The organism is Citrobacter sp. Igbk 16, assembly GCF_028069755.1.
Lineage (GTDB): Bacteria > Pseudomonadota > Gammaproteobacteria > Enterobacterales > Enterobacteriaceae > Citrobacter.
Window position 1 is genome coordinate 1 of record NZ_JANEWJ010000024.1, and the last position, 57,671, is coordinate 57,671.

A 57,671-nucleotide genomic window follows, 5' to 3' on the forward strand; every position below is an offset into this window, starting at 1 on the left:
CATGCACTAAGTGAATGTATATTTAAGATTTAATTAAATTTTTATATCATTAACACCGTGATGCTTAACATTTATTTATCAATCATTTTTCCCACGGCACCTCAAACCTATTCAAAGTTAGTATAAAAAACCGATAAATCATAAAGATAAAAAATCCATACACACGTTATCTCTTCAATATGCCGTTACAATAGCTGAAAACAAATATGCTCAAATATGTCAAATCGTGAAAAGTATGTAATCCACACGCTGATTTATTTTATACAACCATAAAAATTCAGCACAATTCGCTCAAAGTTCAGGAGATTTTTTCCGCCGACTGGGGGCATTTGTGGGGGATGGGGTTGACATCAATCTTCATATCCAGTACCACTAAAAGCATATCGCATTCGCCTGGAGCTTAATTGATGACTTACATTGCTCGTTTTAACGGTCTACTACTACTAAACGCATTCTCATTGCGCGGTAGACTGGTGGACGACATTCAGCATTAAGTCAGCTCCAGTTAAGACAAAAACCCGCGCCATTGCGCGGGTTTTTTTATGCTCGAAGCAAGGCGCCCTAAACACCAAGGACCTAAACCATGAGCCAGCAAGTCATTATTTTCGATACCACCTTACGCGATGGTGAACAGGCGTTACAGGCAAGCCTGAGTGTGAAAGAAAAACTGCAGATAGCTCTGGCCCTCGAGCGTATGGGCGTTGACGTGATGGAAGTGGGTTTTCCTGTTTCTTCACCGGGTGACTTTGAATCAGTACAGACCATTGCCCGTCAGGTCAAAAACAGCCGTGTTTGTGCGTTAGCTCGCTGTGTGGAAAAAGATATCGATGTGGCTGCTGAATCTCTGAAAGTGGCTGAAGCTTTCCGCATTCACACATTCATTGCCACGTCACCGATGCACATCGCGACAAAATTGCGCAGTACGTTGGATGAGGTGATTGAACGTGCGGTCTACATGGTTAAGCGAGCGCGTAATTATACCGATGACGTGGAGTTCTCATGCGAAGACGCAGGTCGTACCCCAATCGCCGATCTGGCTCGTGTGGTAGAAGCGGCCATTAATGCCGGTGCCAGAACCATCAACATTCCCGATACCGTCGGTTACACCATGCCTTTCGAATTTGGCGCAATCATTTCTGGTCTGTATGAACGCGTACCGAATATCGATAAAGCCATCATCTCCGTACACACCCATGATGACTTAGGCCTGGGCGTCGGTAACGCACTGGCGGCTGTTCATGCGGGCGCCCGTCAGGTGGAAGGCGCGATGAACGGTATCGGCGAACGTGCAGGCAACTGTTCACTGGAAGAAGTGATCATGGCGATCAAAGTGCGCAAAGATATCCTGAACGTGCAAACCCGTATTAATCACCAGGAAATCTGGCGTACCAGCCAGTTAGTCAGCCAAATCTGCAACATGCCGATTCCGGCCAACAAAGCGATTGTGGGTAGTGGTGCGTTTGCTCACTCCTCCGGTATCCATCAGGACGGCGTGCTGAAAAACCGTGAAAACTACGAAATCATGACGCCTGAATCCATCGGCCTGAACCAGGTACAGTTGAACCTGACCTCCCGTTCAGGACGCGCTGCGGTGAAACATCGTATGGACGAGATGGGCTATAAAGAAAGCGAATACAGCCTGGACAATCTGTATGACGCGTTCCTGAAGCTGGCAGATAAAAAAGGTCAAGTGTTCGACTACGACCTGGAAGCGCTGGCCTTTATTAACAAACAGCAGGAAGAACCAGAACACTTCCGTATGGACTATTTCAGTGTGCAGTCTGGTTCTAATGACATTGCTACCGCCTCCGTCAAGTTGGCCTGTGGCGAAGAAGTCAAAGCCGAAGCGGCTAACGGTAACGGCCCGGTCGATGCTATTTATCAGGCCATTAACCGCGTGACGGAATACAACGTCGAACTGGTCAAATATAGCCTGACCGCTAAAGGCCACGGTAAAGATGCGCTGGGTCAAGTGGATATCGTCGCCAACTATAATGGTCGCCGCTTCCACGGCGTTGGTCTGGCAACAGATATCGTCGAGTCTTCCGCCAAAGCGATGGTACATGTGCTGAACAACATCTGGCGTGCTGAAGAAGTCGAAAAAGAATTGCAACGCAAAGCTCAGAACAACGAGAACAACAAGGAAACCGTGTGATGTCGAAGAATTATCATATTGCTGTTTTGCCGGGTGACGGTATTGGCCCGGAAGTGATGGCGCAAGCATTGAAAGTATTGGACGCAATTCGCAACCGTTTTGGCATGCGCATTACCACCAGCCACTATGACGTGGGCGGTGCCGCTATCGATAACCACGGTCAGCCGCTGCCGCCAGCGACGATTGAAGGCTGTGAGCAAGCCGACGCCATTCTGTTTGGCTCCGTTGGCGGCCCGAAATGGGAACATCTGCCGCCTAACCAGCAACCCGAGCGTGGTGCGCTGCTGCCGTTGCGTAAGCACTTCAAATTATTCAGTAACCTGCGTCCGGCGAAGTTGTACCAGGGGCTGGAAGCCTTTTGCCCGCTGCGCGCCGACATTGCAGCTAACGGTTTCGACATCCTGTGCGTACGTGAACTGACGGGTGGGATCTATTTCGGTCAACCCAAAGGCCGCGAAGGCAGCGGGCAACATGAAAAAGCCTTTGATACTGAGGTTTATCACCGTTTCGAGATCGAGCGTATTGCCCGCATCGCGTTTGAGTCAGCGCGCCAGCGTCGTCGTAAAGTCACGTCGATTGATAAAGCTAACGTGCTGCAAACATCCATCTTGTGGCGTGAAATCGTCAATGAAATCGCCAACGAATATCCGGATGTTGAACTGGCGCATATGTATATCGACAACGCGACAATGCAATTAATCAAAGACCCGTCCCAGTTCGACGTACTGCTGTGTTCAAACTTGTTTGGTGACATTCTGTCTGATGAGTGCGCCATGATCACGGGCTCAATGGGCATGTTACCGTCTGCCAGCCTGAATGAGCAGGGCTTTGGCCTGTACGAGCCGGCTGGCGGTTCTGCACCCGATATCGCAGGGAAGAATATTGCAAACCCGATCGCCCAAATTCTGTCACTGGCCCTGCTGTTGCGTTACAGCCTGGATGCCAATGATGCGGCAACCGCAATTGAGAGCGCCATCAACCGCGCATTAGAAGAAGGTATTCGCACCGGTGACTTAGCCCGTGGCGCTGCCGCAGTCAGTACCGATGAGATGGGCGATATCATCGCTCGCTACGTCGCTGAAGGGGTGTAATCATGGCTAAGACGTTATACGAAAAATTGTTTAATGCGCACGTTGTCTTTGAGGCGCAAAACGAAACCCCACTGTTATATATCGACAGACATCTGGTGCATGAGGTGACCTCTCCGCAGGCATTTGATGGTTTGCGTGCGCATGGCCGCCAGGTTCGCCAGCCGGGTAAAACCTTTGCCACTATGGACCACAACGTTTCGACGCAAACGAAAGACATTAACGCCTCGGGCGAAATGGCGCGTATTCAGATGCAGGAGCTGATCAAAAACTGCAATGAATTTGGCGTGGAACTGTACGATCTGAACCACCCATATCAAGGCATCGTCCACGTGATGGGGCCAGAACAAGGCGTAACCTTACCGGGCATGACCATCGTCTGCGGTGACTCGCATACCGCCACCCACGGTGCGTTCGGCGCGCTGGCGTTTGGAATCGGGACCTCCGAGGTTGAGCACGTCCTGGCCACTCAGACCCTGAAACAGGGTCGCGCGAAAACCATGAAGATCGAAGTTAATGGTAAAGCCGCTCCCGGCATCACAGCCAAAGATATCGTACTGGCCATTATCGGTAAAACCGGTAGCTCAGGCGGCACCGGACATGTCGTTGAGTTTTGCGGCGAAGCCATTCGTGCACTGAGCATGGAAGGCCGTATGACGCTGTGCAACATGGCCATTGAAATGGGTGCCAAAGCGGGCCTGGTCGCACCGGATGAAACCACGTTCAACTATGTGCAGGGCCGTTTGCACGCCCCGAAAGGTGACGACTTTGCCAATGCGGTTGAGTACTGGAAAACGCTGAAAACCGACGATGGCGCAACGTTTGATACCGTCGTCACCTTGCAGGCAGAAGAGATCGCGCCGCAGGTGACATGGGGAACGAACCCGGGTCAGGTCATCTCAGTGAACGATAATATCCCCGACCCGGCATCATTTACCGATCCCGTGGAACGCGCTTCGGCAGAAAAAGCACTGGCTTATATGGGGCTGAAGCCAGGCATTCCGTTAACCGAAGTCGCTATCGATAAAGTGTTCATCGGCTCCTGCACCAACTCACGTATTGAAGATTTACGCGCCGCAGCAGAAATTGCCAAAGGCCGTAAAGTCGCCCCGGGCGTTCAGGCGCTGGTTGTTCCAGGTTCAGGTCCGGTAAAAGCGCAAGCGGAAGCAGAAGGTCTGGATAAGATTTTCATTGAAGCCGGTTTTGAATGGCGTTTACCCGGTTGTTCCATGTGTCTGGCCATGAACAACGATCGTCTGAATCCGGGCGAGCGCTGTGCTTCTACCAGCAACCGTAATTTTGAGGGCCGTCAGGGCCGCGGTGGACGCACACACTTAGTCAGCCCGGCAATGGCCGCCGCTGCCGCCGTCACCGGTCATTTTGCCGACATTCGCAGCATCAAATAAGGAAACTACCATGGCAGAGAAATTTACCCAGCATACCGGCCTGGTTGTCCCATTGGATGCCGCCAACGTCGATACCGATGCCATTATTCCCAAACAGTTTTTGCAGAAAGTAACACGCACCGGGTTTGGCGCTCATCTGTTTAACGACTGGCGTTTCCTGGACGAAAAGGGGCAACAGCCTAATCCGGAGTTCGTGTTGAACCTCCCGGAATATAAAGGTGCGTCAATTCTGCTGGCGCGGGAAAACTTTGGCTGCGGCTCTTCACGTGAGCATGCGCCCTGGGCGTTGACCGATTATGGTTTCAAAGTGGTCATTGCGCCGAGCTTCGCCGACATCTTCTACGGCAACAGCTTCAACAACCAGCTGCTGCCGGTGAAATTAAGCGATGAAGAAGTCGATGAGCTGTTCAAACTGGTACAGGCAAATCCGGGCATCCGTTTTGAGGTTGATCTGGAAGCGCAGGAGGTGAAAGCCGGAGACAAAGCGTATCCATTTGACATTGACGCTTTCCGTCGCCACTGCATGCTGAACGGTCTCGACAGCATCGGACTGACGCTGCAACATGAAGCGGCGATTACCGAGTACGAACACAAGCAACCAGCGTTTATGCGCTAGTCATTGTGACGCCGGATGCGCTGCGCTTATCCGGCCTACAAACGCATTCTAACTGTAGGCCGGATAAGCGCAGCGCATCCGGCAACATCATTAAACGTCTTTCACCCGCCCGGTCATCACCAGCGTAACCACAGAAATCGCCGCGATTACCCAGTAAACGGCAAAATGTCCGTAGCTTTGCGCGACAGCCCCCTGAATCACCCCTGCCAAAATGACACTCGTGGAAATGCTGTTGGTGAATAATGTGGTTGCAGAACCCGCGCGTCCCGGCATCAGATCCTGAAACCACAGCATCCCTATCCCAGCGACAATACCGATGAATACGGCGTTAAACAGCTGCAAAATAAGCAGCGCCGTATGGCTGTGAAAGAAAATAAGACCAAGGTAAAACAGCACGCCGGCCGCCACGGCAGTAATCATCATTCGTCGTTTACCAAAGCGCTTCACATAATAGCCCGCCAGAATCATCGCCGGAATTTCCAGCCCGGCAGCCGTCCCCATCAGAATCCCGGCAAGCTTGTCGGGTAAGCCCAGTTCAAGGCTTATCCACAGCGGCATATCGATGATGTACATCGTGTTGCAGGTCCACATTAACGTGGAGGCAATAAACAGCATGCGCACATTTTTATCCTGCCAGCCCCCCGTTTGTTCAAGCGGTAGATCAACAGGTTGTTCCACCCGGGCGACAGAGGGCAGGATCAGCGCAATCAGCACCAGGCTTATCGCAAAAATGCCAGCCGCAATAGAGAACATCACCGTGAAACCGTAATTCAGTGCCAGCATGAAGGCCAGCGGTGGCCCAATCACCCACGCCAGCGAAAGCTGTGCGCGCATCACTGAGCTAAACATCACCACTTCACGCGCTGAGTTATCCGCATACTCCCGCGCCAGCGCAAACAACTGCGGCATTGCAGTATTGGCCAGCGAGGCCAGCAACACACCGCAGGTGATCAACGTGAGATAGTGACGATTAAAGGCAAACAGCAGCGCATTGCCAATTGCCATCAAGCAGCAAAACATGATCAGTTTGCGCCGATCGCCCTGGCTGTCGGAACGTTTTGCAAGCCCGAGGCTAACCACGATCCCGGCAATCGCATTGACGGTATAAAACAACCCGACCCAGAATGGCTGCGCCCCGACTTCGCGGCTCAGGAACAGACTCAGCGTGGGTGCCTGCAATGCCCCCGCCACGCCCATCATAAAAGCGACCAGCATAAATGCCGCGTAAACGCCGTTGAGGCGCCGTCCCATGGTCATAATCCAGAGCATATCTTTCCTTTTAAGCGCAGCTGAAACGAAAAAAGCCAGCAGAAAAAATCTGCTGGCGGGTGAACGAGGCTGTATCTTGCCATTATATCTGGCACCGACGCTCAGAGATAATGGCAGGATACAGCCTGCACCAATACTCAGTCACACATGATGTCTGCAATTCCCAATTCAGGAGTCAGGCTGTCACCTCCCACTGCATCAGATCTTCGAGCATCTTTAAGCGCTGCGGTGCGCTCAGGCAAGCCAACCAGGACGATTTCTCTGTCGCGGTAAAGTACTTCATATAGAACTGACGCATAGATGACCCCTTCGTTGTCTCATCGCTTCATCGAAATCTATTATTGGCCTAATATAGGGATAATAAAATTGCTGAGTTTTTTGCAGGAGTTCCCCTTTTATGTCTTCAGGTCGTTTGCAACAACAGTTCATCCGTCTGTGGCAATGCTGTGATGGCAAAACGCAAGACACGACACTGAACGAACTGGCGGAGCTGCTTAGCTGCTCGCGCCGCCATATGCGAACCCTGCTTAATACCATGCAGGAACGTGGCTGGTTAACCTGGGAAGCGGAGGTCGGTCGGGGTAAACGCTCTCGCCTGACATTTCTCTATACCGGGCTGGCACTCCAGCAGCAGCGGGCAGAAGACCTGCTGGAACAGGATCGCATCGATCAGTTGGTACAGCTGGTCGGTGACAAAACCGCCGTACGACAGATGCTGGTTTCCCACCTCGGTCGTAGCTTTCGCCAGGGGCGGCACATCATGCGTGTCCTGTATTATCGACCGATGCGCAACCTGCTGCCCGGTACGGCATTACGCCGTTCCGAAACCCATATCGCCCGGCAAATCTTCAGCGCCTTAATTCGGGTAAATGAGGAAAATGGGGAACTGGAAGCCGATATTGCGCATCACTGGCAGCAGATTTCACCTTTGCACTGGCGTTTCTTTCTACGCCCGGGGATCCATTTTCACCACGGCCGTGAACTGGAAATGGACGATGTGATCGCCTCACTGACCCGCATTAATACGTTGCCGCTGTACTCGCATATTTCGCATATCGTCTCCCCCACGGCCTGGACGCTGGATATCCATCTGTCCCAGCCCGACCGCTGGCTTCCCTGGTTACTGGGACAAGTCCCCGCCATGATCCTGCCGCGAGAATGGGAAACGTTGAATAACTTCTCCAGCCACCCGATTGGGACTGGCCCGTATGCGGTGATACGTAATACCAATAACCAACTGAAGATTCACGCATTTGATGACTATTTTGGCTACCGGGCGCTGATCGACGAAGTGAATGTTTGGGTGTTACCTGACATCGGTGAAGAACCTGGCGGCGGGTTGACGCTAAAAGGTCCCACGGAGGATGAAAAGGCGATCGAGAGCCGCCTCGAAGAAGGCTGCTACTACCTGCTGTTTGATACGCGTACCCGCCGCGGCGCTAATCAGGAGGTCCGCGAGTGGGCTAGCCGCGTACTCTCGCCAACCCATTTAATCTGTCACGCCGACGAACAGTATCAGCGACTGTGGTTCCCCGCCTATGGTTTACTCCCCCGCTGGCACCACGCCAAACCCGGCCATGGTGAAAAGCCAGCCGGGCTGGAAACCCTGACGCTCACTTACTATCGCGATCATATCGAACACCGGATTATCGCGCAGATCATGAAAACGTTGCTGGCGCAGCATCAGGTGCAACTGAATATTCAGGAGATCGACTACGATCAATGGCATGCAGGTGAAATAGTCAGCGATATATGGCTAAACAGCGCCAACTTTACCCTACCGCTGGACTTCTCGCTGTTCGCCCATTTGTGCGAAGTCCCGTTGCTGCAAAACTGTATCTCGCGGGACTGGGAAAACGATGCCGCCCGCTGGCGAACCGGTGAAATGAGCCTGGCTGCGTGGTGCCAACAGTTGCTCGCCACAAAGGCCATTGTGCCATTGATCCACCACTGGTTGATCATTCAGGGACAGCGCAGTATGCGCGGGTTACGCATGAACACCCTCGGCTGGTTTGATTTTAAATCAGCGTGGTTTGCACCACCGGATCCTTAGATCCGGCTCTTGATTGCTGCCCGGCAACAAAATCACTACACTAACGCCGTTCTCAACGGGGTGCTAAATAAAAACATACACAAAATCATTCGTTCTGTGTATGGGCTGAGAGATACCCGTCGAACCTGATCCGGATAATGCCGGCGAAGGGATTTGAGGCTGTAGCTCAAGTCCTTTGCCACCTAACTCGTCATACTTCAAGTTGCAGATGCGTTGGCTTTATTACTCGGCCCATCCATGGGCCTCGCCCTTTCAGGGCCGCTGCAAGCAGCGTTCAAATCGGCTCCCGGCAGGTTTGTCGCTCACCCCAGTCACGTACTACCTGTACGCTCCTGGGGATGTGCTGCGTCGCCGCCTTCCTGCAACTCGAATTATTTAGAGTTTTACTTTATGAGGTGCAAAGTGTTTAAAAAATGTCTTCCGCTTTTACTGCTGTGCGCAGCGCCTGCCTTCGCTAAACCTGTACTGACCATCTACACCTACGACTCGTTCGCGGCTGACTGGGGCCCCGGCCCGACAATCAAAAAAGCCTTTGAAGCTGACTGCAACTGCGAGCTGAAACTGGTCGCGTTAGAGGATGGCGTATCGCTGCTGAACCGCCTGCGTATGGAAGGAAAAAACAGCAAAGCTGACGTCGTACTGGGACTGGACAACAACCTTCTGGCAGCCGCGACGCAAACCGGGCTGTTCGCTAAAAGCAACGTGCCGGAGAATGCAGTCAGTGTGCCAGGCGGCTGGAAAAACGACACCTTTGTCCCGTTTGATTACGGTTATTTCGCCTTTGTTTATGATAAAAAAAAGCTGAAAAACCCGCCGAAGAGCCTGAAGGAACTGGTGGAGAGCGACCAGAAATGGCGCGTAATCTACCAGGATCCGCGTACCAGCACGCCGGGGCTGGGGCTGCTGCTGTGGATGCAAAAAGTCTATGGTGATAAAGCGCCGGAGGCATGGCAGAAACTGGCAGCCAAAACCGTCACCGTCACCAAAGGCTGGAGTGAAGCCTACGGCCTGTTCCTGAAGGGTGAAAGCGACCTGGTGTTGAGTTACACCACCTCTCCGGCCTATCACATCATCGAAGAAAAAAAGGGTAACTACGCCGCCGCTAACTTTAGCGAAGGTCACTATCTGCAGGTGGAAGTTGCCGCACGTACCGCAGCCAGCAAGCAACCGGAGTTGGCGGAAAAATTCCTGAAATTTATGGTATCTCCGGCATTCCAGAATGCGATCCCAACGGGCAACTGGATGTATCCGGTGACGCAGGTCAACCTGCCGCCAGGATTTGAGCAACTGGAAAAACCGGTCAACGCACTGGAATTTACCCCGCAGCAAGTTGCTGCCCAGCGTCAGACATGGATTAGCGAATGGCAACGCGCCGTCAGCCGTTAATTCCCGGCTGGCTGATCCCAGGGCTTTCAGCAGCCACATTGATGGTGGCTGTCGCGCTGGCCGCATTTCTGGCACTGTGGTTTAACGCACCGCAGGGAGAATGGGTATCGCTCTGGCAGGACAGCTACCTGTGGCATGTGGTGCGCTTTTCTTTCTGGCAGGCATTTTTGTCCGCAGCGTTGTCCGTTATCCCGGCGATTTTTCTCGCCAGAGCGCTCTATCGCCGGCGTTTTCCCGGACGTCTGGCCCTGTTGCGCCTGTGCGCGATGACGCTGATCTTGCCGGTGCTGGTCGCCGTATTCGGCATCCTTAGCGTATATGGTCGTCAGGGCTGGCTGGCCTCGCTCTGGCACACATTCGGGCTGGAGTGGACGTTTTCGCCATACGGCTTACAGGGTATTCTGCTGGCGCATGTCTTTTTCAACCTGCCGATGGCGAGTCGTTTGCTGCTGCAATCGCTGGAGAACATCCCCGGCGAGCAACGCCAGCTCGCGGCGCAGTTAGGGATGCGCGGCTGGCATTTCTTCCGTTTTGTTGAATGGCCGTGGCTGCGTCGTCAGATCCTCCCCGTAGCAGCACTTATCTTTATGCTGTGTTTCGCCAGCTTCGCCACCGTGCTGTCGCTCGGCGGCGGACCGCAGGCAACCACTATTGAGCTGGCTATCTATCAGGCACTGAGCTTTGATTACGATCCCGCGCGGGCGGCTATGCTGGCCCTGATCCAGATGGTTTGCTGTTTAGCGCTGGTACTGCTCAGCCAACGGCTGAGTCGCGCCATCGCACCCGGTAATACGCTGGTACAAGGCTGGCGCGATCCCGACGATCGTCTACACAGCCGACTGGCTGACATAATTCTGATTGCTCTCGCGCTGTTGCTGTTGCTTCCACCGTTGCTGGCGGTGATTGTCGATGGCTTAAACCGCAATGTACTGGATGTGCTTACGCAACCAGTGCTGTGGCAAGCACTGGAGACGTCACTGCGTATCGCGCTGGCGGCAGGCATATTGTGCGTCATTCTGACGATGATGCTGCTGTGGAGTAGCCGCGAACTGCGCGCCCGGCAGCAGGTATTGGCAGGTCAGGCGCTGGAACTGAGCGGCATGATGATACTCGCCATGCCGGGTATCGTACTGGCTACCGGGTTCTTTTTGTTGCTCAATAACAGCATTGGGTTACCGGAATCGGCTGACGCCATCGTGATTTTCACCAATGCACTAATGGCGATCCCTTACGCACTGAAGGTGCTGGAAAACCCGATGCGCGATGTAACCGCACGCTACAGTATGTTGTGTCAGTCTTTGGGTATTGAAGGATGGTCACGGCTGAAAGTGGTTGAACTACGCGCCCTGAAGCGCCCGCTGGCGCAGGCGATGGCCTTTGCTTGTGTCCTGTCGATTGGTGATTTTGGCGTCGTCGCCCTGTTCGGCAATGAAGATTTCCGCACCCTGCCGTTTTATTTGTATCAACAGATTGGATCTTACCGCAGTCAGGATGGCGCGGTTACGGCGTTATTGCTGCTGATCCTGTGTTTTACGCTGTTTACCGTTATTGAGAAATTGCCGGGACGAAATGTTAAAACTGATTGATATTACATGGCTTTATCACCACTTACCCATGCGTTTCACATTATCGGTAGCACGCGGTGAGCAAGTCGCGGTGCTCGGGCCAAGCGGCGCCGGGAAAAGCACGCTATTGAATCTGATTGCCGGATTTCTGACGCCTGCCAGCGGCATAATGATGATTGAAGGCGAAGATCACACCGCCACACCGCCCTCTCGTCGTCCTGTTTCCATGCTGTTTCAGGAAAACAACCTGTTCAGCCATCTGAACGTACAGCAAAACATCGGCCTGGGTCTGAATCCGGGATTAAAACTGAACGCGTCTCAGCGTGAGAAACTACAGCACATCGCCCAACAAATGGGTCTTGATAACCTGCTGGACAGGCTCCCCGGCGAGCTTTCCGGCGGACAAAGGCAACGTGTAGCACTGGCACGTTGTCTGGTTCGCGAACAACCCGTTTTACTGCTTGATGAGCCGTTTTCTGCACTCGATCCGGCATTGCGCCAGGAGATGTTATCGCTGGTTGCCGAGGTCTGTCGTGACAAACAACTGACGATGCTGATGGTCTCCCATAGCGTTGAAGATGCGGCACGCATTGCGCCACGTTCAATTGTGGTCGCTGATGGGCGCATTGCATGGCAAGGCAAAACGGACGATCTGTTAAGCGGCAACGCCAGCGCCTCGGCCCTATTGGGCATTAAAGCATAATGCGTTGCCGGATGACGGCGTGAACGCCTTATCCGGCCTACAGGTCGCACATTATGTAGGCCGGATAAGGCGAAGCCGCCATCCGGCAAAGGAATCGTCAGTAACCCACCACTTTGCGCAAAATATCGAGATACACCGGCATCAGTGGATGACGCAATAACGCCACCAGCGCGACGACGCCAATCCCAAGCGTCAGCGGCGCCAGATACAGCAGGCGGCCACGCGGCAAATATGCGGTTAAACGATCGACAGCGGCTTTGCCACTGCGCCACAGTCGCCAGCACAGCCAGCCACCCACCCACAGCAGCAATGCAGTCGCCAGCAACAGCCATTTGAAATCTCCGCTCTGCATATCGGAAGGAATATCGATTGCCGCGCCCGCCAGAATACCCGGCAGGAAATAGAACGGTGGCCACAGCACACAGCCGATGATATTGGGAACGATGAATTTGGCGACGGGCAGATCCAGCATTCCCGCCACCATCGGTACCAGTGGACGTGTCGGGCCAACAAAACGCCCTACCAAAATAGTAAACATGCTGTGCTGATGTAGCGCGTGTTCGGTCTTGTCCAGCAACGCTTTATTCTTTTTCATGAAGGACCAACGGTGCAACGGTTTTTTAAAGCGCCAGCCCAGCCAGAAAGAGATCCAGTCCCCCAACAAGCAACCGACGATGCCCGCAAGCCAGGCATGCCAGAAATTCAGTTCACCACTGCCAATTAAGGCGCCCAACCCCGCCATCATCACGGTGCCAGGTAGAATCAGGCCAACCAGCGCCAGAGACTCTAAAAAAGCCACCAGAAGCACAGCTATCAAAGAGTACATGGCGGACTGGAGAATAAAGTGTTCCAGCAATGCTTGCATAATGTGTCCGTCAGATTTACGAAGCAGGGATTCTGCAAACCCTTCTCAACTTCGTCAAGCCATCAATTGTCTGAATAGATTGCGAGTTATGACAACTTTCAGGACACATCATTCACTTTTTATTCACATCCAGCGCGAAACTCGCTCGGACTGGCACCGGTGCATTTTTTGAAAACGCGGGAGAAATAAAGTTGGTCGTCAAAGCCAACATTGCGACCCACCGTGGCAATAGGCATACGTGTGGTACTCAACAGTAGCTTGGCCTGGCTGATACGCTGATCCTCGCGCCAGCTTAATACGCTGATGCCCAATTGCTGACGGAACAGATGTGACAGCCGGGACGGTGACAGGCAGACATGCTGCGCAACGCTGGCAATGTCAAAATTACTGTCCGCCAGATGATCGCTGATGTACTGGCAGGCATCGCGCACACGGTTATCCATCGGCGGATGCAGCGATTCGTTAATCGCTTCCATACGCCTGAGCAATAATTGCTCCAGCAGGTTAATCGCCAGCAGTTCGGAATAGCGTCCTTCCCCCTGTCCGGCATGAATGATCTGTCCAAACAGTTCGTTAAAATGCGGCTGGTGCGCCTCGTCCGGGCGGAAAAAACCGGTCTGGGCAAAGATTGCCGGCCAGGCCAGCCACTCCTGCCAATAGGCACGCGGTCGGAAGTAGACCCACTGGTGATACCACTCGCTGGCATCAGGATGGCGTCCGTAATGGTGAATTTCGCCGGGTGGGAACAGCAAAATATCACCAGGTCGACAGACAAACTGCTTACCCTGATTATTGATGACCCCTTCACCTCGGATGGTGAGGTTCAGGATATAACCTTTCATACCCAACGGCCTGTCGATAAAAAAATCCAGATATCCGTTCGCCTCAATGGGGGTTAAACCCGCCACCAAATGCGCATTAAACGAATACCCAGGCAGCAGGGGATCGTTTTGCGGTTCAGCCATAATTTCAATACTCCCTCTGTTCTGATAAGAAACAATTTGTCCATATTGTGTAAGACTTCATCACCGCCGTCCCTGCAAGTCGCTATGACGTCAGCAATGCACCATCAACCCCGCTTGTGAAAAGCACTTTGTTAAAAACCTGTACGATGCCAACGACAAAAACGGCTAACAAAAGTGTCTATAAGTACGGCAGAAATGTCCACATTGAATATTTGCACGGCGTCACACTTTCTGATGCCACAGCATTTTAGTCCATAAGATTAGCGGATCCTGCCTGACGGTTTTTATCCCCACTATCTACTGTTTATCCATACCCGTATTTTTGGATGGAGTAAGACGATGGCGATTGCAATTGGCCTCGATTTTGGTAGTGATTCGGTACGTGCTTTAGCGGTGGAATGTGCCACCGGCGCAGAAATCGCCACCAGCGTAGAGTGGTACCCGCGTTGGCAGGAAGGGCAATATTGCGACGGCCCAAACAATCAGTTTCGCCATCACCCGCGCGACTACATCGAATCCATGGAAGCGGCACTGAAAACCGTGCTGGCCGAACTGAGCGCTGAGCAACGTGCGGAAGTGGTCGGGATTGGCGTTGACAGCACTGGTTCGACTCCGGCACCTATTGATGCCGACGGCAACGTGCTGGCGCTGCGTCCTGAATTCGCTGACAACCCGAACGCCATGTTTGTGCTGTGGAAAGATCACACCGCAGTCGAAGAAGCTGAAGAAATTACCCGCCTGTGCCACACACCGGGCAAAGTCGATTACTCCCGTTATATCGGTGGCATTTATTCCAGCGAATGGTTTTGGGCAAAAATCCTGCACGTTACCCGTCAGGACAGCGCTGTCGCACAGGAAGCGGTCTCGTGGATTGAGCTGTGCGACTGGGTTCCAGCCCTGCTCTCGAATACCGTACGCCCGCAGGATATTCGCCGCGGACGCTGCAGCGCCGGACACAAATCACTGTGGCATGAAAGCTGGGGTGGACTGCCACCAGCCAGTTTCTTTGATGAACTCGATCCCGTCATCAACCGCCATTTGCAATACCCAATGTTTACCGACACCGTCACCGCCGACCTACCGGTTGGCACGTTATGCGCTGAGTGGGCACAGCGTCTGGGTCTGCCAGAAAGCGTCGTCATTTCAGGCGGTGCATTTGACTGCCATATGGGTGCCGTAGGCGCTGGTGCGCAACCCAATACGCTGGTAAAAGTCATCGGCACCTCGACCTGCGACATTCTGATTGCCGACAAGCAAAGCGTGGGCGAACGCGCAGTGAAGGGGATTTGCGGCCAGGTTGATGGCAGCGTCGTCCCACACTTTATCGGTCTGGAAGCGGGTCAGTCTGCTTTCGGCGATATCTATGCCTGGTTTAGCCGCGTCTTGAGCTGGCCGCTGGATCAGCTTGCGGCACAACATCCTGAACTGAAAACCCAGATTAAAGCCAGCCAAAAACAACTGCTGCCTGCGCTGACTGAAGCGTGGGCAAAAAACCCATCGCTGGATCATTTGCCGGTGGTACTCGACTGGTTCAACGGCCGCCGTACGCCAAACGCGAACCAGCGTCTGAAAGGGGTTATCACCGACCTGAACCTTGCGACCGATGCTCCGGCCCTGTTTGGTGGTCTGATTGCCGCCACGGCGTTTGGCGCACGCGCCATCATGGAATGCTTTACCGAACAAGGCATAGCGGTCAACAACGTCATGGCATTGGGCGGTATCGCGCGTAAAAACCCGGTCATCATGCAGACCTGCTGTGACGTGCTGAACCGTCCGCTACAAATCGTTGCTTCAGACCAGTGCTGCGCACTCGGTGCCGCAATCTTCGCCGCTGTTGCCGCTAAGGTCCACGCAGACATTCCAGCCGCCCAACAAAAAATGGCGAGCGCCGTAGAAAAGACGATGCAACCTCGCCCAGAACAGGCTCAACGTTTTGAACAGCTTTACCGCCGCTACCAGCAGTGGGCAGTAAGCGCTGAACAACAATACCTTCCGACTGCCATGCCGGCGCAAAAAACACCGGTAAACCAGGCAACCCTGACACATTAAGGACACGACAATGACGATTTTTGATAACTATGAAGTGTGGTTTGTGATTGGTAGCCAGCATCTGTATGGCCCTGAAACACTGCGTCAGGTAACCCAACATGCCGAGCACGTCGTTAACGCACTGAATACTGAAGCTAAACTGCCCTGCAAACTGGTCTTAAAACCGCTGGGTACCTCGCCTGACGAAATCACCGCTATTTGTCGTGACGCCAACTATGACGATCGCTGCGCAGGGATGGTCGTCTGGCTGCATACCTTCTCCCCGGCAAAAATGTGGATCAACGGCCTGGCGATCCTCAATAAACCGCTGATGCAGTTCCACACCCAGTTTAACGCTGCTCTGCCATGGGACAGCATTGATATGGACTTTATGAACCTGAACCAGACCGCGCACGGCGGCCGCGAGTTCGGTTTCATCGGCGCGCGTATGCGTCAACAGCATGCCGTGGTCACCGGTCACTGGCAGGATAAACAGGCACACGAACGTATCGGTTCCTGGATGCGCCAGGCCGTCTCCAAACAGGATACCCGTCACCTGAAAGTGTGCCGTTTTGGCGACAACATGCGTGAGGTTGCGGTCACTGACGGCGATAAAGTGGCGGCACAAATCAAATTCGGCTTTTCAGTAAATACCTGGGCCGTGGGCGATCTGGTACAGGTGGTGAACGCAATCAGCGACGGCGAAATCAACGCGCTGATCGACGAGTACGAAAGCACCTACACTATGACAGCGGCCACTCAGATCCACGGTGACAAACGTCAAAACGTGCGGGAAGCTGCCCGTATTGAACTCGGCATGAAGCGTTTCCTGGAACAGGGTGGATTCCACGCCTTTACGACAACATTCGAAGATTTGCACGGCCTGAAACAACTTCCGGGTCTGGCCGTACAGCGTCTGATGCAGCAGGGCTACGGCTTTGCGGGCGAGGGCGACTGGAAAACTGCCGCTCTGCTTCGCATCATGAAGGTGATGTCAACCGGTCTGCAGGGCGGCACCTCATTTATGGAGGATTACACCTACCACTTCGAGAAGGGCAACGATCTGGTACTCGGCTCGCACATGCTGGAAGTGTGCCCGTCTATCGCGGTGGAAGAGAAACCGATCCTCGACGTACAACATCTCGGCATTGGTGGTAAAGACGATCCGGCCCGCCTGATCTTCAATACCAAAACAGGCCCTGCTGTTGTTGCCAGCCTGATCGATCTCGGCGATCGCTATCGTCTGCTGGTTAACTGCATCGACACCGTACCCACCCCACATGATCTGCCGAAACTGCCGGTGGCAAACGCACTGTGGAAAGCCCAACCGGATCTGCCAACTGCATCTGAAGCCTGGATCCTCGCCGGCGGCGCACATCACACCGTCTTTAGCCACGCGCTGGATCTGAACGATATGCGTCAGTTTGCTGAAATGCACGATATCGAGATCGCAGTGATCGATAACGACACCCGCCTACCGGCCTTTAAGGACGCGCTGCGCTGGAACGAAGTGTATTACGGGTTCAAACGTTAATCGTCGAAACGGATTGCCCGGTGGCATTTCATTTACCGGGCCTGCAAACCACTGTAGGCCGGATAAGCGAAGCGCCATCCGGCATTCAGGAGTTAACATGTTAGAAGATCTTAAACGTCAGGTACTGGAAGCCAATCTGGCGTTGCCTAAGCACAATCTGGTCACCCTGACCTGGGGCAACGTTAGCGCCGTCGATCGTGAGCGTGGCGTATTTGTGATTAAACCATCCGGTGTCGATTACAGCGTCATGACTGCCGACGATATGGTGGTAGTCAGTATCGCCACGGGCGAAGTGGTGGAAGGCCAGAAGAAACCCTCTTCTGATACACCAACGCACCGTCTGCTGTACCAGGCATTCCCGACGATTGGCGGCATTGTTCATACCCATTCTCGTCACGCAACCATCTGGGCGCAGGCAGGCCAGTCAATCCCGGCCACGGGCACAACGCATGCGGACTATTTCTATGGCGCCATCCCCTGCACGCGTAAAATGACCGATGTCGAGATTAACGGCGAATATGAATGGGAAACCGGGAATGTGATCGTCGAAACCTTTGAGAAGCAAGGGATTGATGCCGCACAGATGCCTGGCGTATTGGTGCATTCTCACGGCCCGTTTGCGTGGGGAAAAAATGCCGAGGATGCAGTACATAACGCGATTGTGCTGGAAGAAGTCGCCTATATGGGCATCTTCTGTCGCCAACTCGCACCGCAGTTACCGGATATGCAGCAAACATTGCTGGATAAACATTACCTGCGCAAACATGGTGCTAAAGCGTATTACGGACAGTAGGCTAAAAAAGCGCGTAGATAATCTACGCGCTCCTTTATAGTTATTCGCTGTAATATTCAGCAAATGAGCCCTGGTATACGCGATTATCCACGCTGATATAATCAATTACACAGTCATGATGCCCCAGATTTTTCTCTCCATCCAGACAGTGGAAAAACTCATAGTTTGTAATGGTAGCCTGCCACTTTTGACCGTTCAGCAGATAATTAATAACCGTATCGTGGTGACCATTTTTCCTGTCCCCCGCTTTGTAATGGAAAAAAGCATTCCCATCCTCAGTAACATCAGCACACCAAAACTGACCATCCCACGTTTTATACGCGATATATTTGCTAACAGTCTTCACATTATTATCAGCAAGCAACGTGTTAACAAACATATAATTTTTGTATTTTGCTGCATTCTTTTCTTTTGTGCGAAATTCCATAAAAACTCCATTTTTGCATTAGATATATAAAATGAAACATCCGAACCATAACCAAAAGCAAATTCATACATTGGCATAAAAATCGAATAACACAGAGAGATAACCCGACGAGATCGAACTGACATCCGTTTTTATTCAATAATAGAATTCCAGTTAAATATATTATATTTAACCAACAAGCCCGAACACTTCAGATAAGATCTTTACACCAACCAGTAATAAACACAAATAAAAAAATCGTAATTTTCCAATTCCGAGAAATAAGTTACACAATTAAACAAGCACAATTCCTAAAAAGTAACGAAAATAGACTTGAATTCAACTCGTATTATATAAATAAGGTGGGTAATAAAAAAATAAAAAAGTAAGCCTACGAATAAAATAATTCATCCCCTAAAATCTCAATCCTCGTATTCATGACTCAAATCCGTTATGGACTGTATAAAAAAACAGTACAACCAGATAAACCAGGCTATAATAATGTCTGGTTTTTTGACGGATACGCAGCGTGGCGCAGGCTGGTTTTATTTTAACCCGACACTGGCGGGATACCCCGCAGGGGACAGAGGTTTCATTCTGGCTGGCAACGGACAATGGGCCACTGCTGGTTACGCTCGCGCCACAGGAATCCGTCGCGTTTATCCCCACACACCAGACGCCTCGTGTAACGTCATTATTACGCACAGAAAACGGCTATCGGCTGACACCGCTCACACTCCAGGATTTCCACCGTCAGCCAGTTTCGGGCCTGTATTGCCGTTCGCACCGCCAGCTTATGCGGCTGGAAAAACTGCTGCGTGAAAATGGTGTGACGGTTTACGAGGCCGATGTCCGCCCACCAGAACGTTATCTGATGGAACGCTTTATTACCTCCCCGGTTTGGGTCGAAGGTACTCCTCAAAACAACACACTCATTAATGCCCGACTGAAGCCGAACCCGGACTACCGACCACCGTTGAAATGGGTATCGCTGGATATCGAAACAACGCGTCACGGTGAGCTGTACTGCATCGGCCTTGAAGGTTGCGGGCAGCGTATTGTCTATATGCTCGGCCCGCCGAATGGCGATGCCTCCCGGCTGGATTTTGAACTTGAGTACGTCGCCAGTCGCCCGCTGTTGCTGGAAAAACTTAACGACTGGATTGCCCGTCACGATCCTGATGTGATCATCGGTTGGAACGTGGTGCAGTTCGATTTACGCGTCCTGCAAAATCATGCTGAACGTTATCGTATCCCACTGCGTTTTGGTCGCGACAACAGCGAACTGGAGTGGCGTGAACACGGTTTTAAAAACGGTGTTTTTTTCGCGCAGGCCAGAGGGCGTCTGATTATTGACGGCATTGAGGCGCTGAAATCCGCATTCTGGAATTTTTCGTCATTCTCGCTGGAAACGGTATCGCAGGAACTCCTTGGCGAAGGGAAGTCGATTGATAATCCCTGGGACAGAATGGACGAAATTGACCGTCGTTTTGCCCAGGATAAGCCCGCTCTTGCTACTTACAACCTCAAAGACTGTGAGCTGGTCACGCGTATTTTTCATAAAACCGAGATCATGCCGTTTCTGCTGGAACGTTCGACGGTAAACGGTCTGCCTGTCGACCGGCACGGCGGTTCGGTTGCCGCTTTCGGGCATCTTTACTTACCGCGGATGCACCGCGCCGGTTACGTCGCGCCCAATCTGGGAGAAGTTCCCCCTCATGCCAGCCCCGGCGGCTACGTGATGGACTCGCGCCCGGGTTTGTACGACTCTGTATTAGTGCTGGATTACAAAAGCCTGTATCCCTCAATTATCCGTACTTTCTTGATCGACCCCGTGGGACTTATCGAAGGGATGGCACATCCGGAACCGTTGCACAGCACCGAAGGGTTCCTCGACGCGTGGTTCTCCCGCGAAAAGCACTGCCTGCCGGAGATTGTTACCCAAATCTGGCACGGGCGCGACGAAGCGAAACGCCACGGCAATAAACCGCTCTCTCAGGCGCTAAAAATCATCATGAATGCGTTTTATGGCGTACTTGGCACCACCGCTTGTCGCTTCTTTGATCCGCGGCTGGCCTCGTCGATCACCATGCGCGGCCATGCGATCATGCGCCAGACCAAAGCGCTGATAGAAGCACAGGGCTACGATGTCATCTATGGTGATACCGACTCGACCTTTGTCTGGCTTAAAAAGGCGCACTCAGAAGACGATGCCGCCAAGATTGGCCGGGAATTGGTGAGCTATGTCAATAACTGGTGGGCGCAATCACTACAACAGCAAAACCTGACCAGCGCGCTGGAGCTGGAGTTTGAAACCCATTTCTGTCGCTTTCTTATGCCCACCATCCGCGGTGCCGATACCGGCAGCAAAAAGCGTTATGCCGGGATGATCCAGGAAGGTAATGCACAACGCATGGTGTTTAAAGGCCTGGAAACGGTGCGTACAGACTGGACACCGCTGGCACAGCAGTTTCAGCAGGCGCTGTACCTGCGAATTTTTCGCAACGAGCCTTACCAGGAGTTTGTCCGCGAGACCATCGACAAATTGATGGCGGGTGAACTCGATGAACAACTGATTTATCGCAAACGCCTGCGCCGCCCGCTAAGCGAATACCAGCGTAATGTCCCACCGCACGTTCGCGCGGCGCGACTCGCCGATGAACAGAATGCAAAACTCGGTCGCCCACCGCAGTATCAAAATCGCGGGACGATCAAATATGTCTGGACGGTAAATGGCCCAGAACCCGTGGATTATCAACAATCCCCCCTGGATTACGAGCACTATCTGACCCGGCAGATACAGCCCGTAGCCGAGGGAATTCTTCCCTTTATTGATGATAACTTTGCTACACTACTCACAGGACAACTGGGGTTATTTTGACGCGTGACGAAACCGCCGCCATCCAGTACCATAGCGCCCTTTCCATTCCTGGACCCATTTAACACCACTACCACTGATTTATTAGCCTGGTAGCGGGGTCGTATGCTCTCAAAACCTCGGGCTAGCCCGAAAAATGACGAGTATTACCTGCAATTAAAGATATAGAGCCGAACACATATGCCTTTTACACTTGGTCAACGCTGGATCAGCGATACAGAAAGCGAATTGGGACTTGGTACCGTTGTCGCCATGGATGCGCGAACCGTCACTTTACTTTTCTCATCGACGGGCGAAAACCGTCTGTATGCGCGCAGTGATTCCCCCGTGACCCGCGTGATGTTCAATCCTGGCGATACGATAACAAGCCACGAAGGCTGGCAACTGCATGTCGATGAAGTAAAAGAAGAAAACGGCCTGCTTGCTTATATCGGAACCCGCCTCGATACCGAAGAAACGGGCGTCATGTTGCGTGAAGTGCTGCTCGACAGCAAGCTGGTGTTCAGTAAACCCCAGGATCGCCTGTTTGCTGGCCAGATTGACCGAATGGACCGCTTCGCACTGCGCTATCGTGCGCGGAAATTTCAAAGCGAGCAGTACCGCATGCCGTGGAGTGGTCTGCGCGGTCAGCGCACCAGCCTGATCCCACACCAGCTTAACATCGCCCACGATGTCGGCCGCCGCCATGCGCCTCGCGTTCTGCTGGCTGATGAAGTTGGTTTAGGTAAAACCATTGAAGCCGGGATGATCCTGCATCAGCAACTGCTGTCTGGTGCTGCCGAGCGTGTACTGATCATCGTCCCTGAAACTTTACAGCACCAGTGGCTGGTCGAAATGCTGCGCCGTTTCAACCTGCGTTTCGCGCTGTTCGATGACGAACGCTATGCAGAAGCGCAGCACGATGCCTACAACCCGTTTGAAACTGAGCAACTGGTTATCTGCTCGCTGGACTTTGCCCGTCGCAGTAAACAACGTCTGGAGCATCTGTGTGATGCCGAATGGGACCTGCTGATTGTCGATGAAGCCCATCACCTGGTATGGAGCGAAGATGCGCCCAGCCGCGAGTATATGGCCATTGAACAGCTGGCAGAGCGCGTGCCGGGTATCCTGCTGCTGACCGCAACGCCGGAACAACTCGGCATGGAAAGTCACTTTGCGCGTTTGCGCCTGCTGGACCCAAGCCGCTTCCACGATTTTGCCCAGTTCGTTGAAGAACAAAAAAATTATCGCCCGGTTGCCGATGCGGTTGCCATGCTGCTGGCAGGTAACAAGCTGAGTAACGATGAGCTAAACATGCTCGGCGACATGATTGGCGAACAGGATATTGAGCCGCTGTTGCAGGCTGCGAACAGCGACAGTGATGACGCCCAAAGCGCGCGTCAGGAGCTGGTTTCGATGCTGATGGACAGACACGGCACCAGCCGCGTGCTGTTCCGTAACACCCGTAACGGTGTGAAAGGCTTCCCGAAACGCGAACTGCATACCATCAAGCTGCCGCTGCCAACCCAATACCAGACAGCAATCAAAGTCTCGGGCATTATGGGCGCACGTAAGAGTGCGGAAGATCGCGCACGCGACATGCTCTACCCCGAACAGATTTATCAGGAATTTGAAGGCGATACCGGAACCTGGTGGAACTTTGACCCGCGCGTTGAATGGCTGATGGGTTACCTGACCAGCCACCGCTCACAGAAAGTGCTGGTGATCTGCGCGAAAGCAACCACCGCGTTGCAACTTGAGCAAGTGCTGCGCGAGCGCGAAGGTATCCGCGCCGCCGTATTCCATGAAGGGATGTCGATCATTGAACGTGACCGCGCCGCAGCCTGGTTTAGCGAAGAAGATAGCGGCGCCCAGGTAATGCTGTGTTCTGAAATCGGCTCCGAAGGGCGTAACTTCCAGTTCGCCAGCAATCTGGTGATGTTTGACCTACCGTTTAACCCGGACCTGCTGGAACAGCGTATTGGCCGTCTGGACCGTATTGGCCAGGCGCATGATATTCAGATCCACGTTCCGTACCTGGAAAAAACCGCGCAGTCCGTGCTGGTACGCTGGTACCACGAAGGTCTGGATGCGTTCGAACACACCTGTCCGACCGGACGCACCATTTATGATACGGTTTATAACAATCTAATCGGCTTCCTGGCTGAGCCAGAAAACACCGATGGCTTTGACGACCTGATCAAGACCTGCCGCGAACAGCATGACGCGCTGAAAGCACAGCTGGAGCAAGGTCGCGATCGCCTGCTGGAGATCCACTCTAACGGCGGCGAAAAAGCACTGGCGTTGGCTGAAAGTATTGAAGAACAAGACGACGATACTAGCCTGATCGCCTTCGCGATGAACCTGTTTGATATCGTTGGTATTAATCAGGATGACCGTGGCGACAATTTGATCGTGCTGACACCTTCCGATCACATGCTGGTGCCTGATTTCCCAGGACTGCCGGAAGATGGCTGCACCATTACGTTTGAGCGTGATGTCGCTCTGTCGCGTGAAGACGCGCAGTTTATTACCTGGGAGCACCCGCTAATCCGTAATGGTCTGGATCTGATCCTCTCCGGCGATACCGGTAGCAGCACCATTTCGTTGCTGAAAAACAAAGCATTACCGGTCGGTACTCTGTTGGTTGAACTGGTCTATGTGGTGGAAGCGCAGGCACCGAAGCAACTGCAGTTGAACCGTTTTCTGCCCCCTACGCCGGTGCGCATGCTGCTGGATAAAAACGGCAATAACCTCGCCGCCCAGGTTGAATTCGAAACCTTCAACCGCCAGCTCAGCGCGGTTAACCGCCACACCGGCAGCAAACTGGTCAATGCCGTGCAGCAGGATGTTCATGCCATTCTGCAACTCGGTGAAGCGCAGGTAGAAAAATCGGCCCGTGCGCTGATCGATGCAGCACGTAAAGAAGCAGATGAGAAACTGACCGCGGAACTGTCGCGTCTCGAAGCGCTACGAGCCGTGAACCCGAACATCCGTGATGACGAGCTTGCAGCCATAGAAAGCAACCGTCAGCAGGTGATGGAAAGCCTCGATCAGGCTGGCTGGCGACTGGATGCGCTACGCCTGATCGTCGTGACACATCAGTAACGGAGCTGAAAATGGGGATGGAAAACTACAATCCGCCGCAGGAGCCCTGGTTGGTTATCCTGTACCAGGATGAGCACATTATGGTGGTCAACAAGCCGAGCGGCTTGTTGTCCGTGCCGGGTCGTCTGGATGAGCACAAAGACAGCGTGATGACGCGTATTCAGCGCGACTATCCACACGCCGAATCCGTACATCGTCTGGATATGGCCACCAGCGGCGTGATTGTAGTCGCGCTAACCAAAGCGGCAGAACGTGAACTCAAACGCCAGTTTCGCGAGCGTGAGCCGAAGAAGCAGTACGTGGCGCGGGTGTGGGGACATCCCGCACCTGCCGAGGGGCTGGTTGATTTACCACTGATTTGTGACTGGCCCAACCGGCCAAAGCAAAAGGTGTGTTATGAGACCGGAAAATCCGCGCAAACAGAATACGAAGTTGTGGAGTTTGCCGCGGATAATACCGCCCGGGTGGTGCTCAAACCCATTACTGGACGTTCCCATCAGTTACGCGTGCATATGCTGGCGTTAGGACATCCGATTCTGGGTGACCGCTTCTATGCGCCACCGGAGGCGCTGGCAATGGCACCGAGACTGCTGCTGCATGCAGAGATGTTAACCATCACCCATCCCGAATACGGCAACAGTATGACGTTTAAAGTCCCGGCGGATTTTTAAATTCAGTTCCCATTTATGCCGGGGGCGCTTCGCTTGCCCGGTCTACAGTTATCAACGTAGGCCGGATAAGGCGCTAGCCGTCATCCGGCATAATTATTATTTAAAGCCTTTCTGTTCTTTAATTAGCTCATACGCTTTTTGAATTTCTTGTGCTTTTTGCTTCGCCATTTCCATCATTTCTGGTGGCAGGCCTTTCGCAACCAGTTTGTCCGGATGGTGCTCGCTCATCAGCTTACGATAGGCGCGCTTAATGGTGGTTGCATCATCTGTTGCTTTTACCCCCAACACGTTACAGGCATCTTCCAGCGTGGGTCCGCGTTGCGCCTGCTGCCAGCCGCCGCCCGCAGATTGCTGTTGATATCCGCCGCCAAACTGCGCTCCACCCTGCATCATGCGGAGGAACTGATCAAACTGGGTACGCGAAATCCCCAGTTCTTCAGCGATGACGTACAGCACTTCACGCTCGTTAGGATGAAGAGAACCATCGGCAAATGCGGCCTGAATTTGAATTTCCAGAAACATGCGGATCAGATCGAATCGACCAAAGCAGACGCTACGAAACTGACGCATCTTTTCACGTAATGGGTAATTGTCTGATTTTCCCACGCGGAAAGCATGCTGCGCCGCAGTACGCGAATCACCGTGCAAATTCATGCGATCCATCAACTGGCTGGCGATATGAATATCCGCCTCAGTAACACGTCCCTTGGATTTAGTCAGATGCCCCATCACCTCAAAAGTGGTGGCAAAAAACAGCGCCTGACGCTCTCGTTGGTTGGCGAACCATGCCATTTTGCGCATGCGGGCTTTGTCGAACATATGGCCAACTAACAGGCCTAACACCACACCCCAGAAGCCGCCGCCCATCATTAAGGCCACGGCCACACCAATAATCTTTCCCCAATACTGCATACATTCCCCAAATCTTTATGCTCTTGGCCAGGCTATGTCCCACAATATAAGGTGCTTTTACCGTTTTACGGCTGCGGTCAATTGTGGGACATAGCCTATAATTTGCATTATCATACCTGTCATTCAATGCCGTGCCTAACACCACAAACGCTATACCCGTTGGATTTCGAGTTACGACAAGGCAGCAACGCAGTGACAAATTCGTCTGGAACGAATTTGAACAACCGCAGACTGCCGCCGAAGAGGGATAAAGAAATCCCTCATCGCATCCCCTGACGCTTTACAGTGCAGGTAACTGGGGAAAACGAAGAAGACAACGAATATGCAGCTTGAAAGGTGACGGGCATAAAATGGGCAGGATTAATACTAGCGAAGTGAAGATGAGATAAGTTAGGCTGTGACCGTTTGTCACGCGCGACGCTACTGATGATGGAACAATAAATACAACGTATGAAAAAACGTATTCCCACTCTTCTGGCCACCATGATTGCCAGCGCCCTCTATAGTCAACAGGGCCTGGCAGCCGATCTCGCCTCACAGTGCATGTTGGGCGTGCCAAGCTACAACCGTCCTCTGGTGCAGGGCGAGACCAATGAGTTACCTGTCACCATCAATGCCGATCACGCGAAAGGGAACTACCCTGATGACGCCGTGTTTACCGGCAACGTGGATATTGCGCAGGGTAACAGCCGCCTACAAGCCGATGAAGTGCAGCTTCATCAAAAGCAGGCCGAAGGTCAACCCGCTCCCGTTCGTACCGTCGATGCGCTGGGCAACGTCCATTATGATGACAACCAGGTCATTCTGAAGGGACCAAAGGGATGGGCAAACCTGAATACGAAAGACACCAACGTCTGGGAAGGTGACTACCAGATGGTGGGACGCCAGGGGCGCGGGAAAGCGGACCTGATGAAACAGCGTGGTGAAAATCGCTACACTATTCTGGAAAACGGCAGTTTTACCTCCTGTCTTCCGGGTTCCAATACCTGGAGCGTCGTCGGTAGTGAAGTGATCCATGACCGTGAAGAACAGGTCGCTGAAATCTGGAACGCCCGTTTTAAACTGGGCCCGGTTCCGGTGTTTTACAGCCCCTATTTACAACTCCCTGTCGGCGATAAGCGCCGTTCCGGTTTCTTGATCCCGAACGCAAAATACTCCACCAAGAACTATTTTGAGTTCTACCTGCCGTATTACTGGAATATCGCGCCCAACATGGACGCCACCATTACGCCGCATTATATGCATCGCCGTGGCGGTGTGATGTGGGAGAACGAATTCCGTTACCTGACCCAGGCAGGTATGGGGCTGATGGAGTTCGATTATCTGAATTCCGACCGGGTCTACGACGACGAACATCCGAATGATGATAATTCACGCCGCTGGCTGTTTTACTGGCAACACGCCGGTGTGATGGACCAGGTGTGGCGTTTCAACGTCGACTACACCAAAGTCAGCGACTCCAGCTACTTTAATGATTTTGACAATAAGTACGGTTCCAGCACCGACGGTTATGCGACACAGAAATTCAGTGTCGGCTATGCGGTGCAAAACTTTGATGCGACGGTCTCCACCAAACAGTTCCAGGTTTTTGACGATCAGAACAACAGCAGTTATTCCGCAGAACCACAGTTAGACGTCAACTTCTATCAGAATGACGTCGGTCCATTTGATACCCGTATTTATGGACAGGCGGTGCATTTCGTCAATACCAATGACGACATGCCGGAAGCGACGCGTGTTCATCTTGAGCCGACCATCAATCTGCCACTATCCAATCAGTGGGGAAGTATCAACACTGAAGCGAAGCTGATGGCGACGCACTACCAGCAGACCAATCTGGACTGGTATAACGCTAATAACACCACGAAGCTGGACGACTCCGCGAACCGCGTCATGCCGCAGTTCAAAGTCGACGGTAAGTTGGTCTTCGAACGTGACATGGAAATGCTGGCGCCAGGCTATACCCAGACGCTGGAGCCGCGTGCGCAGTATTTGTATGTGCCATATCGCAACCAAAGTCATATCTATAACTATGACTCTTCCCTGCTGCAAGCTGACTACAGCGGCCTGTTCCGTGACCGCACCTATGGCGGTCTGGACCGTATTGCCTCCGCAAACCAGGTAACGACCGGCGTCACATCTCGCGTTTATGATGACGCGGCCGTTGAACGTTTTAATATTTCTGTGGGTCAAATCTACTATTTCACCGAGTCTCGCACTGGCGATGACAACATTAAATGGGAGAATGACGACAAAACCGGTTCACTGGTATGGGCTGGCGATACCTACTGGCGCATCTCCGATCGTTGGGGTTTACGCAGTGGGATTCAGTACGACACGCGTCTGGACAGTATCGCCACCAGCAGCAGCAGCATCGAGTACCGTCGCGACGAAAACCGTATGCTGCAGTTGAACTACCGCTATGCCAGCCCGGAATATATCCAGGCGACCCTGCCCTCGTATTACTCTACGGCAGATCAGTATAAAAACGGGATTTCTCAGGTAGGTGCAGTGGCGAGTGTGCCGATCGCTGAGCGTTGGTCAATCGTCGGGGCTTACTACTTCGATACCAATGTGAACAAAGTGGCGGATTCCATGCTGGGCTTGCAGTACAACTCCTGCTGTTATGCCATTCGCGTCGGCTACGAACGTAAGCTGAATGGTTGGGATGACACCCAGAAACACGCGGTATATGACAACTCGATCGGCTTTAATATCGAACTGCGCGGCCTGAGCTCTAACTATGGCCTTGGCACCAACCAGATGCTGCGTTCGAACATTTTGCCGTATCAAAGCTCTTTATGATCTGATTGATTTACAACGTAATCCGCATTGCGGTTAATTGAAATGGAAAAAGTATGAAGAACTGGAAAACGCTGCTTCTCGGTATCGCCATGGTCGCGAATACCAGTTTCGCTGCCCCACAGGTGGTCGATAAAGTCGCAGCCGTCGTCAATAACGGCGTCGTTCTGGAAAGCGACGTCGATGGCTTAATGCAGTCAGTAAAACTGAATGCGGGTCAGGCAGGTCAGCAATTACCGGACGATGCCACGCTGCGTCATCAGATCCTGGAACGTTTGATCATGGATCAAATCGTTCTACAGATGGGTCAGAAGATGGGTGTAAAAATCTCTGATGAGCAGTTAGATCAGGCTATTGCCAACATTGCCAAGCAGAACAATATGACGCTGGATCAAATGCGCAGCCGTCTGGCTCAGGATGGTCTGAGTTATTCGACCTATCGCAACCAGATCCGTAAAGAGATGACCATCTCTGAAGTGCGTAATAATGAAGTTCGCCGTCGCGTCACGATCCTGCCACAGGAAGTTGATGCCCTGGCGCAGCAAGTTGGCAACCAAAATGATGCCAGCACTGAGCTGAACCTGAGCCACATTTTGATTCCATTACCGGAAAACCCAACGTCAGACCAGGTTAACCAGGCGGAAAGCCAGGCGCGTTCTGTGGTTGACGAAGCGCGTAGTGGTAGCGATTTTGGCAAGCTGGCCATCACCTATTCAGCTGACCAGCAGGCGCTGAAAGGCGGCCAGATGGGCTGGGGACGAATTCAGGAACTGCCCGGTATCTTTGCTCAGGCATTAAGCACCGCGAAAAAAGGCGATATTATTGGCCCGATTCGTTCAGGTGTCGGCTTCCATATTCTGAAAGTCAACGATATGCGTGGTCAGAGCCAGAGCGTCTCCGTGACTGAAGTTCATGCCCGCCATATTCTGCTGAAACCGTCGCCGATCATGACCGATCAACAGGCTCGCCTGAAACTGGAACAAATCGCGGCTGATATTAAGAGCGGTAAAACGACCTTTGCAGCAGCAGCAAAAGAGTTCTCTCAGGATCCGGGCTCAGCAAACCAGGGCGGTGACCTGGGTTGGGCTGCAGCCGATATTTTCGATCCTGCTTTCCGCGATGCACTGACCCGCCTGAACAAAGGTCAGATGAGCGCGCCGGTGCACTCTTCCTTCGGCTGGCATCTGATCGAGCTGCTGGATACGCGAAATGTTGATAAAACTGACGCGGCACAGAAAGACAGGGCTTATCGCATGCTGATGAACCGTAAATTCTCGGAAGAAGCAGCGACCTGGATGCAGGAACAACGCGCCAGTGCGTACGTTAAAATTCTGAGCAACTAATGACTCGAACTCAACGTGTTGTGATCACTCCCGGCGAACCTGCCGGGATTGGTCCGGACCTTGTGGTCCAGCTTGCACAGCGCGAGTGGCCGGTAGAACTCGTTGTTTGTGCTGATGCCACGCTACTCCGTGACCGGGCAGCCATGCTCGGTTTACCGCTCTCGCTCCTACCCTACTCTCCAGATACCCCAGCCAAACCGCAATCAGCCGGTACGCTGACGCTATTGCCGGTTGCGCTGCGCCGCACGCCTGTCGTCGCGGGTCAACTGATGGTAGAGAATGGGCAATACGTCGTCGACACGCTGGCTCGCGCCTGCGATGGTTGTCTACAGGGCGAATTTGCAGCGCTGATAACCGGCCCCGTCCACAAAGGCGTGATCAATGACGCTGGCGTGCCGTTTACCGGGCATACTGAGTTTTTTGAAGACCGCTCACAGGCGAAGAAAGTCGTGATGATGCTGGCAACGGAAGAGCTGCGTGTTGCTCTGGCGACCACACATCTGCCGCTTAAAGCCGTTGCTGACGCCATTACCCCTGCATTATTGCGGGAAGTGATCGGCATTCTGCATCATGATTTACGTACCAAATTTGGCCTGAACGATCCGCATATTCTGGTTTGCGGCTTGAACCCGCATGCGGGAGAAGGCGGTCATATGGGGACGGAAGAAATAGACACCATCATCCCGGTACTGGATGAACTGCGTGCGCAGGGGATGAAATTAAACGGTCCACTGCCTGCAGATACCCTGTTTCAGCCCAAATATCTCAACAGCGCGGATGCCGTGCTGGCAATGTACCACGATCAGGGCCTCCCCGTGCTAAAATACCAGGGATTTGGTCGCGGAGTGAATATCACGCTGGGCCTGCCCTTTATTCGCACATCCGTTGATCACGGCACCGCACTCGAACTGGCGGGTCGTGGGCAAGCAGATGTCGGCAGTTTTATTACGGCGCTTAATCTCGCCATCAAAATGATTGTTAATACCAATGAATAATCGAGTCCATCAGGGCCATTTAGCCCGTAAACGTTTCGGGCAAAACTTCCTCAACGATCAGTTTGTGATCGAAAGTATTGTCTCTGCTATCAACCCGCAAAAGGGTCAGGCAATGGTCGAAATCGGCCCGGGCCTTGCTGCATTGACCGAGCCAGTTGGCGAACGTCTGGACAAGCTCACGGTCATCGAACTGGACCGCGATCTGGCTGCACGTCTGCAAACACACCCGTTTTTAGGGCCAAAGCTGACTATTTATCAGCAAGATGCCATGACCATGAACTTCGGTGAGCTATCACAAACGATGGGTCAGCCGCTGCGCGTATTTGGCAACCTGCCGTACAACATCTCCACACCGCTGATGTTCCATCTTTTTACCTATACTGATGCCATTGCCGACATGCATTTCATGTTGCAAAAAGAGGTGGTCAATCGTCTGGTTGCAGGGCCAAACAGTAAAGCGTATGGTCGATTAAGCGTCATGGCGCAATATTACTGCAATGTGATCCCGGTGCTCGAGGTTCCACCGTCGGCTTTCACACCAGCACCGAAAGTAGATTCCGCCGTTGTACGCCTGGTCCCTCACGCGACGATGCCGTACCCGGTTAAAGATGTTCGCGTCCTGAGCCGAATTACCACCGAAGCGTTTAATCAGCGCCGTAAAACGGTACGTAATAGCCTCGGTAATCTGTTCAGCGTTGAAGTACTGACAGAGTTGGGCATCGACCCGGCAATGCGAGCGGAAAATATCTCTGTCGCGCAATACTGCCGGATGGCTAACTATCTGTCAGAAAACGCGCCTTCGAAGGAGAGTTAAGCATGATCAATTCGCCCCGAGTGTGTATTCAGGTACAAAGCGTCTACATTGAGGCGCAATCCTCACCTGATGATGAACGTTACGTTTTTGCTTATACCGTGACTATCCGCAATTTGGGGCGAGCGCCAGTGCAGCTGTTGGGGCGTTATTGGTTGATAACCAATGGTCATGGGCGCGAAACCGAAGTTCAGGGTGAAGGTGTAGTTGGCGTTCAGCCTCACATCGAACCTGGCGAAGAGTACCAGTACACCAGCGGTGCCGTTATTGAAACACCGCTGGGCACCATGCAGGGTCATTACGAAATGATCGATGAGCAGGGCATCGCCTTTACTATCGATATTCCCGTATTCCGACTTGCCGTTCCAACACTCATTCATTAAAACAATATCTATGGCAACATACCTGATTGGCGACGTTCATGGTTGCTACGATGAACTGACAGCATTGCTGCATCAAGTAGACTTTACCCCTGGAAAAGACACCTTATGGCTCACCGGCGATTTGGTCGCACGTGGGCCAGGATCGCTGGACGTCCTGCGCTATGTGAAATCGCTGGGCGACAGCGTGCGCCTGGTATTGGGTAATCACGATTTACACCTGCTGGCTGTGTTTGCCGGAATCAGTCGTAATAAACCAAAAGACAGAGTCACATCGCTGCTCGAAGCACCGGATGCTGACGAATTAATTAACTGGCTTCGCCGCCAGCCGCTGCTGCAGGTAGACGAAGAGAAAAAACTGGTCATGGCGCATGCTGGCATTACCCCTCAATGGGATTTGCAGACCGCGAAAGACTGTGCACGGGACGTGGAAGCCGTGCTGTCGAGTGACTCTTATCCGTTTTTCCTTGATGCTATGTACGGCGACATGCCGAACAACTGGACGCCGGAGCTGACGGGGCTGGCCCGCCTGCGTTTTATTACTAACGCGTTTACCCGCATGCGTTACTGCTTCCCCAATGGCCAGTTAGATATGTACAGTAAAGAGTCGCCAGAAGATGCACCTGCCCCGCTAAAGCCGTGGTTTGCTATCCCCGGCCCCGTCAGTGAAGCCTATAGCATTGCATTCGGACACTGGGCATCTCTGGAGGGGAAAGGCACTCCGGAGGGTATTTACGCGCTGGATACGGGCTGCTGTTGGGGGGGAGATCTCACCTGTCTGCGCTGGGAAGACAAGCAGTACTTTGTACAGCCGTCAAACCGCCATCTGAATCTGGATCCCGGCGAGGCGGTCAACGCCTGATAAGTCGTCTGCCGGATGCGGTGCTCGCACCTTATCCGGCCTACGCATATGTCACCCTGTAGGCCGGATAAGCGCAGCGCCATCCGGCAGTGACATGATTAACGACGCTCCAGAATCTCGAAGCAGTAGCTGTGGGAGTTTTGCGCGTCGGCATCGTGGAATTCGCTGAACACCGATTCCCAGTCATCCGGTTCGTAGTCCGGGAAATGCGTATCCCCTTCCACTTCCGCATCAATATGTGTCAGATACAGTTTCTGCGCTTTCGGCAGGAACTGCTCATACACGCGCCCACCACCAATCACCATAATTTCAGGTTCATCGCCACAGGCTGCAATCGCCTCATCGACAGACTTCACCCACTGCACGCGATCGTCGGTGCCGGGTTTGCTGCTGATGACGATATTTTTACGCCCAGGCAGCGGTCGCCCGATGGATTCCCAGGTATGGCGTCCCATGACAACCGGTTTGTTTAAGGTATTACGTTTAAACCAGGCGAGATCGGCAGGTAGGTTCCACGGCATGGCGTTCTCCATACCGATGACGCGATCTACCGCTAACGCCGCAATCAGACTGATCATTGATTATTTCCCGGATACAAAAAAATTGTCGCCACTATACGGAAAGCGCAATCTTTCGTCGACTAGCCAAAGGAAGATGTGCAGGAAAATTTTCTGTTCTGCTGGCGAGTCCGTGAATTCTGAGTGGACTCCCAGCATTACAGTCGTTCAAAAACAGTCAACTAGCAGTAAAGTTTGCAGAACATCACATTTTTCCCCTACGCTGACGGTTTCACTTCCGGCTCATCGGCGGTGTCGCCCGTATGTTTACCTTCATCCGTGCCTTGCCAGCCATGGCGTTGAATTAACGATAAATGTTGACGATCTTCGGCAATAATTTCACTCAGCATTGCACTGGTACGCTTATATACAGCCGCACGGGAAATCGCGTCATCTTCGCCTTTCACCATCTCCTCAACCATCAATATATTGAAGCGCCGGAAGACGTCAGCGCGCTCACGTGCTTCATAACGCCCAAGCCCGAGACTTTCCAACGCCAGTCGTCCGGTTTTTAATGCGCCTTCGAAGGTTTCACGTTCCGGCATTTCCACCCCGGCCTGGCGCAGGCGAATGTAGTGATCCACATCGCGCGCTCGGGCAATAATTTGCAGATGCGGGAAGTGATCTTTCACCATCTCGGTCAGTTGCAGGCTGGTTTGGGGGTCGTCGATGGCATTAATGATCACTTCCGCTTTGGCTGCTCCCGCAGACTCCAGCAGATCCATTCGCGTCGCATCACCATAGAAAACCTTCATACCAAATTTGCGCAACGTCTCAACATGATCCGGATCGTGATCAAGGACCACCATCTTGACACCACTCGACAGCAGCAGACGACCGGTTATCTGCCCGAAGCGTCCAAATCCAGCGATGATGACTCGCGGTTGCTCTTCATCAATTTCATCTGCTTCACGTTCATCACCGGTAGCCGATTTTTCCAGACGCGTCAGGACAACCAGTAAAATCGGTGTAGCCGCCATCGATAATGCCACCGCCAGCGTCAGTGCTTTCGCCCATTCGGGATCGAGCACAATTGCCATTTGCGCCGCGCCAAATACCACGAAAGCAAATTCACTGCCCTGCCCTAATAATACGGCAAACCAGCGACGCTGCTTACCCGGCACCTGTAATGGCCGGGCAATAAGCCACAGCATCACGGTTTTAATTACCAGGAAACCGACCAACAGAACGATAATACGCAAGGGGTTATCAATCAGCGTACCAAAATCGATAGACATACCCACGCCGATGAAAAACAGCCCCAACAGCAGGCCTTTAAACGGCTCAATGTCGCTTTCCAACGCATGACGATACTCAGAGCTCGCCAACAGAACGCCCGCCAGAAACGCGCCCATCGCCATTGATAACCCGACTTCTTCCAGCAGCAAGCCAAAGCCGAAAACAAGAAACAGCGCGACGGCGCTGAATACTTCTCGCAGGCCCGAGCGGGCGACAAAACGCAATGCCGGACGCGTGACATAACGCCCTAACAGCACCACCAACGTCAGCGCCCCCGCCACTTTAAGCGCCGACAGCGCAAATGCCCCCAGTGTTGTCGATGCACCGCTCGCCGCCAGTAATGGGATCATCGCCACCAGCGGAATGGCCGCGATATCCTGGAACAACAGCACGGCAAACGCGCTACGCCCCATTTGCGAAACCATCAGGTTACGTTCATTCATTGCCTGCATCGCAATCGCGGTGGATGAAAGCGCCAGCGTCATACCGATCAGCTCCGCCACCTGCCAGCGCAGTCCGAGGAACATACAGAACAGGCCAATCAGCCCTCCACAGACCACCATCTGCAGTGCACCGCCGCCAAACACCGAGGCCCGCAGCTTCCACAGACGCTGTGGATCCAGCTCCAGACCAATAACAAACAGCATCAGCACTACGCCGATTTCCGCAAAATGCAGGATAGATTCGGCGTCCGTCACCAACCTCAAGCCCCACGGGCCGATAATGCACCCGGCGATGAGATAGCCCAACACCGACCCTAAACCCAGGCGCACGGCGATGGGTACAATCAGCGCTGCCGAACCGAGATAAATCAGCGCCTGTATCAGCGTATGACTATCCATGGTGTTCCTCCTGCCATTCCATCAGACGTTGTTTATAGTGGCGCGCCTGCGCCTGTAGCGTTTCATCATCACAGATAAACGTACAATGCATGGCAAACGGTGGCAGCCATTTGAGTCCGCAATATAACGCCGTGGCCTGTAAAGGCTGGGAAAGCACGTCAAACCCGGGGTGGGAACCGATATCAAAGTGGTTTTCACCGCCGCCAGTAGTTACTGCCCACATCAGGTGTTTGCCATGCAGCGCGGTGCCGCCGTGACCATACGCCCAGCCGTGGGAGAGGACCTTATCCATCCACAGTTTGAGTAACGGAGGTGTGCTGTACCATTGCATGGGATGTTGCCAGATAATCAGACTCGCACGTGACAGCGCGTCCTGTTCTGCGGCGATATCGATATTGAAATCAGGATAGAGTTCGTAGAGCGAACGAACCTCCACTCCCTCCAGTGTCCTTACCTGCTCAAGCATCCGCTTATTCGCATGCGAATGCTGCGGATAGGGATGTGCATAAATGATGAGAATCATGATTAGCCTGCGATCACTGCATTATTGTAATAACAGTGAGTTTAGTCAGTTAATCCGCAGGCTAAAAGCCAATATTATTGAGTAGATGAATGTAGAAAACTGAACTAGTTGTCCAGCTCGCTCATATTCTTAACCTGATCGCGGTTAATTTGTTCCGTCTTACCTGTTTCCGCATTTTTATACGAGACCAGGCCCGTATCTTCATCCACTTGCGGTTTGCCATCGGTGACGATCGTTTTACCGTCGGTCGTTTTGACCGCCTGATTAGAGGAACAACCGGCAACGGTAAACAGTGCTGCGGCGGTAAAAATGGAGGTGATCAGAATATGTTTTTGCATGGTGTTCTCCCTGCTTTTCAGTCATTTTCAGTGATATACCCGTTAACTGTAGGCTAACTAACTGAGTCACAGGGAAAATACAGAACACTCTTAGCCACTCGCTCTGGACATCGGTTTTCTACGAATCGTCATTTGACTGGTTTGCGTCAGCGTCAATCCTCGCGTTTCTGGCGCGAAGGCAATAGAAACCAGCAGGCCAATCAACGAAATCCCTGCCCCCATTAACATCACGGAGTTGATCCCATATTTCGTGATGAAGATCGGCAGTGCCCATGTTGAAACAATGGTTCCGATGCGGCTCAATGACATGATCACACCAACGGCAGACGCACGAATATCGGTAGGGAACAGTTCATTAGGATACAACCATTGCAGATTCCCTGGCCCCCCAGAGAAAAACGCATACACAGCGAAAGCCAGCACCACCAGCCAGGCCCCCATATCCGGGATCAACCCCAGAGCGGCCAACGCCAGCGTCATCATGATAAAGCTGCCAATCAACAACGGCCGACGACCTGCGCTATTGAGCCAGAACATCGGTGGAATACAGCCCAGCATGAAACACAGGCTGATCACCACATTCCCCAACGCGGCGCTTTTTCCAACACCAAGGCCCAGCAAGCCAACAATCTGCGGACCAAAAGTGTAAATAGCAAACATCGGGATCACCTGGCAGGTCCAGATAGCCGCGACAAACAAAACAAATGGAAAGTGACGACGATTAAACAGCTGAAGAAAACGGGTTTCCTGTGGCGCTTCTTCATCGAACACCACCGGTTCACCGAACAGTTTGATCATCATCGCTTCACACTCTTTCACCCGGCCTTTTCGCAATAGCCAGCGCGGCGATTCAGGAAGATCAAAACGGCCTATCAGGATCAAAATGCAGGGGATCACGGCGCTGCCGAGCATCCAGCGCCATCCGCCCTCAACATCATACAGCCAGTAGCCGACCAGATCGGCGCAGGTGGCACCGACATACCACATCGCGGCAATAAAACCGATGGAGAACGCGCGTTGACGGGTATTGGAAAACTCGGTGATCATCGAGGTCGCAATCGGGTAATCGGCGCCAATAACCACCCCAATTAATACACGCATCACTAACAACTCAACGGGCGAGGTCACAAACATCGTCGCCGCCGATATCACGCCAATGGCGATAATATCGATGATGAACATTTTGCGCCGCCCGACCTTATCGGAAATGTAACCAAACAGCGACGTACCGACAAATAGCCCGGCCAACGTTCCGGCACCCAGCAGGCCAATCCACTCGGCATCCAGTTTTAACGCTGGCGTGAGCTGCTCCAGCGCAACACCAATCATCACCAGCACATATCCATCCAGGAATGGTCCACCGCTGCCCCACAGCATTATCCGGCGGTGAATAGAGGTAAATTTGATGTCATCAAAGTTCCTGGGCTGCTGCATAGCGACTTCCTGTTTCAACACGGGCAAAGCGTCATCTGTAGGCCGGATAAAGCGTTTACGCCACCATCCGGCATTGGCGCCACATGATTACCGGATGGCGATGCTACCGCATCTTATCCGGCCTACGGGGCACAACCTCGTACTTATTAGCCGTAGCGGAACTCCACGCCAAACGTTCCGCGCGGGTATTCCCATTTCTCCAGCGCCGTATCAAGTCCGAGAATTCGGCACGTCCCGCACTCAAGGCACCCGGCATAATCAAAACGCACGCTGCCATCATCCTGCTTTTTATACAGCCCCGCCGGACAGGCCTTAATTAGCACCTCCAGTACCTGTTTATCCGGCTGCGTTTTCAGAATGATATGTGGGCTCTCTTCATCCACATTGAATTTATTGACGCCCAGTTTGACGTCCACATTGACGGGAGATGTCATAATACGGTCACTCCTTTCAGGCCATCTTTCATCAGGTTGATGAAACCCACTTTCTTCGCATGGCGCAGGATTTTTTTACGCATGGGCACCGGAGCGGAGCCATCCACGGTGAACAGGTCGCGCGCGATACTGACCGCCATTTCGGGATAAGCGGTAAACATGCGGGGATTATCAAGAAAAGCCGGCAGTTTCTGATACATGCGCATGTCGCGCATTGGGCCATCATCCAGGTGCTGATGGTATTCACCGAGCGACTGCTTGCTAAAGTCGTCACGCGTCATGGCAGAAAGCACTGTCTTCGCCGCGGCCTCACCTGCCGATATCGCTAAATCCATACCGCGGATGGTGAAGCCAAGATTCATACACATCCCGGCAGCATCACCGGCAATCAGGACGCCATCGCCTACCAGCTCTGGCTGCATATTCATTCCGGCTTCCGGTACGACGTGCGCGGCGTATTCCACCAGCTTGCCACCGGCAATCAGCGGCGCTACAGCCGGATGCTGTTTGAAATCTTCCAGCATTTGCGGGACCGATTTTTTCGCGTCTTTCAGATGATGAAGACCACACACCAGACCCAGAGAGAGCGTTGTTTCATTCGTATACAGGAAGCCGCCGCCCATCAGGCCATCGGTTGGCGACCCGGCAAACAGACAGGCGGCGCCTTCGTTACCCTGCAACTGAAAGCGATCCTCAATTACTGATTTTGGCAGTTCGATCAGCTCTTTCACGCCAACGGCGACATGTGCAGCCTGAACGCGCTTTGCCATACCCAGCTTTTCAGCCAGCAGAGAATTCACCCCATCGGCAAGGATCACCACTTTCGCTTCCAGAATATCGCCATCGGCTTCCACGCCCACGACTTTGCCATCGCGCTGCACGACGTTATCCACACGAATACCGGTAATGAGCTGAGCGCCGGCTTCTTCGGCCTGCTCCATCAGCCAGGCGTCAAACTTACTGCGTAATACGGAGTAAGAAACCTGCGACGATGCAGCATCCTCACCGTTGCAATAGTCGATAGTCATCGCCCCTTTGTCGGTCATAAAGGCGAGTTTTTCGTGGGTAATCACACGTTCAATCGGGGCTTGTTCGGCAAAGCCTGGGATAATGCGCTCCAGACTATGCGCATACATGCGCCCGCCGGTGACATTCTTCGCGCCAGCAGAATTTCCGCGCTCGATAACCAACACTTGTGCGCCTTCGCGGGCGAGCACTAGCGCCGCAACCGAACCGGCCAGGCCTGCACCCACGATGATGGCATCAAAGATATCTTCGGACATAACAAACTCCTCTCTGCAGCAGGGTACTCTCGTACCCTGCCCGATATGGTTTAGCGCGCTAAGGCGGCCGTCAGCGCAGGCAGGATCTTCAGTGCATCACCAACGATGCCGAAATCCGCGTACTGGAAGATCGGTGCATTTTTGTCTTTGTTGATAGCGAAGATCGTCTGCGCGCCGTTGGCGCCAACCATATGTTGGATCTGCCCGGAGATCCCCACGGCCAGATACAGTTCAGGTTTCAACATCAGGTTAGAAATACCAACGTAACGCTCGTGTTCCATCCACTTCTCGTTCTCCGCTACCGGGCGGGAGCAGGCCAGCTCAGCGCCAATCGTCTGACACAGCGCTTCGGCCAGTGAGATATTTTCTTTGCTGCCGATACCACGTCCCACGCTGACCACCAGACGAGCCTTGTCAAGATCGACACTGTTGCTCTGACGCGCCTGAGTTGCCGTACGGGTCACGGCAATGGCCGGAGCCTGCCATTGCACGGTGTGCATCTCGCCGTTACGAGAGGTATCTGGCTGTTGGGCGTCAAATGTCCCGCTACTAAGCGTCAGTACGGCAAACGGTGACGCGATGGTTTCCGCTCCCATTGCCAGGCCACCGTAGACCATATGTTTGACCGCTGCTTTCCCGTCCTGCAATGTCACTGCACTGGCATCGTTGGAAACTGCCGCTGACAAACGAAAACCCAGTTTTGCCGCTAACAGCTTGCCGCGACGCGTATTCGGCAGCAGTACCGCCCCCCCTTCGCTGTGCTGACGAATCGTCTCAGCCATTACCCCGGCGTAATCCTCCATCATGCGATCTTCTGGCTTACCGCTGAGCAACCAGGCATGATCCGCACCTAGCTGGAATGCCATCGCGCTATCAGCGTCATTCAGTACGAATGTGTTAACCTTTTCACCTAAAGCCTGCGCACCACTCATCAGTTCCGGCAGACGAGAAGGGGTATCGCTGAATACCCAGACACTGGAAAACTTGTTCATAACATCCCCTGATAATTAAATGATTTTGCGAAGATTCTCGACAAATGCGGCAATCTGTTCTTCACCGTCGCCTTCAATCACAACGCGTTGACGCTCGCGTTGTTTCGGTGCGGCAACCTGTTGTACGGAATACGCCTGTGCGCCAGTAAATCCAATGTCCGCTGGCGACCAGACCTGAACCGGCTTTTTCGCTGCACCGAGAATGGCTTTCATCGAAGGGATTTGTGGCGTGTTGATGTCAGTTGAGACCGCAATCACCGCCGGCAGCGGTATGCTCAGGGTCTCAATTTCATCTTCCAGTTCACGTTCTACTGTCAGCGTGCTGTCGGTAAGAGAGAGGATTTTACTCACACCGTTAATCGCCGGGATATTCAGCGCTTCGCCCACCAGCAGACCAACCTGCTGAGCATAAAGATCGGAAGAACCATCACCGCAGATAATCAGATCAAAGCCTGATTTTTGTGCGGCAGCGGCCAGCGCGCTCGCGGTATGTTGTGGCAGCGCCTGTTCAAACTGATCGTCAATCACGACAATCAGCTCATCAGGGCCACGGGAGAGCACATCTTTACGCCCTTTGGCGTTGGTCAGTGCTTTCCCCCCCACGCTCATAGCGACAACCTGTGCTTCTCCTTGCTGCTGTTTTAACTGACACGCAGCTTCGATTGCATTCAGATCATATTGGCTGATTTTGCCATCCGCTTTACTGAAATCCAGTGAACCGTCAGCATTATTAATTGCAATATCCTGTTCATCAGGTACGCATTTGTAGCAAGTAATTATCTTCATTGCATCTCCAGAAATCATGAAGGAAACGTTATTTATATCGGCGGTGTTAAATACAAATATCACGCTCTTTAATTCGGAAATAAAACATTAATCACCAATATTGAAAATGTCACACATTGATATTCATAACTTTCAATAGTGTTATGCATCTCACCAATATTGAAAGAAATGTGTCAAACAGGAAAATTTTCAATATTGTTTGCTGGTTCAACAATATTGAAAGATAAACACTTAAAAAAGTTAAAAAACCAACCACAAACAATTGAATATTAAGGATTAATATTGATATTCAAGCCAAAATTGCCAGCATAAAAAATCGTGATACACATCACAGAACCACCCGTTACGAATACCCATTATGAGTTACTCACTGAGGCGCCCCAGAGGTTAAATAGTTATCAACAAATCATTAATAATAAATAAACAAAAGATTACAAACGGGAACGCTAAATAAATTTCGTTTTCACACTGGAATTCAATTATGAAAAATGAAAAGAGAAAGTCGGGAATTGAACCTAAGGTTTTCTTTCCGCCATTAATAATTGTCGGGATACTTTGCTGGCTAACAGTAAGAGATCTTGATGCCGCTAATGTGGTTATTAATGCGGTATTTAGTTATGTCACCAATGTCTGGGGTTGGGCATTTGAATGGTATATGGTCATCATGCTCTTCGGCTGGTTCTGGCTGGTTTTTGGTCCGTACGCCAAAAAGAAATTAGGCGACGAAAAACCAGAATTTAGCACCGCCAGCTGGATTTTTATGATGTTCGCTTCCTGTACATCCGCTGCCGTACTGTTCTGGGGCTCGATAGAGATCTACTACTATATCTCTACGCCCCCCTTTGCTCTCGCCCCGAACTCTACAGGTGCGAAAGAGATAGGCCTGGCATACAGCCTGTTCCACTGGGGGCCGCTGCCATGGGCAACCTATAGCTTCCTCTCCGTTGCCTTCGCCTACTTCTTCTTTGTGCGCAAAATGGACGTCATCCGCCCCAGCTCTACACTGGTGCCGCTGGTTGGCGAAAAGCATGCAAAGGGCTTGTTCGGAACGATTGTCGATAACTTCTATCTGGTGGCGCTGATCTTTGCGATGGGTACCAGTCTCGGTCTGGCGACACCGCTGGTAACCGAGTGTATGCAGTACCTGTTCGGCATTCCGCATACGCTGCAATTAGATGCCATCATCATTACCTGCTGGATCATCCTGAACGCTATTTGCGTAGCCTGTGGCCTGCAAAAAGGGGTCAAGATCGCCAGTGATGTGCGTAGCTACCTGAGTTTCCTGATGCTCGGTTGGGTGTTTATCGTCAGCGGTGCCAGCTTCATCATGAACTATTTCACCGACTCCGTCGGGATGCTGCTGATGTATTTGCCGCGCATGTTGTTCTATACCGATGCTATCGGCAAAGGCGGCTTCCCGCAGGGCTGGACCGTCTTCTACTGGGCATGGTGGGTCATTTACGCCATCCAGATGAGTATCTTCCTGGCACGTATTTCTCGTGGTCGTACCGTACGTGAACTGTGCTTCGGGATGGTGCTGGGCCTGACCGCGTCGACCTGGATCCTGTGGACTGTCCTTGGCAGTAACACGCTGCTGCTGATGGATAAAAACATCCTCAATATCCCGCAGTTGATTGAACAGCACGGTGTGGCGCGCGCCATTATCGAAACCTGGGCCGCCTTACCATTTAGCACCGCCACGATGTGGGGATTCTTTATCCTCTGCTTCATTGCCACTGTCACTCTGATTAACGCCTGTTCCTATACCCTGGCGATGTCGACCTGTCGCGAAGTTCGCGACGGTGAAGAACCACCGCTGCTGGTCCGTATCGGGTGGTCCGTCCTGGTGGGCATCATCGGTATTGTTCTGCTGGCGCTGGGAGGATTGAAGCCGATTCAAACCGCCATCATTGCCGGGGGATGTCCGCTGTTCTTCGTCAACATCATGGTAACGCTGTCCTTTATTAAAGACGCCAAAGTGCACTGGAAAGACAAGTAATTCTCATTAACCCAATTGATCAAGAGGCTGAAAGATGGATTTCAACTTAAATGACGAACAGGAACTGTTTGTCGCCGGTATTCGTGAACTGATGGCCAGTGAGAACTGGGAAGCTTATTTTGCCGAGTGCGATCGCGACAGCGTCTATCCAGAACGTTTTGTAAAAGCACTGGCGGATATGGGGATTGATAGCCTGCTGATCCCGGAAGAACACGGTGGTCTGGAAGCGGGTTTCGTCACCGTTGCCGCCATCTGGATGGAACTGGGTCGTCTTGGCGCACCGACTTACGTGTTGTACCAATTGCCTGGAGGTTTTAACACTTTCCTGCGTGAAGGCACACAGGAGCAAATTGATAAAATCATGGCGTTCCAGGGAACCGGTAAGCAGATGTGGAACTCCGCGATCACCGAACCGGGAGCGGGATCAGATGTTGGTAGTCTGAAAACCACTTATACACGCAAAAATGGTAAGGTTTATCTTAATGGCAGTAAGTGTTTTATCACCAGTAGCGCCTATACCCCGTATATCGTGGTGATGGCGAGAGATGGTGCATCGCCGGATAAACCTGTTTATACCGAGTGGTTTGTTGACATGAGCAAAGCAGGTATCAAGGTCAACAAGCTGGAGAAACTTGGTCTGCGCATGGATAGCTGCTGTGAAATCACCTTTGATGACGTCGAACTGGATGAGAAAGACATGTTCGGTCGGGAAGGTAATGGTTTCAACCGCGTAAAAGAAGAGTTTGACCACGAACGTTTCCTCGTCGCTCTGACCAACTACGGTACGGCAATGTGCGCCTTTGAAGATGCAGCGCGCTACGCTAATCAGCGTGTACAGTTTGGCGAAACTATCGGCCGTTTCCAGCTGATTCAGGAGAAGTTTGCGCATATGGCGATCAAACTGAACTCCATGAAAAACATGCTACTGGAAGCCGCATGGAAAGCGGATAACGGCACCATTACCTCGGGTGACGCGGCAATGTGCAAATACTTCTGCGCCAATGCCGCGTTCGAAGTGGTAGACAGTGCTATGCAGGTACTGGGTGGCGTGGGTATCGCGGGCAACCATCGCATTACCCGTTTCTGGCGTGACCTGCGCGTTGACCGTGTTTCTGGTGGTTCTGACGAAATGCAGATCCTGACGTTGGGTCGTGCGGTACTCAAGCAATACCGCTAAGTGGGATGCCGGATGGCGCTGTGCTTATCCGGCCTACAACTAACTGCCAGGAGCAAAAGAATGAATCATTTACCAATGCCAACCTTTGGGCCGCTTGCCGGGCTGCGGGTTGTCTTTTCAGGAATTGAAATTGCCGGGCCGTTCGCTGGGCAAATGTTTGCCGAATGGGGTGCGGAAGTTATCTGGATAGAGAACGTGGCATGGGCCGATACCATCCGCGTACAGCCAAACTACCCACAGCTTTCACGCCGTAACCTGCACGCCCTGTCGCTGAATATTTTCAAAGATGAGGGCCGGGAAGCGTTTCTGAAATTAATGGAAACCACCGACATCTTCATCGAAGCCAGTAAGGGCCCGGCCTTTGCCCGTCGCGGCATTACTGATGAGGTATTGTGGGAGCATAACCCGAAACTGGTTATCGCCCACCTTTCCGGCTTCGGTCAGTTTGGCACCGAGGAGTACACCAATCTTCCGGCTTATAACACCATCGCGCAGGCATTCAGCGGCTATCTGATCCAAAACGGCGACGTTGATCAACCTATGCCCGCCTTCCCATACACCGCCGATTACTTTTCTGGCATGACCGCAACCACCGCCGCGCTGGCTGCGCTGCACAAAGTGCGCGAAACAGGGAAAGGGGAAAGTATTGACGTTGCCATGTACGAAGTGATGCTGCGTATGGGTCAGTACTTCATGATGGATTACTTCAACGGCGGCGAAATTTGCCCACGCATGACCAAAGGTAAAGACCCCTACTACGCCGGTTGTGGTCTGTACAAATGTGCTGATGGCTACATTGTTATGGAACTGGTTGGTATCACGCAAATCAACGAGTGCTTTAAAGATATTGGTCTGGCTCACATCCTCGGTACCCCTGAAGTCCCGGAAGGCACTCAGCTTATCCATCGCGTTGAATGCCCATACGGCCCATTAGTCGAAGAAAAACTGGATGCCTGGCTGGCGGAACACACGATTGCCGAGGTCCAGGCACGCTTTGCCGAGCTGAACATCGCTTGCGCGAAAGTACTGACTATTCCAGAACTGGAAGGCAACCCGCAGTACGTTGCCCGTGAATCCATTACTCAGTGGCAAACGATGGATGGTCGCACCTGCAAAGGGCCAAACATCATGCCGAAATTCAAAAATAATCCGGGGAAAATCTGGCGTGGCATGCCATCACACGGCATGGATACCGCCGCCATTCTGAAAAATATCGGTTATAGCGAAGCAGACATAAATGAGCTGGTCGGCAAAGGCCTGGCCAGGGTTGAGGAATAAACGCGACGCGCTAACCCACGGGTTTGGTTAGCGCTCACGCCTGTTTTCAGTGGATAAAGCAATATGGATATCGTTGGCGGACAAAACTTACGTCAGATGTGGGACGACCTGGCCGGGGCGTACGGAGATAAAACGGCACTTATTTTCGAATCCTGCGAAGGAAACGTTCAGCAGTTTAGCTATGCCTCGCTCAATGAAGAGATTAACCGCACGGCAAACCTGTTCCATTCCTTAGGGGTCCGCAAGGGCGATAAGGTCGCATTGCATCTGGATAACTGTCCGGAGTTTATTTTTTGCTGGTTTGGACTGGCAAAAATCGGTGCCATTATGGTCCCGATCAATGCCCGTCTGCTGGGTGAAGAAAGCGCCTGGATCCTGCGAAACAGTCAGGTGCGCCTGCTGGTCACCAGCGCCCAGTTTTATCCTATGTACCGCCAGATACGCCTGGAAAACGAGACACCACTGAATCACATCTGTCTGATTGGCGATCGGCTTCCGGCGGATGACGGCGTGAGCCACTTTTCCCTCCTGAAAGACCGACAGTCGGCCACGCTATGCTATACACCTGCGCTATCCACTGACGACACGGCAGAAATTCTGTTTACCTCAGGCACCACCTCGCGGCCTAAAGGGGTGGTGATTACCCACTACAACCTGCGTTTTGCAGGTTACTACTCTGCCTGGCAGATCGCCCTGCGCGATGATGATGTGTACATGACGGTGATGCCCGCCTTCCATATCGACTGCCAGTGCACGGCTGCAATGCCGGCATTTTCATCAGGGAGCACTTTCGTGCTGATTGAGAAGTACAGCGCCCGGGGCTTCTGGGACCAGGTACGTAAATATCAAGCGACGGTGACGGAATGCATCCCGATGATGATCAGAACGCTGATGGTACAGCCCGCCTCACCGACGGACAGGCAACATCATCTACGTGAAGTGATGTTCTACCTCAACTTATCAGAGCAGGAAAAAGACGACTTTACCGGTCGCTTTGGTGTCAGGCTGCTGACCTCCTACGGTATGACAGAAACTATCGTCGGCATTATTGGCGACCGTCCAGGAGACAAACGGCGCTGGCCTTCAATTGGTCGTGTCGGCTTTAGCTATGAAGCAGAAATCCGCGACGATCAAAACCGTCCTCTGCCCGCCGGAGAAATTGGCGAAATCTGTATTAAAGGCGTGCCGGGCAAAACCATCTTCAAAGAGTACTACGCGCAACCGGAGGCAACCGCCAAAGCGCTGGAACCTGAGGGCTGGTTACATACCGGTGATTCTGGCTATCAGGATGAGGATGGCTATTTTTATTTCGTCGACAGACGCTGCAACATGATTAAACGCGGCGGGGAAAATGTCTCCTGCGTTGAGCTGGAAAATATCATTTCTGCACATCCGAAAATTCAGGACATTGTTGTTGTCGGTATCAAGGACACTATCCGTGATGAAGCGATTAAAGCATTTATTGTCCTGAATGAAGGTGAAACATTAAGCGAGGCCGAGTTTTTCAGCTTCTGCGAACACAATATGGCGAAATTTAAGGTTCCCTCTTTTATGGAGATCAGAACCGACCTGCCGCGCAATTGTTCAGGAAAAATAATTAAAAAAAATCTGAAATAACCCTTCCGACAGGAACTCCTCCTGCCGGGAAATCTATTTATCTGGAGATGAACTATGAGTGATTCATTACATCTGACCCGTAACGGCTCGATCCTGGAAATTACCCTCGACCGGCCTAAAGCCAATGCCATTGACGCCAAAACCAGCTTTGCCATGGGTGAAGCGTTTCTTAATTTTCGTGACGACCCGGAATTACGCGTAGCGATTATCACCGGCGGCGGTGAGAAATTCTTTTCTGCGGGCTGGGACTTAAAAGCGGCAGCTGAAGGTGAAGCGCCAGATGCCGATTTTGGCCCAGGCGGCTTCGCCGGTTTAACCGAAATATTCGATCTCGATAAACCGGTCATCGCTGCGGTAAACGGCTATGCGTTTGGCGGTGGTTTTGAATTGGCGCTGGCAGCGGATTTTATTGTCTGCGCGGAAAACGCCAGCTTCGCACTGCCGGAAGCCAAGCTCGGGATCGTGCCTGACAGCGGCGGCGTACTGCGTCTGCCTAAGCTGCTGCCACCGGCAATCGTCAACGAAATGGTGATGACCGGCAGACGAATGAGCGCCGAAGAAGCGCTGCGTTGGGGTATCGTCAACCGCGTTGTCAGCCAGGGCGAACTGATGGATAGCGCGCGTGAACTGGCGCAGCAGTTGGTCAATAGCGCCCCGCTGGCTATCGCCGCACTGAAAGAGATCTATCGCACCACCAGCGAAATGCCGGTGGAAGAAGGCTACCGCTACATCCGTAGCGGCGTACTGAAACACTATCCGGCTGTCCTGCACTCTGAAGATGCGCTGGAAGGACCACAGGCATTTGCGGAAAAACGCGATCCGGTGTGGAAAGGCCGTTAATCAAGACATGCCGGATAGCGGTATAAACGCCTTATCCGGCCTACGAACACGGCATGTTAGCCCGATAAGCGCCATCCGGCAAAAAAGCGAGGAGCAACCATGAGCTATTACGCCTTTGAAGGACTGATTCCGGTCGTACACCCGGATGCGTATGTCCACCCCAGCGCCGTGCTGATTGGCGATGTCATTGTGGGGGCCGGTGTGTATATAGGCCCGCACGCGTCACTGCGTGGTGATTATGGCCGTCTGATCCTCGAGGCAGGTTCTAATCTGCAGGATGGCTGTATCATGCACGGCTATTGCGACACCGATACCATCGTGCATGAGAATGGACACATCGGTCATGGCGCTATTTTACATGGCTGCGTGGTCGGTCGGGATGCTTTGATTGGCATGAACAGCGTCATTATGGACGGCGCAGTGATTGGAGAAGAGAGCATTGTTGCCGCCATGAGCTTTGTCAAAGCCGGATTTCAGGGGGAGGCAAGACAGATGCTGGTTGGCTCACCGGCTCGCGTACTGCGCGAAGTCACCGATCAGGAACTACACTGGAAACGGCTGAACACCAAAGAGTATCAGGATCTTGCCATTCGCTGTCAGACTGGCTTACACGAAACGCAGCCACTAACGCAGGTCGAAAAAAACCGACCGCGCCTGCAAGGCACGACGGATGTGAAGCCGAAATCAGCACAGTAATTGATGCCGGATGCGCTCACGCTAATCCGGCCTACGCGTCAATCACCGCTTGTACCGCCATCAGGCAAACTGACCATTAGCGACGCATACTCTTGGAGAGCATCATTTGCCATTTCTGCTCACGGTTGAGCTCTGTTGGAGGAACCGCTGACAGGCGCGGCGTTTTCGCCATGCTCACCTTTTTTTCCTGCAAATTGTGATTCAATCTGCTGTAAAGATGGGAATCAATACTGATGACTTTCACCAGCCGCTGGCACTGACAGCCCCGACCGGCAATCTGATTAGGGATCATCTTAACTTCACAAACGATTTCCCCCACTTCAGACAGAATATAGGAGAGCGTATTAATCGCTTTGCAGTGCTCAATATCAAAATGGCGGGAAATTTCCTTTGCGGTGATCCAACGATCCTCAGCCATCATCCAGTCAGCAATTAACAAATAAAGCGGTCTTTCAACATATTTTTCACACATAAGCACACCATTTCACAAATTAAAAATCTGGCTACGGCCTGTCCAAATTAATAAAAACTAAGCCATATTAAAATTGTGGATATAAAGGATAGTATGCGACTTGAATGTTGATTAGTGTGAGCTATATCGTGCTTATTACATTGAAAATGTGGTTATGAAAGTGCATTTGGCCAGGAATGACCTTACTCGAATTTAAAAAAGGGTTTCTTTACAGAAACCCTTTCAAAATTATATTGCTGGTCAGGTTAACGCAATTATCACCGAACCTATTTTTTATGACTTTTTGATCTGCGCGTGCATTTCCTGGACAGAAGTCACCTTCTCGGTCGCATCTGCATTCAACGCCATCGCCGTGGCAAAACCGCCGTTCAGCGTTGTGTCGTAATGCACCTTATACTGCAGCGCGCTGCGGCGAATCAGCTTGGAGTCCTCAATCGCCTGACGACCTTCAGTGGTGTTGATGATGTAGGTGTATTCGCCATTCTTGATACGGTCCTGAATGTGCGGACGGCCTTCATGCACTTTGTTTACCAAACGTGGATTAATACCCGCTTCACCCAGCACAATCGCCGTGCCGTGTGTAGCATCCAGCTCGAAACCAAACTTCAACAGTTTCGCCGCCAGGTCTACTACACGTTCTTTATCGCCTTCACGTACGGAGAGCAGCGCACGGCCCTGTTTTTTCATGGTAGAACTGCTGCCCAACTGTGCCTTAGCGAACGCTTCGGCAAAGGTACGCCCCACGCCCATGACTTCACCGGTAGAGCGCATTTCTGGCCCTAACAGCGGGTCAACACCTGGGAATTTGTTGAACGGCAGCACCACTTCTTTCACGGAGTAGTACGGCGGGATAATTTCTTTGGTTACGCCCTGCTGTGCCAATGTTTTACCCGCCATCACACGTGCCGCCACTTTCGCCAGCGGTACACCAGTGGCTTTAGAGACGAACGGTACAGTACGCGCTGCACGTGGGTTAACTTCAATCAGGTAAACTTCGTTGTTCTTCACGGCAAACTGGACGTTCATCAGGCCACGCACCTGCAGTTCGAAGGCCAGTTTCTGCACCTGTTGACGCATGACGTCCTGAATTTCCTGACTCAGCGTATAAGCAGGCAGAGAACATGCGGAGTCACCAGAGTGCACGCCCGCCTGTTCGATGTGTTCCATGATGCCGCCAATCAGCACCATTTCACCGTCACAAATGGCATCCACGTCAACTTCTACCGCATCGTCGAGGAAGCGATCCAGCAGCACTGGCGCGTCGTTGGACACGCTAACTGCCGTCTGGAAGTAACGACGCAGGTCGGCTTCGTCGTAGACAATTTCCATCGCGCGGCCGCCGAGAACGTAGGACGGACGCACCACCAACGGATAACCGATTTCTTTTGCTTTCTCAACAGCTTGCTCGATAGCGGTTACGGTGGCGTTGGCCGGTTGCTTCAGCTTCAGACGGTCAACCGCCTGCTGGAAACGTTCACGGTCTTCGGCACGGTCAATCGCATCCGGGCTGGTACCGATAACCGGAACACCTGCAGCTTCCAGCGCACGAGCCAGTTTCAGCGGAGTCTGACCACCGTACTGAACGATAACGCCTTTCGGCTTCTCGATACGCACGATTTCCAGCACATCTTCCAGCGTCACCGGCTCGAAGTACAGACGGTCAGACGTGTCGTAGTCGGTTGAAACGGTTTCCGGGTTACAGTTGACCATGATGGTCTCGTAACCGTCTTCACGCAGCGCCAATGAAGCGTGTACACAGCAGTAGTCGAATTCAATCCCCTGGCCGATACGGTTCGGACCACCACCCAGAACCATAATTTTATCGCGGTCTACGGACGGATTCGCTTCACACTCTTCTTCATACGTGGAGTACATGTAAGCAGTATCGGTAGCAAATTCTGCGGCACAGGTGTCAACGCGCTTGTAAACCGGGTGCAGCTTATACTGTTCACGCAGTTTGCGAATTTCTGCTTCGCGCACGCCAGCCAGTTTAGCCAGACGCGCATCGGCGAAGCCTTTGCGTTTAAGCATACGCAGGAAGTCAGCGTCGAGGCCGTTAATGCCCACGTCCGCCACTTTTTCTTCCAGACGCACCAGCTCTTCAATCTGCACCAGGAACCAGCGGTCAATGTTGGTCAGGTTGAACACACCATCGACGGACAGGCCAGCACGGAACGCATCAGCGATGTACCAGATACGCTCAGCGCCTGCGTCTTTCAGCTCACGGCGGATTTTAGTCAGTGCTTCCGGGTCATCCAGGCTTACTTTCGGGTCAAAACCGGTCGCGCCCACTTCCAGGCCACGCAGCGCTTTCTGCAAGGATTCCTGCTGGGTGCGGCCAATCGCCATCACTTCACCAACAGATTTCATCTGGGTCGTCAGACGGTCGTTTGCGCCCGCAAATTTCTCGAAGTTAAAACGTGGAATCTTCGTCACAACGTAGTCGATGGACGGCTCGAAAGATGCCGGAGTACGACCGCCAGTGATGTCGTTCATCAGCTCATCGAGGGTGTAACCCACCGCCAGTTTCGCCGCTACTTTCGCAATCGGGAAGCCCGTTGCTTTAGACGCCAGCGCTGAGGAACGGGATACACGCGGGTTCATTTCGATGACAATCAGGCGACCATTTTTCGGATTCACCGCAAATTGCACGTTGGAACCACCGGTTTCCACACCGATTTCACGCAGCACCGCCATCGAGGCGTTACGCATGATTTGATATTCTTTGTCGGTCAGTGTCTGCGCTGGGGCAACGGTGATGGAGTCGCCGGTATGGATACCCATCGCGTCGAAGTTTTCGATGGAGCAGACGATGATGCAGTTGTCGTTTTTATCACGCACCACTTCCATCTCGTACTCTTTCCAACCAATCAGCGATTCATCAATCAGCAGCTCGTTGGTTGGGGAGAGATCCAGACCGCGTTCGCAGATTTCTTCGAACTCTTCGCGGTTATAGGCGATACCGCCGCCGGTGCCGCCCATGGTGAAGCTGGGACGGATAATGCACGGGAAGCCAACATCAGCGGCAACCGCCAATGCTTCTTCCATGGTGTGGGCGATGCCTGAACGCGCAGTGTCGAGGCCGATTTTCTTCATCGCGATGTCGAAGCGACGACGGTCTTCTGCTTTATCAATAGCATCTGCCGTCGCGCCAATCATGGTCACGCCGAACTCAGCCAGTACGCCCTGACGTTCCAGTTCCAGCGCACAGTTCAGCGCCGTCTGGCCGCCCATAGTCGGCAGCACCGCATCCGGGCGCTCTTTTTCGATAATTTTGCGTACCACTTCCCAGTGAATCGGCTCGATATAGGTTGCATCGGCCATTTCCGGGTCGGTCATGATGGTTGCCGGGTTGGAGTTCACCAGAATGACGCGGTAACCCTCTTCACGCAGCGCTTTACACGCCTGCGCACCGGAATAGTCAAACTCACACGCCTGACCGATTACAATCGGGCCCGCGCCCAGAATCAGGATACTTTTTATGTCTGTACGTTTTGGCATGGCTCTTATACTCCTGATTATTTCGCGGACTGACGGTATTGCTCAATAAGCTCGATAAAGTGGTCAAACAACGGCGCAGCGTCGTGCGGACCTGGGCTCGCCTCCGGGTGTCCCTGGAAGCTGAATGCCGGTTTATCGGTACGATGAATCCCCTGCAGGGTGCCGTCGAACAGTGACTTGTGGGTCACGCGTAGGTTGGCAGGCATGGAGGCCTCATCAACCGCAAAACCGTGGTTCTGCGCGGTGATCATCACGGTATTGTTATCAATATCTTTCACCGGATGGTTGCCGCCGTGGTGGCCAAACTTCATCTTGATGGTTTTGGCACCGCTCGCCAGCGCCAGCAGTTGATGGCCGAGGCAGATGCCAAATACCGGAATATCAGTTTCGAGGAATTTCTGAATCGCGGTAATCGCGTAATCGCACGGTGCCGGGTCGCCAGGACCGTTGGACAAGAAGATACCGTCCGGATTCATCTTCAGGACCTCTTCTGCAGAGGTCTGCGCCGGTACTACCGTCAGGCGGCAACCGCGATCCGCTAACATACGCAGAATGTTGCGCTTGGCACCAAAATCATAAGCCACAACGTGGAACGGGAGTTCATCAGCAGATTTTGCTTCCGGTAAGTCACCTGCCAGCGTCCAGCTACCCTGCGTCCAGCTATACGGCTCCGCAGTGGTCACTTCTTTCGCCAGATCCATACCGTTCAGGCCCGGAAATGCTTTGGCTTTTTCCAGCGCCAGTGCCGCATCCGGGTTGTCACCCGCAATAATGCAGCCGTTCTGTGCGCCCTTTTCACGCAGCAGGCGCGTCAGCTTACGGGTATCGATATCGGCAATCGCCACGATGTTATGGCGCTTCAGGTAAGAAGAAAGGTCTTCAGTATCGCGGAAGTTGCTGGCAATCAGCGGCAGGTCGCGAATGACCAGGCCTTGCGCATGTACCTGAGAAGATTCTGCATCGGCTTCATTGGTGCCGACATTACCGATATGAGGATAAGTAAGAGTGACGATTTGGCGGGAATAGGAAGGATCAGTGAGGATTTCTTGATAACCGGTCATTGAAGTATTGAAAACGACTTCCCCAACCGCCGAACCTGTTGCCCCTATGGCCCGACCGTGAAACTGGGTTCCGTCTTCCAGAACCAATAGCGCTGACTTAATCAAAACACCCTCCAGAGAATATTCACTCACTTTATTTGCATATTAATTCATTAACACACCATGAATCAATGCAAATTTGCTTACCTATGGATTTCTGGCAAACGGCGGCATTCTAGAGATAGCCCACGTAAAAGTCTACCCAAAAGGACAATTTTTATTATTATTTTGCGCCATTGACGAATTAACCCGCCTCCAGGCATCAAAAAGATCAACTAACTTAGAGTGGAAAACGCTTGCGGAGCAGGAAGAGTATCAAATCTCAGAAACAAGAGATAAAAAGTAGACCAAATGGTCAAAATTTACATTTAACCAACAAAAAAAGACAATGAAACTTATAAAAACAAGGAACTCAATTTAAAAACAACATCAAATATATAAAATAAAGGGCAATAAAATATTGCCCTATGTAATCAAATAATTATGACTACAATAACCACATCACGAAGGGTAATAAACCTTACAAATTGCGTAAATCAAGCACATCTCGCATATCAAAAAGACCATTTGATTTAGATTTCAGCCAAATAGCCGATCTCACAGCACCGTTGGCGAATGTCATACGACTGGAGGCTTTATGCGTAATCTCGATGCGCTCACCAATATCAGCAAACATCGCGGTATGTTCCCCAACGATATCTCCCGCACGCACCGTAGCAAAACCGATAGTGCCCGGCACACGTTCACCGGTATAACCTTCACGCGCATAGACGGCACAGTCTTTTAAATCTTTATCCAGTGCCCCGGCTATCGCCTCCCCCATCGCCAGCGCGGTACCAGACGGCGCATCCACTTTATGGCGGTGGTGAGCTTCAATAATTTCAATGTCGGTATAGTCACCCATGACTTTCGCGGCTTTCTCCAGCAACTTCAGCATGACGTTAACGCCGACGCTAAAGTTAGCGGCGAAGACGATGCCAATATCCTGTGCGGCATCGTGAATAGCCTGTTTTCCCGCATCATCAAAACCAGTGGTACCAATTACCATGCCTTTGCCGTGCTGGCGACAAAACGCCAGATGTGTCAGCGTACCTTCAGGACGGGTAAAATCGATAAAAACATCAAAATCATCTTTTATCGCTTCAAGGCTGCTTTGCACGGTCACGCCCGTCTTTCCTGCGCCCGCCAGTTCCCCGGCATCGCTACCCAGTAAGGAAGAGCCTTCACGTTCCAGCGCCGCACCAAGCTGTACGCCATCCATACCCAGCGTGGCCTGAATCAACTGACGCCCCATGCGTCCTCCGGCTCCCGCGATGGCAACGCGGATTTGTGCATCATGCATAGCTATTCTCTTTTGTTAATTTTACGTAAATCGTTTTCAGATTAACCAGCGTATCGCTGCGCCGCCAGCCGAAAACGTCGATAATTAGAATTTAATGATAAACAGGGAAAGATATCAGTAAAAGGCATGACGCCACGGAATAAGCAGCGTCATATCGTTATATAGCGTGGAAATCAGGGGGCCAGTGCCAGAACGTGCGCCACCCACTGCTGGAATCCCTCAACGTTCAGCCCCAGTGCCACCTGGGCATTAGCGGGTTGCCCCAACCGCCCTTCGATATCTACTACCGTTGTACCAGCGGTATATTCCCCCTGCGTTTCAACGGCGACAAAACAGGGCTTGAGCGTAAAGAGATCCGGGCGCACCAGCCAGGCAATCGCACAGAGGTCGTGCATTCGCAGCCCCGTATTCATGCTACCGCTACGGTAATGACTGAACAGCGCATGCAGCATTTTTCCGGTCTGATTAAGCCCTGGTAACGTCGCCAGATAATCCGGCGCAAGCATGGCCTGGTTGGTCACGTCCAGCCCGCACATTACAATCTCCAGCCCACTCTGGAATACTTTCGCTGCCGCTTCCGGGTCGATAGCAATATTAAACTCAGCGTTTGGCGTGAAGTTCCCGCGCCCGGCCGAACCACCCATAATCACCAGACGCTGAATGTTGAATACGCATTCAGGATAATGAGTGAGGAGCAACGCAATATTCGTTAAGGGGCCAATGGCGACCAACGTCACCGGTTGTGGGGCATGCATCAGCGCGTCACGAATGGCCTGAAAAGCAGGTTTTGCCAGCGGCTGGCGGTCGTGCTCGACAAACTCGTACCCTTCCATGCCGGACTCCCCGTGTACAGAAGCAGCATCGCGCAACGGGCGCACCAGCGGCATGGATGCGCCCTGCGCCAGGGGAATATCCGCATTCCAGAAATGCAGCAACTGCAATGCGTTACGGGTGGTTTTTTCCACCGAAACATTGCCTGCTACCGTGGTCATTAGTTGTAGATCCAACTCAGGGGCAAACAACGCAGCGGCAATTGCAGCGGCATCATCAATGCCGGGATCGGTATCAAGAATGATCGGTAAGCGCATGGTTTCTCCAAAAAAAATGCCAGACGTTAAGTCTGGCATCTTCGCATAATCGTGACGTGAAAGACTTACTCTACTTCACGAACATCCACACGCAGTTCTTTAGGCACTTCGAAAACGATATTCTCTTCACGGCCTTCAAGCGGGATAGCTTCTCCACCGCCCAACTCCTGCAGACGAGCAATCACATTCTGAACCAGAATATCGGGTGCCGAAGCACCGGCCGTTACGCCCACACATTTCGCGGCTTTCACCCACTCTTCCTGGATATCAGTCGCATCATCAATCAGATACGCGGCTTTCCCCATCCGCTGCGCCAGTTCAGCCAGACGGTTAGAGTTAGACGAGTTTTTCGAGCCGACAACCAACACAACATCCGCCAGCTCCGCCAGCGCACGTACCGCTTCCTGACGGTTAGTGGTGGCATAGCAGATATCGTCTTTTCGCGGCCCGACGATTTTCGGGAAGCGTTGGCGCAGCGCGTCGATGACATCCGAAGTATCGTCAACGGAGAGCGTGGTCTGCGTCATGAAGGAAAGTTTACCTTCATTTTTCACGTCCAG

Annotated in this window: 48 protein-coding genes and 1 riboswitch (1 of these 49 running past the window's edge); of the genes, 27 read left to right on the forward strand and 21 right to left on the reverse strand. The window is 52.5% G+C overall.

From position 1 onward, the window contains the following. The first annotated feature begins 407 nt into the window (after positions 1–407). The 5 genes from leuL to leuD all read left to right on the forward strand — a co-directional run bounded on the left by leuL (position 408) and on the right by leuD (position 5,265). Positions 408–494, forward strand: a complete 87-nt coding sequence (leuL, locus tag NNO03_RS22800; protein ID WP_075551415.1) for a leu operon leader peptide — start codon at positions 408–410, stop codon at positions 492–494. 89 nt (positions 495–583) lie between these two features. Continuing rightward, complete coding sequence (gene leuA / locus NNO03_RS15765; RefSeq protein WP_271449959.1) at positions 584–2,155, forward strand: 2-isopropylmalate synthase; 1,572 nt, start codon at positions 584–586, stop codon at positions 2,153–2,155. Beyond that, positions 2,155–3,246, forward strand: a complete 1,092-nt coding sequence (gene leuB / locus NNO03_RS15770; protein WP_271449960.1) for a 3-isopropylmalate dehydrogenase — start codon at positions 2,155–2,157, stop codon at positions 3,244–3,246. Before leuA ends, leuB begins: the two co-directional genes overlap by 1 nt. Before the next feature lie 2 nt (positions 3,247–3,248). Next, positions 3,249–4,649 (forward strand): 3-isopropylmalate dehydratase large subunit, encoded by a 1,401-nt coding sequence (leuC, locus tag NNO03_RS15775; RefSeq protein ID WP_271449961.1) that lies wholly within the window; start codon positions 3,249–3,251, stop codon positions 4,647–4,649. A gap of 10 nt (positions 4,650–4,659) precedes the next feature. Then, positions 4,660–5,265, forward strand: coding sequence for a 3-isopropylmalate dehydratase small subunit (gene leuD, locus NNO03_RS15780; RefSeq protein ID WP_271449962.1), 606 nt, complete (start codon positions 4,660–4,662; stop codon positions 5,263–5,265). A gap of 90 nt (positions 5,266–5,355) precedes the next feature. Here leuD and NNO03_RS15785 read toward each other — a convergent pair whose 3' ends face one another. Together NNO03_RS15785 and sgrT are read right to left on the reverse strand one after the other, a co-directional pair. Then, positions 5,356–6,534: a sugar efflux transporter gene (locus NNO03_RS15785; protein WP_271449963.1), complete on the reverse strand. Its 1,179-nt coding sequence runs from the start codon at positions 6,532–6,534 to the stop codon at positions 5,356–5,358. A 175-nt stretch (positions 6,535–6,709) separates the two neighbouring features. Continuing rightward, the gene (gene sgrT / locus NNO03_RS15790; protein WP_137383736.1) at positions 6,710–6,832 is read right to left on the reverse strand and encodes a glucose uptake inhibitor SgrT; all 123 of its coding nucleotides are present in this window, start codon (positions 6,830–6,832) and stop codon (positions 6,710–6,712) included. A gap of 99 nt (positions 6,833–6,931) precedes the next feature. Between sgrT and sgrR the strand changes: the two genes are divergently transcribed. From sgrR to thiQ, 4 genes are all read left to right on the forward strand, one after another. Further along, the gene (gene sgrR, locus NNO03_RS15795; protein WP_271449964.1) at positions 6,932–8,587 is read left to right on the forward strand and encodes an HTH-type transcriptional regulator SgrR; all 1,656 of its coding nucleotides are present in this window, start codon (positions 6,932–6,934) and stop codon (positions 8,585–8,587) included. 46 nt (positions 8,588–8,633) lie between these two features. Continuing rightward, positions 8,634–8,757: riboswitch (TPP riboswitch) on the forward strand. Between the two features lie 232 nt (positions 8,758–8,989). Next, on the forward strand, positions 8,990–9,973 hold the full coding sequence (thiB, locus tag NNO03_RS15800; RefSeq protein ID WP_271449965.1) for a thiamine ABC transporter substrate binding subunit: 984 nt from the start codon (positions 8,990–8,992) through the stop codon (positions 9,971–9,973). After that, positions 9,949–11,559, forward strand: coding sequence for a thiamine/thiamine pyrophosphate ABC transporter permease ThiP (gene thiP, locus NNO03_RS15805; RefSeq protein ID WP_271449966.1), 1,611 nt, complete (start codon positions 9,949–9,951; stop codon positions 11,557–11,559). The genes thiB and thiP overlap by 25 nt, the downstream gene beginning before the upstream one ends. Further along, the gene (thiQ, locus tag NNO03_RS15810; protein ID WP_271440482.1) at positions 11,543–12,241 is read left to right on the forward strand and encodes a thiamine ABC transporter ATP-binding protein ThiQ; all 699 of its coding nucleotides are present in this window, start codon (positions 11,543–11,545) and stop codon (positions 12,239–12,241) included. Before thiP ends, thiQ begins: the two co-directional genes overlap by 17 nt. 97 nt (positions 12,242–12,338) lie before the next feature. Here thiQ and NNO03_RS15815 read toward each other — a convergent pair whose 3' ends face one another. Continuing rightward, on the reverse strand, positions 12,339–13,106 hold the full coding sequence (locus NNO03_RS15815; protein ID WP_137383741.1) for a DedA family protein: 768 nt from the start codon (positions 13,104–13,106) through the stop codon (positions 12,339–12,341). A gap of 119 nt (positions 13,107–13,225) precedes the next feature. After that, on the reverse strand, positions 13,226–14,071 hold the full coding sequence (gene araC, locus NNO03_RS15820) for an arabinose operon transcriptional regulator AraC (protein WP_271449967.1): 846 nt from the start codon (positions 14,069–14,071) through the stop codon (positions 13,226–13,228). A 339-nt stretch (positions 14,072–14,410) separates the two neighbouring features. On the opposite strand from araC, the gene araB reads away from it, so the two are divergent. The 3 genes from araB (at position 14,411) to araD (ending at position 18,426) form a co-directional block, all read left to right on the forward strand. Continuing rightward, complete coding sequence (araB, locus tag NNO03_RS15825; protein WP_137383743.1) at positions 14,411–16,120, forward strand: ribulokinase; 1,710 nt, start codon at positions 14,411–14,413, stop codon at positions 16,118–16,120. 10 nt (positions 16,121–16,130) lie between these two features. Beyond that, positions 16,131–17,633 carry an L-arabinose isomerase gene (gene araA / locus NNO03_RS15830; RefSeq protein ID WP_271440480.1) on the forward strand — a complete coding sequence of 501 codons (1,503 nt, stop codon included), beginning with the start codon at positions 16,131–16,133 and terminating at the stop codon, positions 17,631–17,633. A 97-nt stretch (positions 17,634–17,730) separates the two neighbouring features. Next, a complete protein-coding gene (gene araD / locus NNO03_RS15835; protein WP_271440479.1) occupies positions 17,731–18,426 on the forward strand; it encodes an L-ribulose-5-phosphate 4-epimerase in 696 nt (231 codons plus the stop codon). Positions 18,427–18,466: 40 nt separating this feature from the next. Here araD and NNO03_RS15840 read toward each other — a convergent pair whose 3' ends face one another. Next, positions 18,467–18,853 (reverse strand): DUF4751 family protein, encoded by a 387-nt coding sequence (locus NNO03_RS15840; RefSeq protein ID WP_271449968.1) that lies wholly within the window; start codon positions 18,851–18,853, stop codon positions 18,467–18,469. Between the two features lie 508 nt (positions 18,854–19,361). On the opposite strand from NNO03_RS15840, the gene polB reads away from it, so the two are divergent. The 3 genes from polB to rluA all read left to right on the forward strand — a co-directional run bounded on the left by polB (position 19,362) and on the right by rluA (position 25,468). Further along, positions 19,362–21,713, forward strand: a complete 2,352-nt coding sequence (gene polB / locus NNO03_RS15845; RefSeq protein WP_271449969.1) for a DNA polymerase II — start codon at positions 19,362–19,364, stop codon at positions 21,711–21,713. 177 nt (positions 21,714–21,890) lie between these two features. Beyond that, a complete protein-coding gene (rapA, locus tag NNO03_RS15850; protein ID WP_271449970.1) occupies positions 21,891–24,797 on the forward strand; it encodes an RNA polymerase-associated protein RapA in 2,907 nt (968 codons plus the stop codon). A gap of 11 nt (positions 24,798–24,808) precedes the next feature. After that, a complete protein-coding gene (rluA, locus tag NNO03_RS15855) occupies positions 24,809–25,468 on the forward strand; it encodes a bifunctional tRNA pseudouridine(32) synthase/23S rRNA pseudouridine(746) synthase RluA (RefSeq protein WP_271449971.1) in 660 nt (219 codons plus the stop codon). 96 nt (positions 25,469–25,564) lie between these two features. Here the strand turns inward: rluA and djlA are convergent, their stop codons facing one another. Further along, on the reverse strand, positions 25,565–26,380 hold the full coding sequence (gene djlA / locus NNO03_RS15860) for a co-chaperone DjlA (RefSeq protein ID WP_202039525.1): 816 nt from the start codon (positions 26,378–26,380) through the stop codon (positions 25,565–25,567). 450 nt (positions 26,381–26,830) lie between these two features. On the opposite strand from djlA, the gene lptD reads away from it, so the two are divergent. The 6 genes from lptD to apaH are packed head-to-tail and all read left to right on the forward strand — an operon-like array spanning position 26,831 to position 33,573. Next, the gene (gene lptD, locus NNO03_RS15865) at positions 26,831–29,185 is read left to right on the forward strand and encodes an LPS assembly protein LptD (RefSeq protein WP_271449972.1); all 2,355 of its coding nucleotides are present in this window, start codon (positions 26,831–26,833) and stop codon (positions 29,183–29,185) included. 53 nt (positions 29,186–29,238) lie between these two features. After that, positions 29,239–30,525, forward strand: coding sequence for a peptidylprolyl isomerase SurA (surA, locus tag NNO03_RS15870; RefSeq protein WP_271440473.1), 1,287 nt, complete (start codon positions 29,239–29,241; stop codon positions 30,523–30,525). Continuing rightward, positions 30,525–31,520, forward strand: a complete 996-nt coding sequence (gene pdxA, locus NNO03_RS15875; RefSeq protein ID WP_271440472.1) for a 4-hydroxythreonine-4-phosphate dehydrogenase PdxA — start codon at positions 30,525–30,527, stop codon at positions 31,518–31,520. The genes surA and pdxA overlap by 1 nt, the downstream gene beginning before the upstream one ends. Beyond that, on the forward strand, positions 31,513–32,334 hold the full coding sequence (rsmA, locus tag NNO03_RS15880; protein ID WP_048212723.1) for a 16S rRNA (adenine(1518)-N(6)/adenine(1519)-N(6))-dimethyltransferase RsmA: 822 nt from the start codon (positions 31,513–31,515) through the stop codon (positions 32,332–32,334). The genes pdxA and rsmA overlap by 8 nt, the downstream gene beginning before the upstream one ends. A 2-nt stretch (positions 32,335–32,336) precedes the next feature. After that, a complete protein-coding gene (gene apaG / locus NNO03_RS15885; RefSeq protein ID WP_003018867.1) occupies positions 32,337–32,714 on the forward strand; it encodes a Co2+/Mg2+ efflux protein ApaG in 378 nt (125 codons plus the stop codon). Between the two features lie 10 nt (positions 32,715–32,724). Further along, positions 32,725–33,573 (forward strand): bis(5'-nucleosyl)-tetraphosphatase (symmetrical) ApaH, encoded by an 849-nt coding sequence (apaH, locus tag NNO03_RS15890; protein ID WP_271449973.1) that lies wholly within the window; start codon positions 32,725–32,727, stop codon positions 33,571–33,573. A gap of 98 nt (positions 33,574–33,671) precedes the next feature. Here the strand turns inward: apaH and folA are convergent, their stop codons facing one another. From folA to NNO03_RS15935, 9 genes are all read right to left on the reverse strand, one after another. Further along, entirely contained in the window at positions 33,672–34,151 is a 480-nt protein-coding gene (gene folA / locus NNO03_RS15895) for a type 3 dihydrofolate reductase (RefSeq protein WP_003018873.1), read from the reverse strand. Positions 34,152–34,348: 197 nt separating this feature from the next. Further along, positions 34,349–36,211 (reverse strand): glutathione-regulated potassium-efflux system protein KefC, encoded by a 1,863-nt coding sequence (kefC, locus tag NNO03_RS15900; protein WP_271449974.1) that lies wholly within the window; start codon positions 36,209–36,211, stop codon positions 34,349–34,351. Continuing rightward, on the reverse strand, positions 36,204–36,734 hold the full coding sequence (kefF, locus tag NNO03_RS15905; protein WP_048212726.1) for a glutathione-regulated potassium-efflux system oxidoreductase KefF: 531 nt from the start codon (positions 36,732–36,734) through the stop codon (positions 36,204–36,206). The genes kefC and kefF overlap by 8 nt, the downstream gene beginning before the upstream one ends. Before the next feature lie 104 nt (positions 36,735–36,838). Continuing rightward, complete coding sequence (locus tag NNO03_RS15910; RefSeq protein WP_271440470.1) at positions 36,839–37,072, reverse strand: YgdI/YgdR family lipoprotein; 234 nt, start codon at positions 37,070–37,072, stop codon at positions 36,839–36,841. Positions 37,073–37,162: 90 nt separating this feature from the next. Further along, the gene (locus NNO03_RS15915) at positions 37,163–38,506 is read right to left on the reverse strand and encodes an MFS transporter (RefSeq protein WP_271449975.1); all 1,344 of its coding nucleotides are present in this window, start codon (positions 38,504–38,506) and stop codon (positions 37,163–37,165) included. A gap of 146 nt (positions 38,507–38,652) precedes the next feature. Next, complete coding sequence (gene fixX, locus NNO03_RS15920) at positions 38,653–38,940, reverse strand: ferredoxin-like protein FixX (protein WP_096758345.1); 288 nt, start codon at positions 38,938–38,940, stop codon at positions 38,653–38,655. After that, positions 38,937–40,223, reverse strand: coding sequence for an FAD-dependent oxidoreductase (locus NNO03_RS15925; protein WP_271449976.1), 1,287 nt, complete (start codon positions 40,221–40,223; stop codon positions 38,937–38,939). Before NNO03_RS15925 ends, fixX begins: the two co-directional genes overlap by 4 nt. Positions 40,224–40,273: 50 nt before the next feature. Continuing rightward, a complete protein-coding gene (locus tag NNO03_RS15930) occupies positions 40,274–41,215 on the reverse strand; it encodes an electron transfer flavoprotein subunit alpha/FixB family protein (protein ID WP_271449977.1) in 942 nt (313 codons plus the stop codon). Positions 41,216–41,230: 15 nt separating this feature from the next. Beyond that, the gene (locus NNO03_RS15935) at positions 41,231–42,001 is read right to left on the reverse strand and encodes an electron transfer flavoprotein FixA (protein WP_271449978.1); all 771 of its coding nucleotides are present in this window, start codon (positions 41,999–42,001) and stop codon (positions 41,231–41,233) included. A 481-nt stretch (positions 42,002–42,482) separates the two neighbouring features. On the opposite strand from NNO03_RS15935, the gene caiT reads away from it, so the two are divergent. The 6 genes from caiT (at position 42,483) to caiE (ending at position 49,608) form a co-directional block, all read left to right on the forward strand. After that, complete coding sequence (caiT, locus tag NNO03_RS15940) at positions 42,483–44,000, forward strand: L-carnitine/gamma-butyrobetaine antiporter (RefSeq protein ID WP_271440464.1); 1,518 nt, start codon at positions 42,483–42,485, stop codon at positions 43,998–44,000. A 34-nt stretch (positions 44,001–44,034) separates the two neighbouring features. Beyond that, positions 44,035–45,177: a crotonobetainyl-CoA dehydrogenase gene (gene caiA, locus NNO03_RS15945; protein WP_271449979.1), complete on the forward strand. Its 1,143-nt coding sequence runs from the start codon at positions 44,035–44,037 to the stop codon at positions 45,175–45,177. Between the two features lie 60 nt (positions 45,178–45,237). Beyond that, positions 45,238–46,455 (forward strand): L-carnitine CoA-transferase, encoded by a 1,218-nt coding sequence (gene caiB, locus NNO03_RS15950; RefSeq protein ID WP_271440463.1) that lies wholly within the window; start codon positions 45,238–45,240, stop codon positions 46,453–46,455. A gap of 63 nt (positions 46,456–46,518) precedes the next feature. Further along, the gene (gene caiC, locus NNO03_RS15955) at positions 46,519–48,072 is read left to right on the forward strand and encodes a crotonobetaine/carnitine-CoA ligase (protein WP_271449980.1); all 1,554 of its coding nucleotides are present in this window, start codon (positions 46,519–46,521) and stop codon (positions 48,070–48,072) included. Positions 48,073–48,126: 54 nt separating this feature from the next. After that, positions 48,127–48,912 (forward strand): crotonobetainyl-CoA hydratase, encoded by a 786-nt coding sequence (gene caiD / locus NNO03_RS15960; protein WP_271449981.1) that lies wholly within the window; start codon positions 48,127–48,129, stop codon positions 48,910–48,912. 99 nt (positions 48,913–49,011) lie between these two features. Beyond that, positions 49,012–49,608, forward strand: coding sequence for a carnitine operon protein CaiE (gene caiE, locus NNO03_RS15965; protein WP_271449982.1), 597 nt, complete (start codon positions 49,012–49,014; stop codon positions 49,606–49,608). A gap of 76 nt (positions 49,609–49,684) precedes the next feature. Here caiE and caiF read toward each other — a convergent pair whose 3' ends face one another. From caiF to ispH, 6 genes are all read right to left on the reverse strand, one after another. Further along, complete coding sequence (caiF, locus tag NNO03_RS15970; protein WP_202039541.1) at positions 49,685–50,080, reverse strand: carnitine metabolism transcriptional regulator CaiF; 396 nt, start codon at positions 50,078–50,080, stop codon at positions 49,685–49,687. A 273-nt stretch (positions 50,081–50,353) separates the two neighbouring features. Continuing rightward, the gene (gene carB, locus NNO03_RS15975) at positions 50,354–53,581 is read right to left on the reverse strand and encodes a carbamoyl-phosphate synthase large subunit (protein WP_271449983.1); all 3,228 of its coding nucleotides are present in this window, start codon (positions 53,579–53,581) and stop codon (positions 50,354–50,356) included. A 17-nt stretch (positions 53,582–53,598) separates the two neighbouring features. Continuing rightward, on the reverse strand, positions 53,599–54,747 hold the full coding sequence (carA, locus tag NNO03_RS15980) for a glutamine-hydrolyzing carbamoyl-phosphate synthase small subunit (RefSeq protein ID WP_271440458.1): 1,149 nt from the start codon (positions 54,745–54,747) through the stop codon (positions 53,599–53,601). Positions 54,748–55,201: 454 nt separating this feature from the next. Continuing rightward, positions 55,202–56,023, reverse strand: coding sequence for a 4-hydroxy-tetrahydrodipicolinate reductase (gene dapB, locus NNO03_RS15985; RefSeq protein WP_271449984.1), 822 nt, complete (start codon positions 56,021–56,023; stop codon positions 55,202–55,204). Positions 56,024–56,196: 173 nt separating this feature from the next. Beyond that, positions 56,197–57,111: a ribonucleoside hydrolase RihC gene (rihC, locus tag NNO03_RS15990; RefSeq protein ID WP_271449985.1), complete on the reverse strand. Its 915-nt coding sequence runs from the start codon at positions 57,109–57,111 to the stop codon at positions 56,197–56,199. A 65-nt stretch (positions 57,112–57,176) separates the two neighbouring features. Further along, positions 57,177–57,671, reverse strand: the 3' portion of a protein-coding gene (gene ispH, locus NNO03_RS15995) for a 4-hydroxy-3-methylbut-2-enyl diphosphate reductase (RefSeq protein ID WP_271440455.1). The gene runs 456 nt beyond the window's last position; only the last 495 of its 951 coding nucleotides appear in the window; its start codon lies off the right edge, out of view; it ends in the stop codon at positions 57,177–57,179.

Coding starts and splice junctions, on each gene's coding strand:
- NNO03_RS15840 (WP_271449968.1), bottom strand. CDS start 18,853: ATGGAATTTCGCACAAAAGAAAAGAATGCAGCAAAATACAAAAATTAT.
- leuC (WP_271449961.1), top strand. CDS start 3,249: ATGGCTAAGACGTTATACGAAAAATTGTTTAATGCGCACGTTGTCTTT.
- leuB (WP_271449960.1), top strand. CDS start 2,155: ATGTCGAAGAATTATCATATTGCTGTTTTGCCGGGTGACGGTATTGGC.
- dapB (WP_271449984.1), bottom strand. CDS start 56,023: ATGCATGATGCACAAATCCGCGTTGCCATCGCGGGAGCCGGAGGACGC.
- NNO03_RS15935 (WP_271449978.1), bottom strand. CDS start 42,001: ATGAAGATAATTACTTGCTACAAATGCGTACCTGATGAACAGGATATT.
- caiD (WP_271449981.1), top strand. CDS start 48,127: ATGAGTGATTCATTACATCTGACCCGTAACGGCTCGATCCTGGAAATT.
- lptD (WP_271449972.1), top strand. CDS start 26,831: ATGAAAAAACGTATTCCCACTCTTCTGGCCACCATGATTGCCAGCGCC.
- leuL (WP_075551415.1), top strand. CDS start 408: ATGACTTACATTGCTCGTTTTAACGGTCTACTACTACTAAACGCATTC.
- araA (WP_271440480.1), top strand. CDS start 16,131: ATGACGATTTTTGATAACTATGAAGTGTGGTTTGTGATTGGTAGCCAG.
- sgrT (WP_137383736.1), bottom strand. CDS start 6,832: ATGCGTCAGTTCTATATGAAGTACTTTACCGCGACAGAGAAATCGTCC.
- araD (WP_271440479.1), top strand. CDS start 17,731: ATGTTAGAAGATCTTAAACGTCAGGTACTGGAAGCCAATCTGGCGTTG.
- rihC (WP_271449985.1), bottom strand. CDS start 57,111: ATGCGCTTACCGATCATTCTTGATACCGATCCCGGCATTGATGATGCC.
- kefC (WP_271449974.1), bottom strand. CDS start 36,211: ATGGATAGTCATACGCTGATACAGGCGCTGATTTATCTCGGTTCGGCA.
- caiA (WP_271449979.1), top strand. CDS start 44,035: ATGGATTTCAACTTAAATGACGAACAGGAACTGTTTGTCGCCGGTATT.
- araC (WP_271449967.1), bottom strand. CDS start 14,071: ATGGCTGAACCGCAAAACGATCCCCTGCTGCCTGGGTATTCGTTTAAT.
- leuA (WP_271449959.1), top strand. CDS start 584: ATGAGCCAGCAAGTCATTATTTTCGATACCACCTTACGCGATGGTGAA.
- NNO03_RS15925 (WP_271449976.1), bottom strand. CDS start 40,223: ATGTCCGAAGATATCTTTGATGCCATCATCGTGGGTGCAGGCCTGGCC.
- NNO03_RS15910 (WP_271440470.1), bottom strand. CDS start 37,072: ATGCAAAAACATATTCTGATCACCTCCATTTTTACCGCCGCAGCACTG.
- rapA (WP_271449970.1), top strand. CDS start 21,891: ATGCCTTTTACACTTGGTCAACGCTGGATCAGCGATACAGAAAGCGAA.
- sgrR (WP_271449964.1), top strand. CDS start 6,932: ATGTCTTCAGGTCGTTTGCAACAACAGTTCATCCGTCTGTGGCAATGC.
- thiQ (WP_271440482.1), top strand. CDS start 11,543: ATGTTAAAACTGATTGATATTACATGGCTTTATCACCACTTACCCATG.
- NNO03_RS15930 (WP_271449977.1), bottom strand. CDS start 41,215: ATGAACAAGTTTTCCAGTGTCTGGGTATTCAGCGATACCCCTTCTCGT.
- caiC (WP_271449980.1), top strand. CDS start 46,519: ATGGATATCGTTGGCGGACAAAACTTACGTCAGATGTGGGACGACCTG.
- fixX (WP_096758345.1), bottom strand. CDS start 38,940: ATGACATCTCCCGTCAATGTGGACGTCAAACTGGGCGTCAATAAATTC.
- rluA (WP_271449971.1), top strand. CDS start 24,809: ATGGGGATGGAAAACTACAATCCGCCGCAGGAGCCCTGGTTGGTTATC.
- NNO03_RS15785 (WP_271449963.1), bottom strand. CDS start 6,534: ATGCTCTGGATTATGACCATGGGACGGCGCCTCAACGGCGTTTACGCG.
- caiT (WP_271440464.1), top strand. CDS start 42,483: ATGAAAAATGAAAAGAGAAAGTCGGGAATTGAACCTAAGGTTTTCTTT.
- apaG (WP_003018867.1), top strand. CDS start 32,337: ATGATCAATTCGCCCCGAGTGTGTATTCAGGTACAAAGCGTCTACATT.
- surA (WP_271440473.1), top strand. CDS start 29,239: ATGAAGAACTGGAAAACGCTGCTTCTCGGTATCGCCATGGTCGCGAAT.
- folA (WP_003018873.1), bottom strand. CDS start 34,151: ATGATCAGTCTGATTGCGGCGTTAGCGGTAGATCGCGTCATCGGTATG.
- apaH (WP_271449973.1), top strand. CDS start 32,725: ATGGCAACATACCTGATTGGCGACGTTCATGGTTGCTACGATGAACTG.
- carB (WP_271449983.1), bottom strand. CDS start 53,581: ATGCCAAAACGTACAGACATAAAAAGTATCCTGATTCTGGGCGCGGGC.
- kefF (WP_048212726.1), bottom strand. CDS start 36,734: ATGATTCTCATCATTTATGCACATCCCTATCCGCAGCATTCGCATGCG.
- leuD (WP_271449962.1), top strand. CDS start 4,660: ATGGCAGAGAAATTTACCCAGCATACCGGCCTGGTTGTCCCATTGGAT.
- araB (WP_137383743.1), top strand. CDS start 14,411: ATGGCGATTGCAATTGGCCTCGATTTTGGTAGTGATTCGGTACGTGCT.
- rsmA (WP_048212723.1), top strand. CDS start 31,513: ATGAATAATCGAGTCCATCAGGGCCATTTAGCCCGTAAACGTTTCGGG.
- caiB (WP_271440463.1), top strand. CDS start 45,238: ATGAATCATTTACCAATGCCAACCTTTGGGCCGCTTGCCGGGCTGCGG.
- djlA (WP_202039525.1), bottom strand. CDS start 26,380: ATGCAGTATTGGGGAAAGATTATTGGTGTGGCCGTGGCCTTAATGATG.
- NNO03_RS15915 (WP_271449975.1), bottom strand. CDS start 38,506: ATGCAGCAGCCCAGGAACTTTGATGACATCAAATTTACCTCTATTCAC.
- thiP (WP_271449966.1), top strand. CDS start 9,949: ATGGCAACGCGCCGTCAGCCGTTAATTCCCGGCTGGCTGATCCCAGGG.
- caiF (WP_202039541.1), bottom strand. CDS start 50,080: ATGTGTGAAAAATATGTTGAAAGACCGCTTTATTTGTTAATTGCTGAC.
- NNO03_RS15815 (WP_137383741.1), bottom strand. CDS start 13,106: ATGCAAGCATTGCTGGAACACTTTATTCTCCAGTCCGCCATGTACTCT.
- pdxA (WP_271440472.1), top strand. CDS start 30,525: ATGACTCGAACTCAACGTGTTGTGATCACTCCCGGCGAACCTGCCGGG.
- caiE (WP_271449982.1), top strand. CDS start 49,012: ATGAGCTATTACGCCTTTGAAGGACTGATTCCGGTCGTACACCCGGAT.